Origin of the sequence: Streptomyces sp. NBC_00154 (assembly GCF_026342835.1) — a bacterium.
Lineage (GTDB): Bacteria > Actinomycetota > Actinomycetes > Streptomycetales > Streptomycetaceae > Streptomyces.
Window position 1 is genome coordinate 805,294 of the sequence record NZ_JAPEMI010000001.1, and the last position, 57,671, is coordinate 862,964.

48 protein-coding genes and 1 pseudogene (2 of these 49 only partly in view) are annotated in these 57,671 nt (G+C 69.3%); 23 read left to right on the top strand and 26 right to left on the bottom strand.

The window, feature by feature from the left end:
- The 4 genes in view from OHA03_RS03590 to OHA03_RS03605 are tightly spaced (at most 40 nt apart) and all read right to left on the bottom strand, a layout consistent with a single transcriptional unit that may run on beyond the window.
- A protein-coding gene (locus OHA03_RS03590; RefSeq protein WP_267000638.1) for a hypothetical protein crosses the window boundary here: on the bottom strand, window positions 1–35 show its 5' end (the start). It extends 160 nt beyond the left edge of the window; the window shows 35 of its 195 coding nt (coding positions 1–35); its start codon is at window positions 33–35; the stop codon falls past the left edge of the window.
- Between the two features lie 40 nt (window positions 36–75).
- The gene (locus OHA03_RS03595) at window positions 76–744 is read right to left on the bottom strand and encodes an ABC transporter (RefSeq protein WP_267000640.1); all 669 of its coding nucleotides are present in this window, start codon (window positions 742–744) and stop codon (window positions 76–78) included.
- On the bottom strand, window positions 741–1,625 hold the full coding sequence (locus OHA03_RS03600) for an ATP-binding cassette domain-containing protein (RefSeq protein WP_267007921.1): 885 nt from the start codon (window positions 1,623–1,625) through the stop codon (window positions 741–743). The genes OHA03_RS03595 and OHA03_RS03600 overlap by 4 nt, the downstream gene beginning before the upstream one ends.
- Entirely contained in the window at window positions 1,622–2,299 is a 678-nt protein-coding gene (locus OHA03_RS03605; protein ID WP_267000642.1) for an AIM24 family protein, read from the bottom strand. The genes OHA03_RS03600 and OHA03_RS03605 overlap by 4 nt, the downstream gene beginning before the upstream one ends.
- Before the next feature lie 82 nt (window positions 2,300–2,381).
- Here OHA03_RS03605 and OHA03_RS03610 point away from each other — a divergent pair, with 82 nt between their 5' ends.
- From OHA03_RS03610 to OHA03_RS03630, 5 genes are all read left to right on the top strand, one after another.
- The gene (locus OHA03_RS03610) at window positions 2,382–3,167 is read left to right on the top strand and encodes a peptidyl-tRNA hydrolase (protein ID WP_267000644.1); all 786 of its coding nucleotides are present in this window, start codon (window positions 2,382–2,384) and stop codon (window positions 3,165–3,167) included.
- Between the two features lie 163 nt (window positions 3,168–3,330).
- Entirely contained in the window at window positions 3,331–4,068 is a 738-nt protein-coding gene (locus OHA03_RS03615; RefSeq protein ID WP_267007922.1) for a DUF4142 domain-containing protein, read from the top strand.
- A 113-nt stretch (window positions 4,069–4,181) separates the two neighbouring features.
- Window positions 4,182–5,531, top strand: a complete 1,350-nt coding sequence (locus OHA03_RS03620) for a DUF692 domain-containing protein (RefSeq protein ID WP_267000646.1) — start codon at window positions 4,182–4,184, stop codon at window positions 5,529–5,531.
- A 5-nt stretch (window positions 5,532–5,536) separates the two neighbouring features.
- A complete protein-coding gene (locus tag OHA03_RS03625) occupies window positions 5,537–6,583 on the top strand; it encodes a TIGR04222 domain-containing membrane protein (RefSeq protein ID WP_267000648.1) in 1,047 nt (348 codons plus the stop codon).
- Window positions 6,584–6,686: 103 nt separating this feature from the next.
- On the top strand, window positions 6,687–7,475 hold the full coding sequence (locus OHA03_RS03630) for a TIGR04222 domain-containing membrane protein (protein ID WP_267000650.1): 789 nt from the start codon (window positions 6,687–6,689) through the stop codon (window positions 7,473–7,475).
- 192 nt (window positions 7,476–7,667) lie between these two features.
- Here the strand turns inward: OHA03_RS03630 and OHA03_RS03635 are convergent, their stop codons facing one another.
- The 6 genes from OHA03_RS03635 to OHA03_RS03660 form a co-directional block, all read right to left on the bottom strand.
- Window positions 7,668–10,073 (bottom strand): SpoIIE family protein phosphatase, encoded by a 2,406-nt coding sequence (locus OHA03_RS03635; protein WP_267000652.1) that lies wholly within the window; start codon window positions 10,071–10,073, stop codon window positions 7,668–7,670.
- A gap of 672 nt (window positions 10,074–10,745) precedes the next feature.
- Window positions 10,746–11,720, bottom strand: coding sequence for a 2-hydroxyacid dehydrogenase (locus tag OHA03_RS03640; protein WP_267000654.1), 975 nt, complete (start codon window positions 11,718–11,720; stop codon window positions 10,746–10,748).
- A 227-nt stretch (window positions 11,721–11,947) separates the two neighbouring features.
- Complete coding sequence (locus OHA03_RS03645; protein WP_267000656.1) at window positions 11,948–12,784, bottom strand: class II aldolase/adducin family protein; 837 nt, start codon at window positions 12,782–12,784, stop codon at window positions 11,948–11,950.
- 96 nt (window positions 12,785–12,880) lie between these two features.
- Window positions 12,881–13,084 (bottom strand): SUMF1/EgtB/PvdO family nonheme iron enzyme, encoded by a 204-nt coding sequence (locus OHA03_RS03650; protein WP_267000658.1) that lies wholly within the window; start codon window positions 13,082–13,084, stop codon window positions 12,881–12,883.
- Between the two features lie 90 nt (window positions 13,085–13,174).
- Window positions 13,175–14,674, bottom strand: coding sequence for a long-chain fatty acid--CoA ligase (locus OHA03_RS03655; RefSeq protein ID WP_267000660.1), 1,500 nt, complete (start codon window positions 14,672–14,674; stop codon window positions 13,175–13,177).
- A gap of 42 nt (window positions 14,675–14,716) precedes the next feature.
- On the bottom strand, window positions 14,717–16,210 hold the full coding sequence (locus OHA03_RS03660) for an NAD(P)/FAD-dependent oxidoreductase (RefSeq protein WP_267000662.1): 1,494 nt from the start codon (window positions 16,208–16,210) through the stop codon (window positions 14,717–14,719).
- A gap of 51 nt (window positions 16,211–16,261) precedes the next feature.
- On the opposite strand from OHA03_RS03660, the gene OHA03_RS03665 reads away from it, so the two are divergent.
- The 6 genes from OHA03_RS03665 to OHA03_RS03695 all read left to right on the top strand — a co-directional run bounded on the left by OHA03_RS03665 (window position 16,262) and on the right by OHA03_RS03695 (window position 21,025).
- On the top strand, window positions 16,262–16,933 hold the full coding sequence (locus OHA03_RS03665; protein WP_267000664.1) for a TetR/AcrR family transcriptional regulator: 672 nt from the start codon (window positions 16,262–16,264) through the stop codon (window positions 16,931–16,933).
- Window positions 16,934–17,242: 309 nt separating this feature from the next.
- Window positions 17,243–17,410 (top strand): hypothetical protein, encoded by a 168-nt coding sequence (locus OHA03_RS03675; RefSeq protein ID WP_267008279.1) that lies wholly within the window; start codon window positions 17,243–17,245, stop codon window positions 17,408–17,410.
- A 294-nt stretch (window positions 17,411–17,704) separates the two neighbouring features.
- The gene (locus OHA03_RS03680) at window positions 17,705–18,652 is read left to right on the top strand and encodes an alpha/beta hydrolase (RefSeq protein ID WP_267000666.1); all 948 of its coding nucleotides are present in this window, start codon (window positions 17,705–17,707) and stop codon (window positions 18,650–18,652) included.
- 86 nt (window positions 18,653–18,738) lie between these two features.
- Window positions 18,739–19,569, top strand: a complete 831-nt coding sequence (locus OHA03_RS03685; RefSeq protein ID WP_267000669.1) for an SDR family NAD(P)-dependent oxidoreductase — start codon at window positions 18,739–18,741, stop codon at window positions 19,567–19,569.
- 95 nt (window positions 19,570–19,664) lie between these two features.
- Window positions 19,665–19,844: a hypothetical protein gene (locus OHA03_RS03690; protein WP_267000671.1), complete on the top strand. Its 180-nt coding sequence runs from the start codon at window positions 19,665–19,667 to the stop codon at window positions 19,842–19,844.
- A gap of 2 nt (window positions 19,845–19,846) precedes the next feature.
- Window positions 19,847–21,025, top strand: coding sequence for a lactate 2-monooxygenase (locus tag OHA03_RS03695; RefSeq protein ID WP_267000673.1), 1,179 nt, complete (start codon window positions 19,847–19,849; stop codon window positions 21,023–21,025).
- Between the two features lie 224 nt (window positions 21,026–21,249).
- Here OHA03_RS03695 and OHA03_RS03700 read toward each other — a convergent pair whose 3' ends face one another.
- The 3 genes from OHA03_RS03700 to hemG form a co-directional block, all read right to left on the bottom strand.
- The gene (locus OHA03_RS03700; protein ID WP_267000675.1) at window positions 21,250–22,485 is read right to left on the bottom strand and encodes a CdaR family transcriptional regulator; all 1,236 of its coding nucleotides are present in this window, start codon (window positions 22,483–22,485) and stop codon (window positions 21,250–21,252) included.
- Between the two features lie 445 nt (window positions 22,486–22,930).
- A complete protein-coding gene (gene hemQ / locus OHA03_RS03705) occupies window positions 22,931–23,644 on the bottom strand; it encodes a hydrogen peroxide-dependent heme synthase (RefSeq protein WP_267000677.1) in 714 nt (237 codons plus the stop codon).
- 4 nt (window positions 23,645–23,648) lie between these two features.
- Window positions 23,649–25,124 (bottom strand): protoporphyrinogen oxidase, encoded by a 1,476-nt coding sequence (hemG, locus tag OHA03_RS03710; protein WP_267000679.1) that lies wholly within the window; start codon window positions 25,122–25,124, stop codon window positions 23,649–23,651.
- A 127-nt stretch (window positions 25,125–25,251) separates the two neighbouring features.
- On the opposite strand from hemG, the gene OHA03_RS03715 reads away from it, so the two are divergent.
- Both OHA03_RS03715 and OHA03_RS03720 read left to right on the top strand, forming a co-directional pair.
- Entirely contained in the window at window positions 25,252–26,247 is a 996-nt protein-coding gene (locus OHA03_RS03715) for a DUF4349 domain-containing protein (RefSeq protein ID WP_267000681.1), read from the top strand.
- Between the two features lie 46 nt (window positions 26,248–26,293).
- A complete protein-coding gene (locus tag OHA03_RS03720) occupies window positions 26,294–27,676 on the top strand; it encodes an FAD-dependent oxidoreductase (protein ID WP_267000683.1) in 1,383 nt (460 codons plus the stop codon).
- A gap of 56 nt (window positions 27,677–27,732) precedes the next feature.
- On the opposite strand, the gene hemE is transcribed toward OHA03_RS03720, so the two are convergent.
- On the bottom strand, window positions 27,733–28,806 hold the full coding sequence (gene hemE / locus OHA03_RS03725; RefSeq protein WP_267000684.1) for a uroporphyrinogen decarboxylase: 1,074 nt from the start codon (window positions 28,804–28,806) through the stop codon (window positions 27,733–27,735).
- A gap of 92 nt (window positions 28,807–28,898) precedes the next feature.
- On the opposite strand from hemE, the gene OHA03_RS03730 reads away from it, so the two are divergent.
- The 5 genes from OHA03_RS03730 (at window position 28,899) to OHA03_RS03750 (ending at window position 35,516) form a co-directional block, all read left to right on the top strand.
- Complete coding sequence (locus OHA03_RS03730; RefSeq protein ID WP_030917737.1) at window positions 28,899–29,558, top strand: DUF3000 domain-containing protein; 660 nt, start codon at window positions 28,899–28,901, stop codon at window positions 29,556–29,558.
- A 258-nt stretch (window positions 29,559–29,816) separates the two neighbouring features.
- Window positions 29,817–30,479, top strand: coding sequence for a response regulator transcription factor (locus tag OHA03_RS03735; protein ID WP_024488613.1), 663 nt, complete (start codon window positions 29,817–29,819; stop codon window positions 30,477–30,479).
- Between the two features lie 117 nt (window positions 30,480–30,596).
- Window positions 30,597–31,874: a ribonuclease D gene (locus OHA03_RS03740; RefSeq protein WP_267000685.1), complete on the top strand. Its 1,278-nt coding sequence runs from the start codon at window positions 30,597–30,599 to the stop codon at window positions 31,872–31,874.
- A 295-nt stretch (window positions 31,875–32,169) separates the two neighbouring features.
- Window positions 32,170–33,390 (top strand): acetyl-CoA C-acyltransferase, encoded by a 1,221-nt coding sequence (locus OHA03_RS03745; RefSeq protein ID WP_267000687.1) that lies wholly within the window; start codon window positions 32,170–32,172, stop codon window positions 33,388–33,390.
- Window positions 33,387–35,516, top strand: a complete 2,130-nt coding sequence (locus tag OHA03_RS03750) for a 3-hydroxyacyl-CoA dehydrogenase NAD-binding domain-containing protein (protein WP_267000689.1) — start codon at window positions 33,387–33,389, stop codon at window positions 35,514–35,516. Before OHA03_RS03745 ends, OHA03_RS03750 begins: the two co-directional genes overlap by 4 nt.
- Window positions 35,517–35,600: 84 nt before the next feature.
- Here OHA03_RS03750 and OHA03_RS03755 read toward each other — a convergent pair whose 3' ends face one another.
- On the bottom strand, window positions 35,601–36,908 hold the full coding sequence (locus OHA03_RS03755; RefSeq protein WP_267000691.1) for a phosphodiester glycosidase family protein: 1,308 nt from the start codon (window positions 36,906–36,908) through the stop codon (window positions 35,601–35,603).
- Between the two features lie 235 nt (window positions 36,909–37,143).
- Here OHA03_RS03755 and OHA03_RS03760 point away from each other — a divergent pair, with 235 nt between their 5' ends.
- Window positions 37,144–38,829 carry a hypothetical protein gene (locus OHA03_RS03760; protein ID WP_267000693.1) on the top strand — a complete coding sequence of 562 codons (1,686 nt, stop codon included), beginning with the start codon at window positions 37,144–37,146 and terminating at the stop codon, window positions 38,827–38,829.
- A gap of 94 nt (window positions 38,830–38,923) precedes the next feature.
- Here the strand turns inward: OHA03_RS03760 and OHA03_RS03765 are convergent, their stop codons facing one another.
- From OHA03_RS03765 to OHA03_RS03780, 4 genes are read right to left on the bottom strand one after another with little or no spacing between them, the layout of a single operon-like run.
- Window positions 38,924–39,652, bottom strand: coding sequence for a hypothetical protein (locus OHA03_RS03765; RefSeq protein WP_267000695.1), 729 nt, complete (start codon window positions 39,650–39,652; stop codon window positions 38,924–38,926).
- The gene (locus OHA03_RS03770; RefSeq protein WP_267000697.1) at window positions 39,649–40,446 is read right to left on the bottom strand and encodes a rhamnogalacturonan acetylesterase; all 798 of its coding nucleotides are present in this window, start codon (window positions 40,444–40,446) and stop codon (window positions 39,649–39,651) included. Before OHA03_RS03770 ends, OHA03_RS03765 begins: the two co-directional genes overlap by 4 nt.
- A 3-nt stretch (window positions 40,447–40,449) precedes the next feature.
- The gene (locus OHA03_RS03775; protein WP_267000699.1) at window positions 40,450–44,913 is read right to left on the bottom strand and encodes a glycosyltransferase; all 4,464 of its coding nucleotides are present in this window, start codon (window positions 44,911–44,913) and stop codon (window positions 40,450–40,452) included.
- The gene (locus OHA03_RS03780) at window positions 44,910–46,061 is read right to left on the bottom strand and encodes a CDP-alcohol phosphatidyltransferase family protein (RefSeq protein ID WP_267000701.1); all 1,152 of its coding nucleotides are present in this window, start codon (window positions 46,059–46,061) and stop codon (window positions 44,910–44,912) included. The genes OHA03_RS03775 and OHA03_RS03780 overlap by 4 nt, the downstream gene beginning before the upstream one ends.
- 722 nt (window positions 46,062–46,783) lie before the next feature.
- Between OHA03_RS03780 and OHA03_RS03785 the strand changes: the two genes are divergently transcribed.
- Both OHA03_RS03785 and OHA03_RS03790 read left to right on the top strand, forming a co-directional pair.
- Window positions 46,784–47,887 (top strand): LCP family protein, encoded by a 1,104-nt coding sequence (locus OHA03_RS03785; protein WP_267000702.1) that lies wholly within the window; start codon window positions 46,784–46,786, stop codon window positions 47,885–47,887.
- A 186-nt stretch (window positions 47,888–48,073) separates the two neighbouring features.
- On the top strand, window positions 48,074–48,325 hold the full coding sequence (locus tag OHA03_RS03790; RefSeq protein WP_267000703.1) for a hypothetical protein: 252 nt from the start codon (window positions 48,074–48,076) through the stop codon (window positions 48,323–48,325).
- A gap of 17 nt (window positions 48,326–48,342) precedes the next feature.
- Here the strand turns inward: OHA03_RS03790 and OHA03_RS03795 are convergent, their stop codons facing one another.
- The gene (locus OHA03_RS03795) at window positions 48,343–49,467 is read right to left on the bottom strand and encodes a hypothetical protein (RefSeq protein ID WP_267000704.1); all 1,125 of its coding nucleotides are present in this window, start codon (window positions 49,465–49,467) and stop codon (window positions 48,343–48,345) included.
- Window positions 49,468–49,603: 136 nt separating this feature from the next.
- Here OHA03_RS03795 and OHA03_RS03800 point away from each other — a divergent pair.
- Window positions 49,604–49,747 (top strand): annotated as a pseudogene (locus tag OHA03_RS03800) (LytR family transcriptional regulator); the annotation flags it as partial.
- A gap of 38 nt (window positions 49,748–49,785) precedes the next feature.
- Window positions 49,786–50,193: an NTP pyrophosphohydrolase gene (locus OHA03_RS03805; RefSeq protein ID WP_267000705.1), complete on the top strand. Its 408-nt coding sequence runs from the start codon at window positions 49,786–49,788 to the stop codon at window positions 50,191–50,193.
- 1 nt (window position 50,194) lies between these two features.
- Here OHA03_RS03805 and OHA03_RS03810 read toward each other — a convergent pair whose 3' ends face one another.
- From OHA03_RS03810 to OHA03_RS03835, 6 genes are all read right to left on the bottom strand, one after another.
- Entirely contained in the window at window positions 50,195–51,706 is a 1,512-nt protein-coding gene (locus OHA03_RS03810; RefSeq protein WP_267000707.1) for an amino acid permease, read from the bottom strand.
- A gap of 191 nt (window positions 51,707–51,897) precedes the next feature.
- The gene (dxs, locus tag OHA03_RS03815; protein ID WP_267000709.1) at window positions 51,898–53,826 is read right to left on the bottom strand and encodes a 1-deoxy-D-xylulose-5-phosphate synthase; all 1,929 of its coding nucleotides are present in this window, start codon (window positions 53,824–53,826) and stop codon (window positions 51,898–51,900) included.
- Window positions 53,827–54,001: 175 nt separating this feature from the next.
- Window positions 54,002–55,306, bottom strand: coding sequence for a sugar ABC transporter permease (locus OHA03_RS03820; protein ID WP_267000711.1), 1,305 nt, complete (start codon window positions 55,304–55,306; stop codon window positions 54,002–54,004).
- Window positions 55,303–56,091, bottom strand: coding sequence for an ATP-binding cassette domain-containing protein (locus OHA03_RS03825; protein WP_267000713.1), 789 nt, complete (start codon window positions 56,089–56,091; stop codon window positions 55,303–55,305). Before OHA03_RS03825 ends, OHA03_RS03820 begins: the two co-directional genes overlap by 4 nt.
- A gap of 251 nt (window positions 56,092–56,342) precedes the next feature.
- Window positions 56,343–57,458, bottom strand: a complete 1,116-nt coding sequence (locus tag OHA03_RS03830; protein ID WP_267000715.1) for a sugar ABC transporter substrate-binding protein — start codon at window positions 57,456–57,458, stop codon at window positions 56,343–56,345.
- A 120-nt stretch (window positions 57,459–57,578) separates the two neighbouring features.
- Window positions 57,579–57,671: the end of an ROK family transcriptional regulator gene (locus tag OHA03_RS03835; RefSeq protein WP_267007923.1), read on the bottom strand. 1,107 nt of this gene lie beyond the right edge of the window; 93 of the gene's 1,200 nt are visible here — the last part of the coding sequence; the start codon falls outside the window, past its right edge; the stop codon is at window positions 57,579–57,581.

A 57,671-nucleotide genomic window follows, 5' to 3' on the forward strand; every position in this document is an offset into this window, starting at 1 on the left:
CTCGCGCCGGGCGTCTCGCAGTACGACTCGTCCATGCGCACAAGCCTAAGGGCTGTCCCGTAGGACAGCCCTTGGTCACCCGCGCAGCGAAGTGAGCCGGCAGACCACCGTCCCCACCGCGGCGGCCACGGCAGCGGCGCAGATCAGCGGCAGGACGGGAATGTGGACCGCCCCGGTCAGCGATCCGGTGACCAGCCCCGTGACCGCGTACTTCGCCGGCGAGCCGCTGGTCACCAGGGACAGCAGGGCGGCGAGCGCGGTGGCCGCGACCGACCAGCCGCGGCGGTGCAGCACCGGGCGCGTGCACAGCGCGCCGACCGCCGCTCCGAGCAACGCGCAGCAGGCGGCGGCGAGCAGCCCGGCGAGTCCGGCGGGCAGCAGCGGGACGCGGACGGTGTGGTCGGCGTTGGCCGGATCGCTGATCAGCAGCACGATCGCGGTGGCCGCAGTGCCCAGCAGTCCGGCGCAGCCCACAGCGGTGAGCAGCGACGCCAGATGGACCTTCGGCTGCCCGGTCACGGCGGCGGCGACGGTCCGGGCGGCGGGCGGTTCCTGGGTGGCGCAGAGCTGGACGAGCCAGGCGCTGACGGGCAGGAGAGCGGCGGCGGCGTAACCGAGCGAGTCGAGCACGGGCTGCCCCGACTGGACTCCCACGGCGAGGAAGACCGCGTACAGGAGGACGGGGGCGAGCCAGCGCTGGGAGCGGAGCAGCAGGGCGGCCTGGTAGCGGATCAGCGCGGTCATGGGATCCGGGACGGTTCGGTCCGGGGCGTCGGTTCCGGTGCTGCCGCTGCCGACAGCTGCCGGATGTGCCACGGCGGGCGGGCCGTCAGCAGGGCACGCAGGAGTGCGTCCGAGTACACGGCCGCGACCGTGAGCCGCACGGTGCCGTCGGGTCCGGGTTCCTGCGCGGGGGCACCCGGCAGCCCAGCCGGAAGGGTGGCCCCGGAGGCACCCGTGACCTCGATCCGTACCCGCGGCCCGGTCTCGGTCTCGGACGCCGCCTCCCGCGGCGCTACGGGGACGAGCCCGAGCCCCTCGACCCGGTGGGTGGCGTCGATCACGCCCGCCAGCCGGCGCGGATCATGGTCGACGAAGACGACGGTGGCTCCGGCCGTGACCCGTTCCGCGACGGCGCGATCCAGTTCGTCGCGGGCCGCGATGTCCAGGCCGGTCCATGCCTCGTCCAGGACCAGGAGTTCCGGTTCGGCCAGGAGGGCCTGGGCCACGGCGACCTTCTGGCTGGTGCCCTTGGAGAGTTCCGACAGCGGTGTACGGGCGTGGTCGGCGGCCCCGAACCGGGCCAGCCATGCCTGCGCCCGCCCGGTCGCCTCGGCGGTGCCCAGGCCGTGGATCCGGCCCAGGTGGACGAGGTACCGGGCCGCGGTGAAGGGCAGCGCCGCCGGGAAGCGCTCGGGGACGTAGGCCGTACGCGGCCTGCGGCCGGTGATCCGCCCCTCGGTCGGGGTGTCGATCCCCGCGAGCAGCCTCAGCAGGGTTGATTTGCCCGATCCGTTGGCCCCCTCGATCCGGACCAGGGCGTGCGCGGGCAGGTCGAGGTCGACCCCGCGCAGCACCCACGGTCCGCCGAGGCCGTAGCGACGGCCCACCCCGGTCAGGTTCAGTTGGCCGATGCCTTCTCGGGCTTGAGCTCACTGGGCCGTACGATCACGAACCCCTCGCCGTCCAGCCTCAGTTGGACGGCCTCCCCGGAGCCCCCGCGGATCATCGAGCCGAAGCTCTGCGAGCGGTGCAGCGACGTGGCCAGTTGGCTGCTCCAGCCGACCACGGCGTCCGTGTCGACGCACACCGGCTGATGGGCTGTGACCGGGATCACTATGGGATGCCCCTCACACATCAGGCCGAGCTTGCCGTAGCCGCTGAAGACGCTGTTGAAGATTCCGCCGCCGGTCATTCCGGCACCCTTCACCGTCTTGATCTCGTACGAGAGCGTGGCGTCGAAACACAGGACGTTGCGACCGTTGATGGTGAGGACGTCGCCCTGTTCCATCTCCACGATGAAGCAGTTGGCGGCCTCGTGGGCGAACCACGCCTCACCCTGACCGCGGACCGCCATCAGCGGCAGCCCCTCTCCGGTGACGGCGCGCTTGAGCATGCCGCCGAGGCCCTGGCCCTTGCGCTCGAACTGCAGATCGCCGCGGAAGGCGACCATCGATCCCTGGCGTGCGTGCATCTCGCCGTTGACGGCGTACTTGATGGACTTGGTGTTCTGCAGGGTCATTCCGGGGGCGGTTGCCGGCTTGACCATGTTCTCGCTGGAAAAGAGATCGCTCTTCATGCGGTGCATCCTCACCCGGAGCGATTCATTCCGCCAAGGAGCCGGGAAACCCGGGAGAGGGACGGCTGGCAGACTTGGACGAGTGAGCAGCAACGACACCTCCCCTCCCCTGTCCCAGCCGGACTCCTCGGCCCGGTCGGACACCCCGGCCCGGTCGGGCGCCACGACCACGTCCGTCTCCCCCTTCCAGTCCGAGCGGAACAGCCGGGACGACGCCCCGCAGTACGTACTGCCGCTGGTCGTGCACATCGAGAAGACCGACCCCCCGGCCCGCACCGACGCACTGCGCACCGCCGCCCGCGCCGTCCTCGTGATGCTCTCCGACGAGCGGTCCGTCGGCGAGGGCGAGTGGGCGCAGGCCATCCACGACTGGCAGGACGCCCGGATCCGCAAGGTCGTGCGCCGGGCGCGCGGCGCGGAGTGGCGCAAGGCGTCCGCGCTTCCCGGCATCACGGTCACGGGCGAGAGCGCCGAGGTGCGGGTGTTCCCGCCGGTGCCGCTGGACGGCTGGCCGAAGGAGCTGGCCAAGCTCCAGGTGTCGGGCACGGACCTGGACGACCCCGAGCCGCCTGCCGCGCCCGACCCGTCCGGCCCGGTGCTGTGGCTGAACCCGGAGCTCGGTATGTCCGCGGGCAAGGAGATGGCGCAGGCCGGGCACGGCGCACAGCTCGCCTGGTGGGAGCTGTCGGAGACGGAGCGCAAGGCATGGCGCGAGGCCGGGTTCCCGCTCTCCGTCGCCACGCCGGACGCCGGACGATGGGCGGAACTCACCGTGAGCGGACTTCCGGTGGTGCGTGACGCCGGCTTCACGGAGATCGCTCCGGGGTCCTGCACGGTGGTCGCCGACCATCCGGCGCTGCGTCGCTGAGCGTCCGGCATGCGCCGTTGAACGCTCCGGTGCGCCGCTGCGTATCTCCCGATACTGCCCCACCGGTACTACTGACCAGTATCTTGAACGACCAGCCAGGCGCCGGTCGTTGGAACCGGCAGCTGATTCGACGCCGTCACACCTCGGCCCGGGAGAAACCTTGTTGCGACGCATCAACGGAACGGCCCTCATCATCGCGGCACTTGTCGCCACGCTCGGCGCGCTCGCCTATCCCGTCTGGTCCTACGCCGACCGTTCCGGCACCGGTCAGGCCAATCTCAACGCGTCGTCCGTCGCCACCCAGTGGGGTCCGCTCTCCGCGACCGACCGGGACTTCCTGGTGAGGGTGCGCCTGGCCGGTCTCTGGGAGCTCCCCGCCGGACAGCAGGCCATCGAGCGTGCGCCGAGCGAGGCGGTCAAGGCCGCCGGGGACCATCTGGTGGTCGGGCACACGGATCTGGACCGCCGGGCCCGGGACGTGGCCGCCAAGCTCGGGGTGGAACTGCCGAACCAGCCGACCGAGCAGCAGCAGGGCTGGCTGCGCGAGCTGACTGCGGCGAGCGGCGAGGAGTACGAGCGCAAGTTCGCCAATCTGCTGCGGGCCGCGCACGGCAAGGTCTTCGCCCTGGTCGCCCAGGTCCGGGCCACGACCCGGAATTCGCTGATCCGTCAGCTGGCGACAGACACCAACCAGACCGTGCTGGACCACATCAACATGCTGGAGGGCACCGGCTTCGTCGACTTCGACGCGATCGCGCGCGACGCGGCGGCCGGAGCGACGGCCAGTCCGACCGGGCCGCCCCCGCCGGCCGGCGGGACGGTGCCGGCCCAGCCGGTGCCCGCGGAGCCGACCGGGGACCAGTCGTTCACTTCGCGTCCGTCCACCATGCCGATGCCCTGATCCGGCCCGACCGGGGCCGAAACCTCAAATCCTGCTCTGAACGTCCCCCTCTTCGGGTTGGCCCCCGCCCGACGGGGCCATTACCCCTGCACGGAGCGGAGGAGGGGGACACCATGGAGCTGGGCATCGGTATCGGCTGGCGACCGGAAATAGCGGACGCGGTGGAGGCGCTGCCGGGGATCGACTGGGTGGAGGCGGTCGCGGAGAACCTCTGCACCGGCCATCTGCCCGACTCCCTGGTACGGCTCCGCGCGCGCGGCGTGACAGTCGTCCCGCACGGCGTCTCGCTGGGCCTCGGCGGGGCCGACCGCCCCGACCCCGGCCGACTCGCCGACCTCGCCACCCAGGCCGCGCTGCTGGGCACGCCGCTGGTCACGGAGCACATCGCGTTCGTGCGGGCCGGGGGGCCGCGCACCGCGTCTGCGAGGCTCGAAGCGGGCCACCTGCTGCCCGTACCGAGGACCTGGGAAGCGCTGGACGTCCTGTGCGAGAACGTGCGGATCGCCCAGGACTCGCTGCCGGTGCCGCTGGCGCTGGAGAACATCGCGGCGCTGATCGCCTGGCCCGGCGAGGAGCTGACAGAGGGCCAGTTCCTGGCGGAACTGGTCGAGCGCACCGGGGTCCGGCTGCTGATCGATGTCGCCAACCTGCACACCAACCACGTCAACCGTGGCGAGGACCCCGCAAAGGCGCTCGACGAACTGCCGGTGGAGGCGATCGCGTACGTACATGTGGCGGGCGGCATCGAGAAGGACGGCGTCTGGCACGACACGCACGCCCACCCGGTGACCCGGCCGGTCCTGGACGTACTCGCCGAACTCCGCTCCCGGATCGCCCCGCCCGGCGTTCTGCTCGAGCGCGACGACGACTTCCCGCCTGCGGAGGAACTGGCCGGCGAACTGACCGCCGTCCGCGCCACGTTGGAAGCGGCAGGGAAGGCCCGGTCGGGCTCCACGTCCGAGGCGGGGGCGTACGGCCACGGCAGCGGCGTTACCCCGGACACCTCCCCGGTCCAGCCCGCCGACGACGCCACCGGCACCGGTGGCGCCACCGAGGGAGCGCGGGACCGCGCCGCCGTCGCCCAGACCGCCTTGCTCTCCGCACTCGTGGCAGGCACCCCCGCCCCCGAGGGCTTCGACCACCGTCGCCTGGGCATCCAGAGCCGTGCCCTGGCCGCCAAGCGGGCCGACGTCGTCGCCAAGGTGGCGCCCGAGCTGCCCGGGATCCTCGGCGACGGCTACCGGGACGCCTTCCTCTCGTACGCCAGGACCCGCCCCATGTCCGCCGGATACCGGCGCGACGCACTGGACTTCGCCGAACAGCTGCTGATCACCGGCCGGCCCGCTGACGACGCCGCCCGGCGTCGGCTGACCCACTGGTGGCAGGACCGTGCGGCCGCCAGGCCGCCCCGTCGCACCACCCGGCTGGTACGGGCCGCCCGCGCCGCGATCGCCGGAAGGTGACCGGAATGAACATCGTCGCTCTGCTCGTGACGCTCGGCGTCGTCGCCTCCTCGACGCTTCTGATCGTGGGGCTCTCGAAGGCCCGGCGCGGACCCGGTGGTCCTGTGCACGACCTCTACGAAGTGGCCTTCCTGAACGGCGGGCCCGGCAGGGTGGTGGACACCGCGCTCACCGCGCTCCAGGCGGACGGACGTCTGGTGGTCGGCGGCCCCGGCATCGTCGCCATCACACAGCCGGTCGCCCACGACCCGGTGGAGAGGGCCGTCCTCCAGGCGCACGCCGCCGCCCCCAGCGGCGCGCTGCACACCTTGCGGGACGCAGCGATGCGGCACCCGGCCGTGCAGGAGGTCGGCGACGGACTCGCGGCCCGCGGTCTGCTGGCCGCGCCGGAGGCCGGCCGGAAGTGGCGCCGCTGGGGCCTGTTCCAGGGTTTCGGCTGCCTGCTGGCCATTCCGGCGTCGTTCGCGGTGACGGTGGCTCAGTTCGTGACGGAGAACGACCCGACCGGCTTCTCCGTCCCCTTCATCGTCAAGGTGCTCCCTGCCCTGGTCGTGGGCATCCCGATCGGGCTTGTCTGCGCGGGCGTTGCCCGTGCCCGGATCACCGGGGCGGGTAGGAGGGCTGCCCAGCAGTACCGCACCGCCCACGTCGGCACCGCGGAGCCGGCCCATCTGGTGGCGACGATCGGACTGCGCGCGCTGCCCGATCCCGTACTGCGGACGCAGCTGGTGACGGCGGCGCGGATGCGGACGACCGCCGGGCGGCAGCCGATGTCGCCCTCGCACCACTCCTCGTCCTCCACCGGCAGCGGCGACTACCTCATGGCGACGGCGTGGTGCGCCGGTTCGGGCCCGGCCGACTCCGGCTGCGGAAGTTCCAGCGGAACCCCGGGCGGCGGAGGCAGCGGTTGCGGCGGAGGTGGCGGCGGGTGCAGTTCGGGAAGCAGCTGCAGTTCGGGCTCCAACTGCTCCAGCTCCAGTTGTTCCAGCAGCAGTTGCTCCAGCAGCAGTGGTTCGAGCTGCGGCGGGTCGAGCTGCAGCAGCAGCTCCTGAACGGGCGGCGCCTCGGCCTCCACCGCCGCTTGTCTCCTCGGTGCACGTCCGTATGGTGGAAAGCCGTGGCGCTCCGCCGTCCGCCTCGCATAGAAATCCCGACATGCTCTGGGTTCTGTTTCTGCTGGTCGCATGGGGTGCTGCGACCCTCTCCTGTCTCCGGCTCTGTCTGGCCGCCGCGTCCGTCGACCGGGCACGGGACCCCGGAGAAGTCGAACTGACCCTGTACGAGACCGCGTTCCTGACGGGCGGCCCGCACCGGGTCGTCGACCTCGCCCTCGTCACCATGCATCTGCGCCGCCGCCTGCTGCTCGCCCATACCGGCTGGGCCACCGTCGTCGACCCCGAGGGCCGGGACGAGGTCGAGCGCACGGTGATCCGTGCCATCGGCCCGGAGGGACAGTCGCCGATTCCTCCGATACGTTCGGCGACCGCCGCCGCCGATGCCGTACGCACCCTCGCCGACCGCCTCGTCCGGGCGGGGCTGGCCCTGCCCGGCGGCGAACGGACCGACATCGCGTCGGCGGTACGCGCGGTACGCGGATCGGCCCTGCTGGCAGCCGTGATGGCGGGTGCCGCGCTGCTGCTTCCCGGACAGGGGCGGGGGTTCGGCAGCCCGGCGGCGGCCGAACTCGTCTGGTTCGGGCTGCCGCTCGTCCTGACGCTCGGCGCTCTGGCCATCGCCCGGATGGAGATCCATCCGTACAGCTCCTGGGCCTCGCCCACCGGGCAGCGGCTGCTGGACTCGGTCGCCGCCCCGGCGGGCGGAGCGGATCACGACGTCCTGGCTGCGGTCGCCGTACGAGGTGTCCGTGCCGTCGACGATCCGGCGCTGCGCGCCGCGCTCTCGGGTGGCGGCCACCCGGCACATCCCCCGCACCAGGGTCATTGAGTACAGCGCGGCCGGGGTCGACGTCCCGCTCGACCATCCGAAACCGTGCGGCCGCCGCATCGCACTCACCGTCAGCCGCACCCGCGCCACCTGCGAACCGGCCGAGTGTCAGGGCTGCATGGCGCCGTAGCCCATGCAGCTGATGGGTGGAGCCGGAAGTGCCGTGGACAGCATGGACTCACTCGTGGGTGATCAAGCAGGCTCAACCTCATCGTGATCGGCCAGGGGAAGGGCCTGCTCGGCCCAGATCGTCTTGCCCCGTGCGGCGTATCGGGTGCCCCAACGGCGAGTGAGCTGGGCAATGAGGAAGAGACCCCGGCCGCCCTCGTCGGTCTCGTATGCATGGCGCAGATGCGGGGCGGTGCTGCTGCTGTCGGTGACCTCGCAGATGAGGGTGAGGTCGCGGACAAGGCGCAGATGGATGGGGCCGCTGGCGTAGCGGATGGCGTTGGTGACCAGCTCGCTGACGATCAGTTCGGTGGTGGGCTCCAACTCTTCCGAGCTCCAGTTGGCGAGTTGCCGACAGGCCAGCGTGCGGGCGGTGGTGACGACCGCCGGGTCGTTCGGCAGGGTCCAGGCCGCCACCTGGTCCTCGCCGAGGCTCTTGGTGCGTGCCAGCAGCAACGTGATGCTGTCTGCCCCGCTGTCTTGGTGTGCGCGGATTACAGCGTCACAGGCGTCTTCCATGGGCCGGTGGGGGTTGGTCAGGATCTGCGGCAGGTCGGCCGGCAACGTCTGGGGGTCCCCGCCTTGGACGAGGCTGCTGGTGGAGAGGACGATGGCGCTCCCCACCGGTAGTTCCACTTCGACGGTCTCGTAGGGTGGACGACCGCTGCCCAGCGGTGGGCCGGCGGGGACGTCCGGCAATTCCACCGCCCCTTCGGGCTTGATGATCACAGGTGCCAAGCCGCCGGCCCGGGCGAAGGTGCAGCGTCGGGAGATGGGGTCGTAGACGGCGTACACACAGGTGGCCCCTGCCAGCGTCGTTGCCGAGGTGTCGTCGGGAGGGTGGGCCTCGGCTTGGTCGGTCACCAGGTCGTTCAGGTGGGCGAGCAGTTCCTCGGGAGCCAGGTCCTGTGCGGCAAGGGTGCTGATGGCGCTGCGCAGCCGGCCCATTTCCGCCGCTGCTTGCATGCTCTGCCCGACCAGGTGCCCCACCACGAGAGCCACTCGCGCGCCGGAAATCGGGATGACATCGAACCAGTCCCCGACGTTGGCGGAGAGCTCGTGGCGCCAGGCCACCTCCACCGCGTTCTGGGCCGGGACGCGCTGTGGCAGCAGGCTGCGCTGCAGGATGAGCGCGGCGCTGTGCTCGCGCGTGTACTGCCGCGCGTTGTCGATGCACACGGCCGCCCGGGCGGCGAGTTCGGTGGCGAGGGCGAGGTCGTCCTCCTCGAACGGACCGATGGCCCTCGTTCGGTAGAAGCTGGCCATGCCCAGCATCACACTGCGGGCGGTGAGGGGTACGACCATCATGGAGTGGGTGCCGGCCCTGCTGACGAGTTCGGCCCGGTGAGGCTCAAGCGTGGACCACGCGCGGTCGGCCTTCAGGTCACGCAGCAGGCGGGGTTGCAGGTCTGCCAGACACGCGGTGACGAACGGCGGGTAGGTCGGGACCACCTCGCCCGGAGCGTACGCCGGCTGAACGTCCAGCCCTTCGGCTGCGCGGAAAGCGGCGCGCCGCACGAGCGCCTCGGCGCTCACCGGCCCGGGTGGAGACGCCTCACCGTGGAACACGTCGTCCAGGACGTCCACCGCCACGAAGTCGGCAAGGGCCGGCACCGAGACCACGGCCAACTCCCTGGCCGTCGTCATCACGTCCAGCGTCGTACCGATCCGGGTACCCGCCTCCACCAGCAGATCCAGGCGCATCTGCGCCCGGTGTCGCTCGGACACGTCCTGTGAAGCGACACACACCCCGAGACCGGTTCCCTCCTGGTCCTTCAGCGGCAGGATTGTCACCGAGTACACGTGATCGTGATCAGGGTCGGACGGCGGCCGTCCGACGTGCTCGAAGTCGATCACCGGCACACCGCTCTCCAACACCGATCGGATCGTTTGCTCCGCAGTGCGGTCGATCACGCCCGGAGCCACGTCGCGAGCGAGGCGCCCGATGGCCTCCTCACCCACCGTCCCCCGTGCTCCCGGCCCGGCAAGGTTCAGCCGGCGTACCCGTAGCTCGGGGTCGAGGACCTGCACACCAAAGGGGGATTGCGTCAGCAGTGCCCTCAACAGCGCGGAATCGAGCTCCTGCTCATCGGTGCCGTTCGCGGCTTTCAGCACCACTGCCCAGCGGGCGGTGCTGTCCTCCACCAAGAGGCGCACCTGTGCGCGGACATCGAGGAGATGCCCGTCCCGATGTCGCGCGGCCAATCGCTCACTCGGCGTTTCCTCCTTGAAGCCTGCGGAGGCCGAACGCTCTCCGGCGGACAGCAACGCGGTCACATGGCGACCCAGGACCTCTTCCGCCGGATAGCCGAGCAGCTCCTGCGCTTGCGCACTCCATTCGGCGACGGCACCCTGCTCGTTCAGCACGAACCGGGCGTCACGTCCCGCGGACCGCCCGCGGGAGTCAGCGGTGCCCTGTCGCGCGTTCATGGTCGACTCCGTCCAGGCCGCTTTCCCTCGCCGCCGGAGGCGGCAAGAGCCCACAGGCCCATTTCACCGCAGACGGCGATCAGGCGCCGCTCAGGACAGCCGATCATGCCCACTGACCAGGACCGGCAGGCCGCGTACCACCCCACGCACCTCGGCGAGTACGCCCCTCCTCCGGGGACGGACGACCTCGGGCCGCTGTTTGCGCCGCCGCGCACACGTGCCCGGGCCATGGATGAGGTGCACGGCCGCACCCTTTCCAGGGAGGACCCAAGCTCCGCACGCTGGCCGAATCAGCGAGTCCGCATCGCTTCCACCGGGCGTGCGCCTGCAACAACACCGAGGCATCCCCGGTCCTCAACGGCAAGCGCCCGGACTGTTCGGTGGTCATACAGACCGTCTGCGCCCGCCCCCACCGGCCGCACTTCCAGCTAAGGGCTGAGCAAGACCGCGGTCCCGCACCTGCGGGCGGCAACCAACCGCGCATCCTCACGCTCTCGCCGCCGTTGAATCCCGCCCCCCACTGGTCGGCACGTGTCCTGCAGCCGGATGCCTGCTTCGACGGCGTACGTCCGCCCGTACCCGTGGAGCAACCGTGCCGCCGTCTGCCGCTGGTCACCGGGGCGGTTGGAGTCGGTCATGCCGCCCGGGTGCGCCCTGGCCGGCTCCATCGCATCATCCGCAGACCACGTCGCGCGGAGGCTTGCCGTCCAGGTATGCCGTGGTGTTCTCCATCGCGGCCCTGACGATCCGAGGCACCGTGCCGCGGGTGACGCCCGCGATGTGCGGGGTGAGTACCACGTTGGGGGCTCGGAGCAGCCGAAGCTCCGGACCCGGAGGCTCCGGGTCGAAGACGTCGAGGCCTGCCCCGGCGATCCGGCCGGCTTCCAGTGCGTCCGCGAGGGCCTCCTGGTCGACGACGGCGCCACGGGCAGTGTTGATCAGGAACGCGGTGGGCTTCAGCAGCGCCAGCCGGTCGGCGTCCAAGAGTTGCCAGGTTTCCTCGGTGAGCGGGACGTGCAGCGACACCGCGTCCGAGCTCCGGAGCAGCTCCTCGAGCGGCACCCGGCGCGCACCGTACCGCTCGGCTGCCTCGGCGTGCTCGCTGCGCGCCGTGTACAGCACTGTCATGTCGAACGCGGTGGCCCGGCGGGCCACCTCCTGGGCGACCACCCCGAAGCCGACCAGGCCGAGCGTCTTGCCCGCGAGTCCGGTCAGCGACCGCTGCAGGCGGTGATTGGCCCAGTCGCCGGCGGCGAGCGCGGTATGGGCCGGGACGAGCTGCTTGGCGAGCGCGAGCAGGAGCGCGAAGGTGTGCTCGGCGACCTCCCGATGCTCGGCGCCGGTGGAGCCGATGTTGCATACCGTCACTCCGCGGTCGCGGGCGGTGTCCAGGTCCACGTAGTCGAAGCCGTGGCTGGAGCACTGGACGAACTCCAGTAGCGGGGCAGCCTGGATGTCCGCCCCGGTGACCGGTGCAAGCGCGGTGACCAGGACCCGGGCGCGGGACAGCGCCTCCGGATCCTCGCCGGCGGCCTCCACCACCGTCACATCGGCCCGGTCGGCAAAGGCGGCGGCGAGGACGGCGCCGACCTGGCGTCCGCCGACGTGCGGCGGTACGACGGCGAGGACGGTCTTGCGGTCGGTCATGGCTGGGCTCCTACGAAGGGTGGGTGGGCCTGGTTCGGTACGAGATTCGGCCGGGCTCAGGTCGAACTCGGCGAGCAGGCTGCGGGAAATCGTGCGGGCACCAGGCCGGCAGCCAGGTGCCGAGGGTGATCAGGCGCGCCGTGCAGCCGGCGGCCTTGGCACGGGCGAGGGCCGGCCATCCATGCACGTCGTTGCCGCGTATCGCGTGCAGGGGCCGTCCTGCACGCTCATTCGAACAGATCCGGGTCGGTCCGCGAGATCTGCTCGAAAAGGGGCTGGAACTGAAACCAGCCGACAAACTCGCCACCGACCTGGCCATGGGTCAGCTTGGCGTTCTCATCCGTGATGCTGATGGTCGGCCCGGCTGCCTCGGCAGCAAGTTGTGCTTGAGCGGACCTTTCCATCGTGATGAACCACCACGCGGCGGAGTCGACGGAGGTTCCGACGGTGAGCAGGCCGTGGTTTCGCAGGATCGCCGCCTTGTGGGAGCCGAGAGCGTCGGCGATGCGCCTGCCCTCGGTGGGATCGTTCACCACGCCGGTGTAGTCATCGAACAGATCGTGGTCCTGGTAGAAGGCGCAGGCGTCTTGTGTGAGCGGCTCCAGATGCCGGCCTGTGGCCGACAGGGCCTTGCCGTACACCGAGTGGCTGTGCGCCGCGCCTACGACGTCGGGGCGGGCCTGGTGGACCGCGGAGTGGATCGCGAACGCCGCCCGGTTGACCCTGTGCCGTCCCTGAACCACCTCGCCATCACCGTTGACCAGCAGGAGGTCGCTGACCCTGATGTGCTTGAAGGAGACACCGAGCGGGTTGACCCAGAAGAAGTCGGGGTACTCGGGGTCGCGTGCGGTCATGTGCCCGGCGACGCCTTCCTCGAAGCCGAAGCGGCCGAACAGGCGCAGGGCTGCGGCCAGCCGCTCCTTGCGGTGGCGCCGCTCGGTGGCCACATCGTCGAAGACCGGTGGCCGGGGAAATATCAGGTCCGCTTCGGGGACGGGGGTCAGCCCGGCGGGCGGAAGCGGCTCGGCGGTGGGGCGCCCGGCGGGAACGGCTGCGGCTGACATGGAGATCCTCCTTGGCGTAGGTGAAAAGGCTCTGGACCCCCGCTCGCCATCGCGGTGCAAGGCCTCGATGGTCCACGCGGGCACGCGCCCGGCGGTTCACGCAGCCGGGCGGACGATGCAGCAGAAGCCCAAGTGGCAGGTCGAGGTGTCGATCGGCTGGGGCAGTCGTGCGGCGGGACGGTAGCGGCGGCAGTAATTCGGCGCGCACAAGTGCGATCCGCCCTTCATCACCTTGCGGGGGATGCGCAGGTGCTGACCGGGTTCGGCGCTGTCCGCCTCCGCGCCGCCAACCGGGTTCACGCGTGGCGGTGGTGCGCCGCAGCGCGGGCCGCGAACAGCTGCCCGTAGTCCGTTGCTACCGACGGCAGAACGCGGCCTCCAGGGGTGGGCTCAGCCCGCGGTGTCCGCGTCCGTCACGCTCGCCGGCACCTCGACACTGCGCCTGAGGATCTTGCCGGTGGAGGTCTTGGGCAGCTCGCCGACGATCCACACGTGCCGCGGGTACTTGTATGCCGCTGCCTGCGCCTTGACGTGCTCGCGCAGCTCCTCGGGGGTGGCCGTCGCGCCGTCCATCAGCGCGACGGCGGCGCAGACATCCTCGCCGAGCTCGGGGTGCGGAATGCCGACGACGGCAGCCTCGCGCACCGCCGGGTGGGCGTAGAGCAGTTCCTCGACCTCGCGCGGATAGACGTTGTAGCCGCCGCGGATGATCAGGTCCTTCTTGCGGTCGACGATGAAGTAGTAGCCGTCCTCGTCGACCCGGGCCAGGTCACCGGAGCGGAACCAGCCGTCGGCGTCGATCGCCTCAGCGGTGGCCTCCGGCCGTTGCCAGTAGCCCTTCATGATGTTGTGGCCGCGGATGGCTATCTCGCCGACGCCGTCCGAAACGTCCAGCAGTGTCATCTCCACCCCGTCGATCGGCGTGCCGATCGCCCCGGGCTTGCACACGCGGTCGGGGTGGTTGAACGAGGCCACCGGCGAGGTCTCCGACAGCCCGTAGCCTTCCACGATGATGCAGCCGAACTCCGCCTCGAAGGTGTGCAGCACCTCCACCGGCAGCGCCGCGCCGCCCGACACGCACAGCCGCAGACTGTCCACATCGAACTTGGCCCGCTCCGGGTGACTCAGCAGCGCCACGTACATCGTGGGCACGCCCTGGAAGATGCTGACCCGATGGCGGTGGAGCGTCTCGAGCACCGCATGCGCGTCGAAGCGCGGCACCAGCGCCAGGCAGGCGCCGGCGGCCATCGAAGCGTTGAGCCCGCAGGTCTGGCCGAACGCGTGGAACAACGGCAGCGCGCCGAGCACGACGTCACCGGACGTGAGCGAGAAGAGGTCGACCGAGATCTCGGCGTTGCGGATCAGGTTGGCGTGGGTCAGCTCGGCCCCCTTGGGTGTGCCGGTGGTGCCCGACGTGTAAAGGATGACGGCGGTGTCCGACGCATCGCGCTCCACGATCCCGGCCTGTGCAGTGGTGGCGGCGAGCAGGGTCTCGAATTCGCCCGGCGTCACCAGCAGGCACTCGGTGCCGGCGGTGGCCGCGCCGGCTACGGCGTCCTCGGCGAACCCGTGCCAGGCCAGCACCAGCCCGGCCTGCGAGTCACCCAGGTAGAACGCCACCTCACGGGCCTTGAGCAGCACGTTCATCGGCACCACGACGGCGCCTGCACGCAGGATGCCGTAGTACACGGCGGCGAACTGCGGCACGTTGGGCAGCATGCAGCCGACTCGGTCACCGCGTTGCACACCCCGGTCCGACAGCAGCCCCGCCACGCGGGCACTGGCTTCGTCGAGGTCTGCAAAGGTCAGCACGGTGTCGCCGAGGCGGATCGCGGGGGCGTCGCCGTTGCGGGTCGCCGAGGCGACCAGGCTGTGCGCAAGGTTGGTCATGCGCGGGTCTCCTGTCGTGTGCGGTGGAAGTGGTGTGGAGGCTCAGTGCGCGGCGGGCGCGGTAGTGGCGGTGCGGAGTTCGTAGGGGGCGGGGTCGAAGCGACGGGTCGCGCGGCGGTACTCCAGGGTCGACGCGTGCCAGTTGCCCGAGGCCACGCCGGTGGCGTCCTGGTACCAGCTCTTGCAGCCGCCGACCGACCAGACCGTGCCCGCGAGCCGCGCCGTGTGCTGCTCGATGTAGGCGCGCTGGTCCGCGGCGTGGACCTCGATGCTGGTGATGTCGCGTGCGCGCATCTGGCGCAGCGCGTCCATCACGTACACGACCTGGCATTCCTCCTGGAACACATGGGAGTTGTGGCCGGTCGCGCTACCTGCGCCGCCGAGGCGGAACAGGTTCGGGAAGTTGGTCACGGTGACGCCGAGGTAGGTGTGCGGGCTACCGTTCCAGCACTCGGCCAGGGTCCGTCCGTCGCGTCCGCGCAGCTGCTCCGCGATCGGCGGGTCGCTGACGTGGAAGCCGGTGCCGAAGATGATCACGTCGGCAGGGTGCTCGCGGCCGTCGGTGGTGACCACCGAGTCCGCCCGCACCTCGCGGACCCCGGAACTGACCACCTCGACATTGGGCGCCGACAGGGCCGGATACCAGTCGTTGGATATCAGGATGCGCTTGCACCCCAGTTCCCAGTCCGGGGTCAGCCGTTCGCGCAGCGCCGGGTCGGTCACCTGTCGGCGCAGGTGGTACAGGGCCATCTTGGTCGCGATCCGCCGTACCCGCGGTGACACCATGATCTTCCACGTCACCAGCTCACGCAGCAGATACTGCCGGTGGCGCACCAGCCGCTGCAGCCACGGCGCGGCTGCGTAGAGCCGCCGCTCGATCCCGGTCGTCGCACGGTCCATCCGCGGGGTGACCCACGGCGCGGTCCGCTGAACCACCGTCATCCGCCCGACCTGCGGCTGGATCTCGGGAACGAACTGGATCGCGGAGGCGCCGGTACCGACGACGACGACCTTGCGGCCGGTCAGATCGAGGTCGTGGTTCCAACGGGCGGAGTGGAACACCTCACCGGTGAAACCGTCCAGGCCCGGCAGTTGCGGGGTCGACGGCTCGGCGATGGGACCGGTGGCGTCGATGAGCAGATCGGCGGTGAGCGGTCCGGTGCTGGTCTCGATCCGCCACCGCTGCGCGGCATCGTCCCAGTCGGCCTCCAGCAGGCGGCAGCCGAAGCGGATGTGCGGTATCAGCCCGTGGTCGCGGGCGACCCGGCGCAGGTAGTCGCGGATCTCGGACTGCTTGGAGAAGGCCCGGGTCCAGTGCGGGTTGGGCGCGAAGGACAGCGAGTACAGATTGGACGGGATGTCGCAGGCACAGCCCGGATAGGTGTTGTCCCGCCAGACGCCGCCGACCTCCTGCTCCCGCTCCAGCAGGGCGAAATTCTCCCCTTGGCTTTTGAGCGCGTGGGCCGCGGCCAGCCCGCCGAATCCGGCCCCGACAACGACGACGCGCAGATGCTGCGTCTCGAACTCAGCGGTCATGTGTGGAGCCCCTCTAGAAAAGCTAACGCGAGTCGCGTTACGCTCCCATCCATGGCAACAGGCGTCAAGAGTCCAGAACCCGAGGAACCGTCCAGCCCCGCGCAGGAACCGGCGAAGCTCAGTCGCCGCCGCAGACAGCCAGTCCAGGCCCGCAGTCGCGAGACCGTTGAGCGGATCCTCGACGCCGCCGCTGCCCTCCTTGAGGAGGGCGGCGTCGACGCAGTCACCACCCGTGCCATCGCCGAACGCGCCGACATCACCGCGCCCTCGCTCTACCGCTTCTTCGCCGACCGTGAGCAGGTCCTCGACGCGCTCATGGAACAGCACCTCGAACGGCTCGGCGCCTTCCTCGCCGAGGCCGAGGCGGACTGGTCGCCGTCGTCACCGGCGGAGTTCGTCGAGCGCGAGCTCGGCTCCTACGTGGCGTACTTCCAGTCCAACCCCAACGCCGCCCGGCTGTGGCTGGACGGGCGGGTCTCGCCGACGGTGCGGGCCGAAGTACTGCGCTACCAGCGCAGCACCGCCCAGCACCTGCACGACGTGGCCGTCGCGGCCGGCCTGGCCGCCCCGCAGACCGAGCTGTTGGTCTTCGTGATGATGGTCGAGCTCGGCGACCGGGTCCTGGACCTGGCGTTCCGGGATGGCCGCGAGGCCGACCCCGACGTGGTCCGCCACGGTCGCATCGCGCTGACGGCCTATGTCGAGGCCGCGATGCGGCCGTAGGCCGACACCGCCCGACGCCCACGCCGGACGGTGTGCAGCGCACCATCCCCGCCGCCGGTCACCCCGCCCACGGGTACCGGAGGCGCGCGCCAAGGTGGCCGAGTTCGGCACCCCCAGCGCCTACAACCACTACGCGGTGGGCTGGGCACACGCGATGTGCACGCCGTACCAGTGGACCAAGCAGGCAGCCTCGCACTGGGGCGGTACGCGCAACGGCACCATCGTGCACTGGCCCGCCGGCATCACCGCCCGGGGCGAAGTCCGCGAGCAGTTCGCCCACGTCATCGACGTCGCGACGAGACGACCAACGTGGGCCACCAGTCGGGCTCGCCCGTCACGCCCGACCAACCAGCGCGCGGCAACGACTTCACCGGCGAGATCCGGTGGGTGCAGATCGACGTCGACGCCGCCGCGGCCAACCAGGAGCACCTGATCCCGATCGAGGAGCGCCGGCGGATCGCCATGACCCGCCAGTGACCGGCCACCGGTGACGAAGGATGGCGGGCTGCCCGTCCCCGCGAGCAGCCCGCCGTCCCGGATCCGGCCGCACGGCCGCGCCGTGACGGCGCCGCGGATCCGGCCCGGCGAACTCCCGGTGTGCCACGGCACACCTCGCAAGCCCAATCATGTGCGCACGGCGATTCCACCCGGCGCACCACCGCCCTACGTTGGTCGCCCAACGCCACGACGCAGCGCCGGACAGAGCGCGCGCTTCGGCCGACGGCCCCCGAACGGCCCCACCCTCACTCCAGACTGATCAGGAACATAACCATGCGCGAGATCACCTTCCCCAGCGGCAAAGACCAGTGTTCCGCCTGGCATCTCCCGGCGGCCGGCGATGAGTTCGAGGGGGCCGGCGGACGTCCATGCGTCGTCATGGCGCCCAGCTTCGGGGGCACCCGCGACGGCGGTCTCCGGACTTACGCCGAGGGCCTTGCGGCTGCAGGCCTTGACGTCCTGCTCTTCGACTACCGCGGGTTCGGCGGTTCGACCGGAACCCCACGGCAGGACGTTTCTTTCCTGCGCCAACGACAGGACTACCACGCAGCCATCGCCGCGGCTCGTCGGCTGCCGGGGATCGACCCGGCCCGGATCGTGCTCTGGGGCAATTCCTACGCGGGCGGCCACGTCGTCGTGGTCGCTGCCCGGGACCAGCGCGTGGCGGCAGTCATCTCGATGACGCCGGCGATGGACGGCATCAGCGTCATCCGGCAACTGGCGCGCAACGGTGGCCCGTTGCACCTGGTCAAGGCGACCGGCAACGGTCTTCGTGATGCGCTGAGGGCGGTCACCGGCCGCGCCCCTCACCTCGTTCCGGTGGGCGGAGAGCCCGGCTCGAACGCGATCTTGGTCCAGAAAGGGGTCCTGCAGGCCTACGCCGCCGTCGCCGGCCCGGGCTGGCGCAACGAGGTGTGCGCACGCACAGCGCTCCAAGTGGCGTTCAACCGGCCGATCAGGTTCATCTCACGGGTGACCTGCCCGCTGCTCGTCCAGGCCGGGACGCACGACCAACTCGTGCCACCGGCGCCCGCGCGCCGGGCCGCCGCGAAGGCGGGCAGCCGGGCCCAGCTGGTGGAGTACCCCATCGACCATCTGGACGTCTACTCGGGCTCGGCGCAGGCGCACGCACTGGCCGATCAGCTCGGATTCCTGCGCAGCACTCTCGCACCGAGTCCCACTCGCCACGAGACGTCTGCCCCCCGTCACGAAGGAGCCTGATCCCGGACTCGTTGCCCGCGTGCCCTCGCGGAAGTCGGGCGCGCCTGCCTCACCGCATCAACCATCGCCTTCGACCGGAGTCACCCATGAAGCTCAAGAACCTCAACGGCAAGGTCGTCCTCATCACCGGCGCCGGCAGCGGGATCGGCCGCGCCACCGCCCTGCTCAGCGCCCGACGCGGCGCGACGCTCGTCCTCTGCGACCGCGACGAGGCCGGACTCAACGAGACCGCGGCGGCTGCCCGCGCCGTCGGCGTCGACGTGCTCGTGAAGACCGCCGACGTCTCCGACCCCGCGTCGATGGACGCCTTCGCCGACGCCGTGCACGCCCGGTTCGACGCGGTCGACGTGCTCATCAACAACGCCGGTATCGGCGTCTGGTGCGGCCTCCTCGACACCCTGCCCGAGGACTGGGACCGGCAGCTGGCGGTCAACGTCAAGGGCGTCGTGCACGGCTGCGAACGCTTCCTCCCCCGGATGATCGAACGCGGTCGGGGCGGCCACGTCGTCAACGTCTCCTCGGCGGCCGGCTACATGCCCAGCCCCGCCATGTCCTCCTACTCCGTCACCAAGTTCGCGGTCTTCGGGCTCTCCCAGGCCCTGCGCATGGAGATGCGCCCCCACAAGATCGGCGTCACCGCCTCCTGCCCGGGGCCGACCAACACGCCGATCGTCCGCACGGGCCCGGTCCGCGGGGCAGACGCCGAGGAACGGGCAGACAATGTCGTCGGCTTCTTCCAGAGGACCGCTGCCCGACCCGAGCAGGTCGCCAAGACCGTGCTGCGCGCCGTCGCTCGCAACCGTGCCGTCGCCCCCGCTGGCCTCGAGGCCCACGTCATGTACTACGCGAGCCGCATCTCCCCGCCCGTCGGACGTTGGCTCTCCGTACGCTGGTCCGCCATGGCCAACAAGGGATGAGCGCGTCGGCGTTGAGCGAGTGGCCCACCGTCCGCGTGCACGGCCAGGTACCGGAGCCAGCCATGACCGACGGGCGGTCCGCCCAGGTACAGAAAATGTATGAGCCCCGCGGCAACCCGCCCGAGCGTGTCGCGGTGAACATCCCGCGTGCGGTGGGACGCAACCGTGCGGTCGCGCCGGTCGCGCCCGAGGCCCACCTCAGGCACGTGCTTACCCGTATCCCGCCGCCCGCCGCCCGCCGGCTCAGCGCCCACTCGGCACACCTGTTGGACTGATCATGACGAACGCGACGCCGAATTTCGGCGATTTCCAGCTCGAGGTCTACATGCGCGGCCTGTCGGGTGTGCGCGAGAACCTGCCGTTCACCTACGCGGAGCTCGAGGCCCGCGCGCACGCGGCGCTCCCGCCGGACGTCATGTCCTACGTCACAGGCGGGGCCGGCAGCGAATACACGCAGAACGCCAACGTCACCGCGTTCGACCGCTGGGGCCTGATCCCACGGATGCTCGTCGGCGCCGCCCAGCGCGACCTCTCGATCGACCTCTTCGGGACGACGCTGCCGACACCGCTGCTGCTCGCTCCGGTCGGGGTCATCGGCCTGTGCGCGCAGGACGGACACGGCGATCTCGCGACCGCGCGTGCCGCAGCGAAATCGGGCGTCCCGATGGTCGCCTCGACACTGATGGTCGACCCGCTCGAAACCGTCGCCGCGGAGCTCGGTGACACCCCCGGGTTCTTCCAGCTCTACCCCCCCAAGGACCGCGAGGTCGCGGCGTCGTTGGTGTCGCGCGCCGAGGCGGCCGGCTTCAAGGGCATCGTCATCACGCTCGACACATGGCAGCTGGGCTGGCGGCCACGCGACCTGGAACTCGGCAACTTCCCGCAGCTGCAAGGCCACTGCCTGGCCAACTACTTCTCCGATCCCGTGTTCCGGGCCAAGCTCGCCAAGCCCCCGGAGGAGGATGTGCGGGCCGCGGCACTCGTGTGGACGTCGGAGTTCGCCGACCCGACACTCAGTTGGGACGACCTGGCATGGCTGCGGTCGCTGACCGATCTGCCGCTGCTGCTCAAGGGGATCTGCCACCCCGACGACGCACGGCGTGCGATCGACGGCGGCATCGACGGCATCTACTGCTCCAATCACGGCGGCCGCCAGGCGAACGGCGGTATCCCCGCCATCGACCTGCTTCCCGCAGTGGCCGAGGCCGCAGGCAGCACACCGGTCATCTTCGACTCCGGCGTGCGCAGCGGGGAGCACATCGTCAAGGCCCTTGCCCTGGGCGCGACGGCCGTCGCGGTTGGGCGACCGTACGCCTACGGGCTCGCGCTCGGCGGCGCTGACGGCATCGTGCACGTCCTGAAATCGCTGCTGGCCGAGGCGGATCTGCTGATGGCGATCGACGGTTACCCGACGATCGCCGACCTGGGGCCCGACGCGCTGCACGCGCGGGTCTGAACCATGTGGTCGAGACCCCGCCCCGGGCGCCCATCGGTGCCCGGGGCGGGGTCTATGCATCCCATGTTCCCGCAGAGCCGACGTCAGCCTCCTTCGGCCACCGCGCATCGGCGGGACGTCGATCCGGATCGCGGTGAGCAGCAGGCAGAGCGCGCGAGCACGCCTGCGGCGTCATCGCCCGGGCCCCCGGCGCAGGACATTCCCCCATCGGCGGCCCGACGCGCTCAGACGGCGGGCGGTCCGAGACGGCGCCTGAGCTCGAGCGCCAGCTCGACTGCGAGCCTTCGCTCGCCCGGCTCATAACCGAGCAGCTCGGTCGCGCGCCCGATGCGCTTGAGGACCGTGTTGCGATGGGTGTAGAGACGCGTGGCAGCGCGCGGGGCGTTCTCGGCCTCCTCGAGGTAGACGCGGAGGGTTTCTCGCAGTCGTGCCGCCGTGGAGTCATCGTCGGCAAGCGGTCCGAGCGTGGTCGCGACGAACGCGGCGGCCCGGCGTGGATCCTGCGCAGCGAGCACGGTGACCTCGAGCTCCTGATAGGAGGCGAACTGCTCGCTGTCGGGATTGCCGAGGAGCAGACGATGCACGGTGAGGGCGGCCTCGTGACTGGCACGAAAGCCCGCTGTTCCAAAACGAGTGGGGCCGACCGCGGCGCGCAGGTTGTCGTGTGTCCGACTCATCGCCGAGCGCAGATCCTCGATGAGTGGCTCTCCGTTGGTGCCGATCCACGCCCACAGTGTGGTTGTCCCTGCGGGAAGCACGAGAGGCTTTCCTGTGCCTGCAGCGCGAGCGAGCGCAAGCGCCGCCGACTCCAACGCTCCGTGAGGCACGCCGGGCGACTCAGCCCAGATGACGACCGCGGTGTGGCTCCGGTCCAGCGCGTACCCGATCCGCTGACCGGAGGCCGCAGAGTCCACCGGCGCACCGTCGAGGATCAACCGGACGGTCTCCGTGCGCCTGGCGAGCTCACCGCCGATGATCTCCTCTCGCTCCCGCTGGGCCTCGGCGAGCACGGCACGAAGCGTCTGGTCGACATAGCGGAAGGCGAGCGAGAGGGAAAGCTCGGTGACGCCGACCAGGTCCGGCCCTGGGCCGACGATCTCATACGCGCAGGTCATCCAGCGTTCGAGCACAACCTGCTGGCCGCGCCGGTAGCCCTCATAGATCGCGTCGAGGTCGATACCGCGACGCGCGATGGTGCGGGCGCCATCAAGGGCCTCAGGTGGAACCCTGATCGGCAGGGGTGAGTCCGCCTGCCGCGCGAACGCGAGGAAGCGCCGCAGATGGCCGCGGTGGTTGGCGGTCAGTTCGGCTGCGAGCGCTGCATCGGCCCCGAGCGCCGGGATCGCCTCGATCGCGGCAGCGTCCATCTCGGCGACGGTCTCGCCGAAGTCGAGAGCCAATCGTTCCGCGATCGCGGCGACGAGCTCGAAGGTGCGCGCCGTCGGCGCCAACGTCCTCACCAGCGAAGTGTGCCGTCGCACACCGCTGTCCCACAAGGAGGGGCATGCGCTGGGTGAGATTCAGCCTCGGGAGTGGACACCGAGTTTCCTGAGCGGCGTCTCCCCGGTGATCCCGAGATCGGCGGCCACGGCCGCGTTGCCGCCGAACGCGCGGTAGAGCGCGACAGCGTCCTTCCGGAACTCGATGGATCTTGAAGGTCCAGGAAGGGAAGTTCAGGTGGGAAGCCGGTCTCCGTAGCCGGACACATGAGCGGCCCGCGCCGGCGCGGGCCGAAGACGAGCGGGGAAGGACGTGTCACTCCCCCGCCCGTCCCGGGAACGCCGCAGGGCAAACTACGGCGCGCCCGGAGCCGAACCCGGTGTCGCTGGAGCGGCGGGCAGCGCACAGCAGTGCGCCGGCGCCCGCCGTCTGATCTTCCGGGTTGGGGTGGTCGGAGCCCGCTCGCTACGCGAGCCCGGCCACCAGGTCTGCGACGGACTTCCTGCGGCCCGTGTAGAAGGGGACCTCCTCGCGGACGTGCATCCGCGCCTCGGAGGCCCGCAGGTGACGCATGAGGTCGACGATGCGGTAGAGCTCGTCGGCCTCGAAGGCGAGGATCCACTCGTAGTCGCCGAGCGAGAAGGAGGCGACGGTGTTCGCGCGGACGTCGGGGTAGCCACGGGCCATCTTGCCGTGGTCCGCGAGCATCCGGCGGCGGTCCTCGTCGGGCAGCAGGTACCAGTCGTAGCTGCGCACGAAGGGGTAGACGCTGATGTAGTTGCGCGGCGTCTCGTCGGCCAGGAACGCCGGGATGTGCGACTTGTTGAACTCGGCGGGGCGGTGCAGCGCCATGTTCGACCAGACCGGCTCCAGCGCCAGGCCCAGCTTGGTGCGCCGGAAGAGGTTGAACGCCTCCTGCAGCTCGTCCGCCGTCTCGGCGTGCCACCAGATCATGACGTCGGCGTCGGCACGCAGGCCGGAGAGGTCATAGGTGCCACGGACGGTGATGTCCTTGGCGGCGAGCTGGTCGAACAGCTCCTGGACCTCGTCGGCGTAACCGGCGCGGTCGGCGGGGAGCACATCGCGAAGCTTGAAGACGGACCACAGCGTGTAGCGGATGACCTCGTTGAGGTCCTTGGCCTTCTTGCCGGCGTTGGGGATCTTCTCAGGCGCACTCATACGGCTATTGTCCCGCCTCGCTCCGTGTGCCCTGAACCAGGGTGGGAGTGGCAATGATCTCTCCCGCGAGATCGGCGGCGATCTCGTCCGCGGCCCGGTGGGCACTGGCGATGCAGGCCGGGATGCCGACGCCGTCGTACACCGCTCCGCAGACCCGCAGTGCCGGCAGCTTGGCGACCTCGTCGCGGATCCGGGCGACCCGCGTCAGATGGCCGACGGGGTACTGGGGCAGGCCGCCGATCCACCGGGTGACCTCGGTGTCCACCGGCTTCGCGGCGAGTCCGGTCGCCTCGGCGAGGTCGCGCAGCGAGACGTCGACGAGTTCGGTGTCCTCGCGGTGCAGATGGTCCTCCTCGCCGTACCGGCCGACGGAGGTGCGCAGGACGAACAGGTCGGGGGCTGCGTCGGCGACCCACTGCCACTTGTGGGTGGAGAAGGTGGAGGCCTTGATGGTGCGGCCGTCGACCGGCGGTACGAGGAAGCCGGAACGCCCGTCGAGGGCGCCCGTGGCAGCCACGTCGGAGCGCCGGAACGCCAGGGTGACCAACGCCATCGACGCGTACTCGACACCCGCCAGCTCGACGGAGGCGGCCGGGGACTCGGCGGCGAGCAGCGTGGAAGCGGACCAGGCTGGGGTGGCGAGGACGATGCCGTCGGCGGTGATCACCCGGGTGTCGGTGCGGATGTCCCAGCCGTCGGTGGTACGGGTCAGACCCAGCACGGGCGTGCCGGTGAGGATCTCGCCGCCCCCCGCGCGCACGGCGTCGCCGACCGCCTCCGGCAGGGTGCCGATGCCTCCGTCGATGCCCTGGAAGACCGGGCCGGTCTGCCGGCGCGCCGCCGCCTGCTGCTGGATGCGCTGTACGCCGTCGAGCAGCGAGCCGCCCTCCCGGGCCACCTCGAAGAGCTGCGGTACGGCGGCACGCATCGAGAGCCGGTAGGCGTCGCCCGCGTACACCCCGCCGAGCAGCGGTTCCACGAGCCGGTCGACGACCTCGCGGCCCAACCGGTCGGCTACGTACGCACCGACCGCGACGTCGTCGCCGACGGCGGTCGGAGTGAGGTCCCGCTCCTGCGCGATGCGGGCGAGGCCCTCCGGCGACAGCACTCCGCCGAGCGCGGCCGGGTCGCCCGGCACGCCCATCACATGGCCCTTGGGCATCGGCCGCAGTTCGCCGCGTGTCCAGACCGCCGCCGTGGCCGTGGCCGGCGGCTGCAGCCGGTCACCGAGCCCGACGGCGCGTGCCAGGTCGACCGCCTCCGGTCGTCTGGCCAGCATCGACTCCGCACCCAGATCGACCTGGGTGCCCGCGATGTCACCGGTCATGAGCTTGCCGCCGAGCCGGTCGGTCGCCTCCAGGAGGGTGACCCGCAGCCCGGTGGCCAGGAGCCGGTGGGCGGCGGCGAGTCCGGCGATGCCGCCGCCGATGACGACGACATGACCCGTACCTGTGTCCACGCGGTTTGTTGAACGCTGCATGCCTCCACTCTCTCAAATCTCTTCCGAGTCCCGAACGTGACCGCTTCGAAACCGGTAATGGGCAACCCGAACCCCGGTCCCGAACGTCGAACCGGCACCATCAACCACCCGCCCAGGGGGAGCAGTTATGCAGCCAGGACGCCACCCGGACCGCTCGTCCGCCCACCGTTTGCGCGCGGGCCTCGCCGCCGGGACGCTCGCCGCACTCCTCACGCTGAGCGGCTGCGGGGCGGGCGACAGCTCGGACAGCAGCAAGAGCGCGGCGAGAGACGACGGCAAGTACGCGGCCCCGCGCGCGGAACGCGGCGCCGCCGCCGGGGCGGCGGACCAGGGGTCCGCCGGGAGCAGCTCGGCGGAGAAGAAGAAGCCCTCCGCGCTGTCCACCCCCCATGTCATCCGCAAGGCCTCGCTCTCCGTCGAGGTGAAGAGTGTGCCGAAGGCGGTCGCGGCCGCCCGAGCGGCGGTGGAGAGTGCGGGCGGTCTGGTGGCGAGCGAGTCCACCGAGCGGCTCGACGCCACGCATGAGGAGTCGCACATCGTGCTGCGGGTGCCGCAGGCCGAGTACGACGCCGTGCTGCAGGAGCTGGCGGGTGGCGGGAAGCTGCTGTCCCGGACGACGACGGCGAAGGACGTCACCGATCAGGTCGTCGACGTGGAGAGCCGGATAGCCACCCAGCGGGCGAGCGTCACCCGGGTGCGGAAGCTGATGGACCGGGCCGACAAGCTCGCCGATGTGGTCACTCTGGAAGGGGAACTGAGCAACCGTCAGGCCGAGCTGGAGTCGCTCCTCGCCCAGCAGGAGTCGCTGAAGGACCGCACCACCCTGGCGACGATCACACTCAGCCTCTCCGAGCCGGAGTCCCCGTCGAACAGCAAGGACGACGACGATCCGGGGTTCCTGGACGCGCTCGGCGGCGGCTGGCACGCGTTCGTGACGATGGTGCGGTGGATCGCGATTGCCGTGGGTGCGGCGGCGCCGTTCCTGGCCGCGGCGGCGGGGCTGCTGCTGCTCGGACGGCTGCTGCGCACCTGGCTCGCCCGACGCCGGGTGCCGCAGGAGCCCCAGGCGTCCCGGCCGGATGAGCAGGCTCCCGCAGCACCGCAGGCTCCGCCCGCCCCCTGAGCGTCGTAGCGTGGACCTTCGGAGTTGACGCTCGAAGGGACCCGGCATGACAGCGGAGCGACTGGTGGTCATCGGCGCGGACGCGGCGGGCATGTCCGCCGCGTCCCAGGCCCGCAGGCTCAAGGGACCGGAGGAGCTGAGCATCGTCGCCTTCGAGCGGGGCCACTTCACCTCGTACTCCGCCTGCGGGATCCCGTACTGGGTCAGCGGCGACGTGGCGGAACGGGACGACCTCATCGCCCGTTCGCCCGAGGAGCACCGGGCCCGCGCCATCGACCTGCGGATGCGCACCGAGGTGACGGAGATCGATGTCGCCGGGCAGCGGGTGCGGGCGCTCGACCGGGAGAGCGGGGAGACCTACTGGACCGGCTTCGACAAGCTGGTGATCGCGACGGGGGCCCGGCCGGTGCGTCCGGCCCTGCCCGGCATGGACGCGGCGGGGGTGCACGGCGTGCAGACCCTGGACGACGGCCAGGGTCTGCTGGACTCCCTGGACCGGGCTCCGGGGCGGCGCGCGGTCGTCGTCGGCGCCGGCTACATCGGTGTCGAGATGGCGGAGGCGCTGCTGAGGCGCGGATTCGAGGTGACGGTCCTCAACCGCGGCGAGCAGCCGATGGCGACGCTCGACCCCGACATGGGATGCCTGGTCCACGACGCGATGGACGGGTTGGGCATCACGACGGTGAACCGGGCCGAGGTCACCAAGATCCTCACCGGAGCGGACGGCCGCGTGACCGCGGTCGCCTCGAACGACGCGAGCCACCCGGCGGATGTGGTGGTGCTCGGCATCGGTGTCGAACCGGAGTCGACGCTGGCCCGCGCGGCCGGCCTGCCGGTCGGCCCGCACGGCGGTCTGCTCACCGATCTGTCGATGCGGGTCGTCGGACACGACAACATCTGGGCGGGCGGCGACTGCGTCGAGGTCCTCGACCTGGTGGCGGGCCGCACCCGCCATATCGCGCTGGGCACCCATGCCAACAAACACGGCCAGATCATCGGGGCCAATGTCGGCGGCGGCTACGGGACGTTCCCGGGGGTGGTGGGTACCGCGGTCAGCAAGGTCTGCGATCTGGAGATCGCCCGGACGGGGCTGCGCGAGAAGGACGCCCGCGCGGTGGGACTGCGGTTCGTCACGGCGACGATCGAGTCGACGGGCCGGGCAGGTTACTACCCGGGCGCCCAGCCGATGACCGTGAAGATGCTCGCGGAGTACCGCACGGGCCGGCTGCTCGGGGTGCAGATCGTGGGCCGGGACGGGGCGGCGAAGCGGGTGGACATCGCCGCGGTCGCACTCACCGCAGGGATGACGGTGGAACAGATGACGGCGCTCGACCTCGGGTACGCCCCGCCGTTCTCGCCGGTCTGGGACCCCGTCCTGGTGGCGGCGCGGAAGGCGGTGACGGCGGTACGTCAGGCGGGCACCGCCTGACGTTCGTCCGGCACCGCCGGCGTTGCCGGTACGGGCGCCCCGAGGCGGGACAGGCCTCAGCGAGCGGTCTGCGTGTGTACGTACTCGACGAGCCGCGTCAGCGCGTCCGGGTCGGTCGTCGGCATCACGCCGTGACCCAGGTTGAAGACATGGCCCTCCAGACCGGCGGCCGCGACCAGCACCTCGCGCGCTTTCGCCTCCACCGTCGCCGTCGGCGCGAACAGCACAGCCGGGTCGAGGTTGCCCTGAAGCGCCTTGCCGGGTCCGACCCGGCGCGCGCCCTCGTCCATCGGGACCCGCCAGTCGACGCCGACGACATCCGCGCCCGCCTCGCCCATCAGCCCGAGCAGCTCACCGGTGCCGACACCGAAGTGGATGCGCGGGACACCGTACGGGGCGACGGCGTCGAAGACCTTCGCGGAGGCCGGCATCACGGAGCGGCGGTAGTCGGCGGGGGCGAGCGCGCCGACCCAGGAGTCGAAGAGCTGCACAGCCGAGGCGCCCGCCTCGATCTGCACCTTCAGGAACGCACCGGTGATCTCGGCCAGCCGGTCGAGGAGCTCGGCCCAGAGCTCCGGCTCGCCGTACATCATGGCCTTGGTGCGCTCGTGGTTCCGGGACGGACCGCCCTCCACGAGGTAGCTCGCGAGAGTGAACGGCGCACCGGCGAATCCGATGAGCGGCGTCGGGCCGAGCTCGGCGGTGAGCATGCCGATGGCTTCGGTGACGTAGTGGACGTCCTCCGGCGTGAGGTCGCGCAGCCGGGCCAGATCGGCGCGGGTCCGGATCGGGTCGGCGATGACCGGGCCGACACCGGGCTTGATGTCGAGGTCGATCCCGATGGCCTTGAGCGGGACGACGATGTCGCTGAAGTAGATCGCCGCGTCGACCTTGTGGCGGCGGACGGGCTGCAGCGTGATCTCGGTGACCAGCTCCGGCATCATGCAGGAGTCGAGCATGGCGATGCCCTCGCGCACCTTGAGGTACTCGGGCAGCGACCGCCCTGCCTGACGCATGAACCAGACCGGCGTGTGCGGCACCGGCTCGCGGCGGCATGCCTTCAGGAACGCCGACTCATGGGTGGCGGAGGTCTTCGTCTGCTGGCCCGAGGGGCGTTCGTTGGCACTCACGCACAGAATCTTCGCACGAAGCGGTAAGGAGCCGGGTCCGCGCAGGGTGTCCCTCCCTGCACGAGGCTCCGGTTCCGCCTACTCTTCCCCGCATGGCTCCGGCTCAGGGACAATTTTCCGAACAATCCGATGGCGCTGACAGCAAGGACAGTGCGGAGGGCAGTTCCGTCCCGCCCGCGTTCCGGTCGGCGGTGGAAGCGTTGCGCTCGGCGCGGCTCCGCCCCGAGCTGGAAGTGGAGCCGACTCGGCCGCCTCAGCGTCTCGCTCCGTACGCGTACGCCGTGGAGGCGGCGGTCGTCGACGGCGAGGACGATCTCGCGGACGGCCGCCTTGTGCTGCTCCACGATCCGGCCGGGCACGAAGCCTGGCACGGCACCTTCCGTCTGGTGACGCTGGTCCGCGCCGAGCTGGAGCCGGAGATGGCTTCCGACCCGCTGCTGCCGGAGGTGTGCTGGTCCTGGCTGACCGGTGCGCTGGAGGCGCGCGGCCTGTCGTACGGGGAAGCGGGCGGCACGGTCACCCGGGCAGGTTCGCACTACTTCGGTGCGCTGTCCGAGCGGCGCCCGGCGACGCAGATCGAGATCCGGGCGTCCTGGACCCCTCGCGAGGGGCGGGGTGGGGCGCCGGACACGGCGGCGCATCTGGTGGCGTGGGGGGATCTGCTGTGCCAGATCGCCGGTCTGCCGCCGTCGGGTCCGGCCGACGCGGCGGTGGTGACGCTGCCTCAGCGGCGCGGCCCGCAGGTTCCGTAGTCGGCCCTTTCGCCACTACACCTTTGGTGCAGTCCGAAACATATCGGCAACAATCCGCCATAAGCTTCACTCGACTACCGGCATTCTTTTCGTACAATCGATCGCCCGTCCGATTTGCCCGAATTGTTACTCACTAAATCGTGATCTTCCTCTAAAGGAGGACGGGTCTGCTGCCGAAGAGGTCAATGACCCTTCAAGCACGGTTCGCCCCGGCTTCATCCCCGAGCCGGCCCGTCCCGCCACTCCCCAGGAGGCCTGGTGTCCGTTCTCCTCGAGCAGCCCGCAAGCCTGGTCGCCTACCGCCCGAACAAGCCGACGGCCATGGTCGTCGTGGCCGACCCGCGCGTCCGTTCCACCGTCACCCGCCATCTGTGGGCACTCGGAGTACGTGACGTCATCGAGGCGTCGTCCATCGCGGAGGCCCGTCCCCGCGTCGGCAACCCGCGCGACATCTGTGTTGCCGACGTCCATCTGCCCGACGGTTCCGGGCTGACCCTGCTGTCCGAAACCCGAGCCGCCGGCTGGCCGAACGGCCTCGCCCTCTCCGCCGCCGATGACATCGGCGCCGTACGCAACGCCCTCGCGGGCGGCGTGAAGGGCTATGTCGTCACCGGCACACGCACCAATATCGGCCACCCCACCCGCCCCGGCGTCGCTCCCATCGGCGCCAATGCCGCCCGTATGCACCGCCGGCCCCCCGGCACCCCGAGCCACCCGGGCGGCTACCGCGAACTGTCCGGCCGCGAGGTGGAGGTCCTCCGGCTGGTCGCCGAAGGGCAGTCCAACAAGGCCATCGGTGTCTCCATGGGGCTGTCCGCCCTGACCGTCAAGAGCCACCTCGCCCGCATCGCCCGCAAGCTCGGCACCGGAGACCGCGCCGGAATGGTCGCCGTGGCCCTGCGCACGGGCATCATCCACTGACCCGCACACCCCGGCCGGCCGACAGAACGTTGCGGACCGGCTGGTTTACATTCATCGGCGCCCGTCGACGGAACGTTCCGTCGACGGGCGCCGTGCATACACAGATACCCTTGACACGTGACCGACGCCCAAGAGACCGCAGCAGACACTTCACTGCGAACCACCGGGGGCGCTCCCCCGGACGACGTCGCCCCGGCGCCGATCCCCTTGCTCGAACCTCGCGAGGGCATTCCCCCGGTGGTGGCCTCCGACGACGCCCTCGCCCGGGTGGTCGCGGCTTTCGCCGCGGGCACCGGCCCCGTCGCCGTCGATGCCGAGCGCGCATCCGGCTACCGCTACGGCCAGCGCGCCTATCTCGTACAGCTGCGGCGCGACGGCGCGGGCAGCGCCCTGATCGACCCGGTCGGCTGCCCCGACCTGACGTCGCTCGGCGAGGCGCTGCGCGGCAGCGAGTGGATCCTGCACGCCGCCACCCAGGACCTGCCCTGCCTGCGCGAAATAGGGATGACTCCCACCGAACTCTTCGACACGGAGCTCGCCGGACGGCTGGCGGGCTACCCGCGGGTCGGCCTCGGCGCAATGGTCGAGAACGTGCTCGGCTACGCGCTGGAGAAGGGGCACTCCGCCGTCGACTGGTCCACCCGCCCGCTGCCCGACCCCTGGCTGCGCTACGCCGCGCTCGACGTCGAGCTGCTGATCGATCTGCGCAACGCCCTGGAGGAGGAGCTCGAACGGCAGGGCAAGCTGGAGTGGGCGCAGGAGGAGTTCGACGCGATCGCCTCGGCACCGCCCGCTCCCCCGCGCAAGGACCCGTGGCGCCGCACGTCCGGTATGCACAAGGTGCGCCGCCGCCGTCAGATGGCGGTCGTACGGGAGCTGTGGAACGCCCGTGACCAGGTCGCGCAGCGCCGGGACATCTCGCCCGGCAAGGTCCTCGGTGACGGCGCGATCATCGAGGCGGCCCTCTCCCTCCCGCCGAACACTCAGGCGCTGACCACCCTCCCGGGCTTCGGCCACCGCATGGGCCGGCGTCAGCTGGAGCAGTGGCAGGCGGCCATCGACCGGGCCAAGGCGCTCCCCGAGGCCGAGCTCCCGCAGCCCGGCCAGCCCCTCCTGGGCCCGCCGCCGCCGCGCTCCTGGGCGGACAAGGACCCGGCGGCCGCCGCCCGGCTCTCGGCGGCCCGTGCCGCGGTGTCGGAGCTGGCCGAGCGGCTGCACATGCCGCAGGAGAACCTGATCACGCCGGACACCGTGCGCAGGGTCTGCTGGGAGCCGCCGAAGAACCCGACACCGGACGCGGTCGAGGACGCACTCACCACGTACGGGGCCCGGCGCTGGCAGATCGAACAGGTCGCGCCGCTCCTGCTGCGCGCCCTGACGTCGGCGACGGCCTGACCGTTCCCACCTCCCTTTTCCGCACGGCTTTCCCTGGACGACGCTCCACGACGTCGTGCGACGAAAACGCCTTCGGCTGACCGGCCGGAGGCGTTTTCGTCTGCCGGAGTGCGGCCGCGGGGCGGTCGGGGACGATCGGAATCGCGCCAGCTTGTCCCCGCCCCGGCATGTGACGTTCGCCGCTCCCGCCGTGGGGGGTGGGCAGTCTGGTTACCCGCAAGTAGCATGATGGTGGCGGCGCGCTTCCGGGCGTGCCGCGCAGCAGTGCCATCCCGCACCCTGGAGGAGAGCCATCGTGCCTCGTACCATCCGGGACGTCGTCTTCGTCGACGGCGTCCGCACCCCGTTCGGCAAAGCGGGCCCGAAGGGCATCTACCACGAGACCCGCGCCGACGATCTCGTCGTGAAGGCCATCCGGGAGCTGCTGCGCCGCAACCCGGACCTGGACCCGGCCCGTATCGACGAGGTCGCCATCGCCGCGACCACCCAGATCGGCGACCAGGGCCTGACGCTGGGCCGGACCGCCGGAATCCTGGCCGGTCTGCCGCAGTCCGTCCCCGGTTACTCCATCGACCGCATGTGTGCGGGCGCCCTGACCGCCGTCACGTCGACGGCCGGTTCCATCGCCTTCGGCGCGTACGACGTCGTCGTCGCCGGTGGCGTCGAGCACATGGGCCGCCACCCGATGGGCGAGGGCGTTGACCCGAACCCGCGCTTCGTATCGGAGAAGCTGGTCGACGAGTCCGCCCTTTTCATGGGCATGACCGCGGAGAACCTGCACGACCGGTACCCGCAGATCACCAAGCTCCGCGCCGACGAGTACGCGGTCCGCTCGCAGGAGAAGGCCGCCAAGGCGTACGCCAACGGCAAGATCCAGCAGGACCTGGTACCGGTCTCCGTGCGCCGCACCAACGCCGAGGCAGGCGAGACGGGCTGGGGCCTGGTCACCGCCGACGAGCCGATGCGTCCGGGTACCACGCTGGAGTCCCTGGCCGGTCTGAAGACCCCGTTCCGCCCCCACGGCCGCGTCACCGCCGGTAACGCCGCGGGCCTCAACGACGGCGCCACCGCCTCGCTGCTCGCCGCCGAGGACGTCGCCCGCGAGCTCGGCCTCCCGGTCAAGATGCGCCTCGTCTCGTACGCCTTCGCCGGTGTCGAGCCCGAGGTCATGGGGTACGGCCCGATCCCGTCGACGGAGAAGGCCCTCGCCAAGGCCGGTCTGTCGATCGGTGACATCGGCCTGTTCGAGATCAACGAGGCGTTCGCCGTCCAGGTGCTCGCCTTCCTCGAGCACTACGGCATCGCCGACGACGACGCGCGCGTCAACCAGTACGGCGGCGCCATCGCGTACGGTCACCCGCTGGCCTCCTCCGGTGTGCGCCTGATGACGCAGCTGGCCCGTCAGTTCGAGGAGCAGCCGCAGGTCCGCTACGGCCTGACCACCATGTGCGTCGGCTTCGGCATGGGCGCGACGGTCATCTGGGAGAACCCGAACTTCGACGGAGGCAACAAGTGAGCTCCACCACTGAGCTTCTGAAGGGCGCAGCCGAGCTGTTCCCGGGCGAGGTCGTCACGCAGGCGCACGTCCGCCACCTCGACCTGCCGGCGGGCGCGGGCAGGTTCGCCCTCATCACGCTGGACAACGGCCTGGACCACACCAAGCCGACCACCTTCGGACCGCAGTCGCTGGCGAACCTGAACGCCGCCATCGACCAGGTCGAGAAGGAGGCCGCCGAGGGTGCGATCACCGGTATCGGCATCACCGGCAAGCCGTTCATCTTCGCGGTCGGCGCCGACCTCAAGGGCGTCGAGCTGCTGAAGGAGCACGACGACGCGCTCGCCATCGGCAAGGGCGGCCACGACGTCTTCCGTCGCCTCTCCGGCCTCGCGGTCCCGACGTTCGCGTACTACAACGGCGCGGCGATGGGCGGCGGTGTCGAGGTCGGTCTGCACTGCTCGTACCGCACCGTCTCCAAGGCGCTGCCCGCGTTCTCGCTGCCCGAGGTCTTCCTCGGTCTGGTCCCCGGCTGGGGCGGCTGCGCCCTGCTGCCGAACCTGATCGGCGCCGACCGCGCGGTCTCGGTGATCATCGAGAACTCGCTGAACCAGAACCGTCAGCTCAAGGGCAAGCAGGTCTTCGAACTCGGGATCGCCGATGCCCTCTTCGAAGGTGCGGACTTCCTGGAGCAGTCGCTGATCTGGACCGCGAACGTGCTGAACGGCACGGTCACGGTGGAGCGCCCCGAGGTCGACCGCGGTGACGCCTGGGACCAGGCCGTCGCCCGTGGCAAGGCCATCGCCGACTCCAAGGTGCACGGCGCCGCCCCGGCCGCGTACCGCGCGCTGGAGATCATCGCCGCGGCGAAGGACGGCGACCTGAGCGCCGGCTTCGACGCCGAGGACCAGGCCCTCGCGGACCTGATCATGGGCGGCGAGCTGCGCTCCGGGATCTACGCCTTCAACCTGGTCCAGAAGCGCGCCAAGCGCCCGGCCGGCGCCCCGGACAAGAACCTGGCCCGCCCGGTCACCAAGGTCGGCGTCGTCGGCGCCGGTCTGATGGCCTCGCAGCTGGCTCTGCTCTTCCTGCGCCGCCTGGAGGTGCCGGTCGTCCTGACCGACATCGACCAGGAGCGCGTCGACAAGGGTGTGGGCTACGTCCACGCCGAGATCGAGAAGCTGCTGGGCAAGGGCCGGATCAACCAGGACAAGGCCAACCGCCTGAAGGCCCTGGTCTCCGGTGTGCTGGACAAGGCCGAGGGCTTCTCCGACGCCGACTTCATCATCGAGGCCGTCTTCGAGGAGATCGGCGTCAAGCAGCAGGTGTTCGCGGAGGTCGAGGCGGTCGCCCCGGCGCACGCGATCCTCGCCACCAACACCTCGTCCCTCTCGGTCACCGAGATGGCGTCGAAGCTGCAGCACCCGGAGCGGGTCGTCGGCTTCCACTTCTTCAACCCGGTCGCGATCCTCCCGCTGCTGGAGATCGTGCGCGGTGAGAAGACCGACGACGCCTCGCTGGCCACGGCGTTCGGTGTGGCGCGGAAGCTGAAGAAGACCGCGGTGCTGGTGAAGGACGCCCCGGCGTTCGTCGTCAACCGCATCCTCACCCGCTTCATGGGCGAGATCCAGAACGTCATCGACGAGGGCACCCCGGTCGAGGTCGCCGAGAAGGCGATCGAGCCCCTCGGCCTGCCGATGTCCCCGCTGGTCCTCCTCGAACTGGTCGGCCCGGCCATCGGTCTGCATGTCTCCGAGACCCTGAACCGCGCCTTCCCGGAGCGTTTCACCGTCTCCGAGAACCTCGCGGCGGTCGTCAAGGCCGGCAAGCGCGGCTTCTACGTATACGACTCCGGCAAGCCGGAGCTGGACCCGGAGGTCGCCGCTCTCCTCAAGCAGGGCGATGTCGTCCTGTCCGAGGAGCAGGTCCGCGACCGCGTCCTGGACGCGGTGGCGCAGGAGATCGGTCTGATGCTGGACGAGGGCGTCGTCGCCGAGGCCCAGGACATCGACCTCTGCCTGATCACGGGTGCGGGCTGGCCCTTCCACCTGGGCGGCATCACGCCGTACCTGGACCGCGAGGGCGTCTCCGAGCGAGTGAACGGCAAGAAGTTCCTGGCGCAGGGCGTGGCGAGCGTTCCGGCGTAACTACCGGTTGAGAACGACCACAGCGGGCCGTACGGAGATCTCTCCGTACGGCCCGTTCGTCGTGTGGCGCGACGCTCAGCGGCCCTAACGGGGAACGACCGCGATGGCGTTGGAGACCTTCCGCTGGCGCCGGTCGTCGGTCCTGCCCGGGTCCGAAGGACTGTTGCGCACCCGGTCCCGGACCACCATCGTGCTCGAACCGCCGCCGTCCAGATTCATCGCGTCGACCGCGCCGAGGGACAGCAGCACCCCCGTCGCTTCGGGCAGGGTCACGCCTTCGCTGACGCCCGGCCTGCGCCCGTCGAACACGACGAGCAACAGCGTGCCGTCCGCACGGACTCCGGCGACCGTACGAGGTGCGCGGGTGCGTACAGCCCCTTCGGAGACGCCGTTCGCGGCGGCATTGATCCAGGCCCGGCCGGACCGGACCAGCGCCGGGCCGGCCCCGAAGACCGAGGCCCGGTCCCCGCGGACCCGTACTCCGTGCGCATCGGTCAGCACGGACGACACGGTGAGAGTCCGCCCCGGCCGTGCGTGTGCGCGCAGCCAGTCGGCACCGGAGCCGATGCCCACGAGAGTCCGTCCGCCATCCGGCACCGCGCCCCCTGCGGGGCTGCGTACGCCGGTAACCGTCGACCGCGCGTCGAGGACCGCCTCGACGCTGCCCCCGCCCGCGTACGGTGTCGCCGTCCCCCACCCCGCGGTGAATTCAACGATCTCGTCGGGATCCTCGCAGATCCGCCCCGGTAGCGGAGCCGTTGTCGGCGCGCCGGTGTCGGCGCGCCGGTCGCCACCCACTCCCCCGCAGCCGACGATCCGACCCGGCACCCGGTCGGTACCGTCCACGACAGCGCGTGCACCGTCGGAAGAAGTGACCCGGGTGGCGGAGCGCAACTCAGTGATGCGGGGGCGTTCTCCGGTGCCCGGAAGGATCAGCGCGGTACGGCCGCCTGCGGCCTCGCTCAGCAGGATGCCGCGGGACACGTAGAGGCCGAGAGGATCGCCCTTGTAGCGCTCGGAGTCCGAGTTGAAGAACGTGCCGTTGACAGCCGCGACCGCACCCGCTCGGCGTGCGAGGTCGCGGACGGTGTCGGTCGACGCGACCGAGCCGCCGTGCACCCCCTCGATGTCGACGGGTGCGCTCTGAGCCACCGTCAGCACACTCGTCCGTACCGGACTTCCGTCTTCCAACGTTCGGACGGACTGGGTGAAAGAGACGCCGTCGGGCAGGGGTCGGGTGGACGGGTCGGTGGCGGACGGGGACGAGTGATGCGCGGGTACGTCTCCGTCCCGGTCACTGCTCCCCGTATCGGAGCCCGACTGGGCGCTGCATGCGACCAGCAGTGGTGCGAGGGCCAGTGCCGCGGCTCGTACGGACCACCATCCGTTCATGACGCCCCCTCGGTTCCGGGCAGCGAGCGGGGCCTGGCCCCTGCGTGTGCGCGACGATTCACCGTAAGAAATCCTCGTTATGACGGTGCGGATGTTATCAACCGGCGCATCGACAGAGCAGTGCGGACCGACTTGAATTCGGGGTCGACTGAGACAGCGGTGGACGGATACACTCGAACACACTTCCGCGGGAAGCCGTGTCCGGAATCACAGCAGAGCAGGCAAGAGTATCTCGATGACCACAGCACTCCCTCCTCTCGTGCCGAATCTTGCGGCAATCGACCGACGGAAAGTGGTAACTGAGACCGACACGTCGGGTGCGTTTCCCGTGGAGTACAAGTTCCGCCCGGCGGAAGGTGACGCACACCATTTGATCGTGGTCTTCTCCGGCCTCGGCGCCCCCAACGGCTATCACTTCGCCGGCAAATCGTTGATGGATCTGCGTGCCAATATCCTGTGGATTCGGGACGATTTCGACGGCAATTACAGCTACTACATGTGCCGGAACATGGACTTCGGGATCGAGTCCGCGGTCTCCGGACTCATCGAGCGTACACTCGCCCGCCTCGGCCTAGGCCGGGACCAGGTGAGTCTTCTTGGTGTATCGAAGGGTGGAAGCGCTGCCCTTTATTACGGCCTTCGGTACGGATACCGCAACATCGTCACCGTGGTTCCGCAGTTCCTGATCGGGAGTTACGTCTACGAGCGTCCGGTGACCGGCCGGTACATGCTCGGTGAAATGATGCCGCGGCAGAACGTCGAGGTACTCGACAGCGCCATTCCCGACATGTTGAAGGCCCGTGGCGGACAAGGACATAACATCTATCTGTTCACCTCTGAGGCGGACGAGCAGTACGAGACGGAAATCAACCCACATCTCCAACTCTTCTGGGCGTGCGAGAACTTCAACTTCATTCGCACCGACTCCCCCATGGTCCGGCAGCACGGCGAGGTGTCCGGATACAACATGCCGCTCATCGCCGGCGTCCTGTCCGCGCTCACCGAGGGCGCCGACCCGCGTATCGGGTTCGTGGAGAACGGAAAACAGCAGGTCAACGAGGCCGATCGTCAGCACTACCTCAATGAGCTGCGCCATTCGGACGGGCTGATAGCAGTCCTGAAGAAGCAGGACATCCGTGGCGCTAACATCCTTCTGTCCGGCCATGCGTTCATACCCGGTGAATCACCGTACTCCCACGACCCGACAACGAAGAGCCTTGTCCTGGAAGGGAGCGGGCGCCGGCTGGAAATTCCGTTGGCGACGACGGAGGCAAAGTATCTCTATAGCCAATATTTCGACCGTTTCTCCTGCGACTACCCCCATGGCGGATTCGATCCCGAGTCTGCATCCGGAATTCCCATGAAGGGCATACCGGTCGGCGCGTACGACTTGTCCATTCGGGTCGCTAGCCCAATGGAAGGAATTGACCGGCGTACACCTCTGGTCACTCGGCGCCCCTTCGACATACGGCGTCCCACCGGCGGGAACGAGGCCGTGCTGATCGGGGACGGTAAACGAGTACGCCTCATCCGGCGCCCTATCGTCGGGCCGTTCTCCGCAGAGACGGCTTTCTCGCTGGAGTCAACCTGGCTCAAGGAACGGACCCTCCATGTGGAGGGAGTCTTCTTCGTGAACGGCATCGAGGCCGGTGACCGCGGGCACGGACAGTACTACCTCGTTCTGCGCGGCACCGATTCCACTCATTCTTACCGGCTCGGCATGTCCCGGAAGACGGGCGCGATCCGCAAGCACATTCGGCGGGGCGATTTCAGTAACTATGATTTCGCCTACTTCGCCACATCTGGCTACAACGGTGTCGACCTTCAGCGGGCGGAACCGGGGGTGTACGAGGTCTTTGTCTCGCTGAGCACGGGAGGCTCCCTGTTCTCGGCAGCAGCCGGCAGCATCACCCTCGACTGAGGAATGCATCCAGTCCGAGGGATCGTCCAGGGCCGATAGGAGGCAGCGCGGATTCGGCTTTCCGCCCTTTCCGAAGTTCCGTAATGCTTCCGGTCTAGCCGTATGTGTAGACCGCCCCCGGCGATGATCCGAAGTCTCCGGTGTGCACGGTCACTTCAGACCATGTCCGGTGCCCGCGGCTGTCCTCGTAACAGAGTTCGAAAGAGTCGTAGCCCACGTGCGTAGGGTCTGCTTCATACACCACGCTTCCGTCGGCGCCACAGGTGAGTACGCCGTGCCTGGCGATCCCCACCCCGACGAATCGCAGACCGGCAACCGGGGTCTGACCGGCAGGCAGGACCGCACGGCCGCCCTGGCGCAGCACCATGTTCTGACCGGCCAGCAATTGGCGACGCACCCGAAATCCGGTGTCGGAGAGGGTGGCCGAGGAGACCAACTTGTCCCCCTGCCCGAGCATCAGACCGATGCTCACCCGGGGCAGCAACACAGCCCCTTCCGGGGCGTCGTCGTTCACCCGGACCAGACAGTTCACTACGCGCGCCTCGGTTCCGCTCGCGTAGGTGGCGAACCGGCCGTTGTCCAGGTGGCTCATGCCGGGGTGCCGGGACATCTTCGCGATGTCGCCGAGCAGGTCGTCGAGCAGATAGCCGTAGGTCCGGTAGGCACCGCCGATGGGCGTCAGCGACAGGCCGAGCCCGAGCTCCTGGCCCGGGGTAACCGGCAGCGCCGGGTCGACATCAGCAAACAGTTCGAGCGTGCCACCGACCTGTGGCATCCGCGGATGCGTCACAGTGGCGCGGACGAGCGGATACCAGTCCTTCACAACAACGCCTCACTCACCTGTGCGGACGCGGCACGGCCGCCCGTCCGGGACTTCATCATCTGGTCGTAGAAGTGATCGTCGAGATACTCCACGGCCGACTCGGGGATGTTCGCGTCCAGGTTGCGGAAGAATTCCGGGGTCAGCAGCCCCTGGGCACACATCTCACCGGCCACGAATCGGGCACACTCCAGAGCTCCGCGCCCCCGCATATGGGTGTTGTCGGCCATGCCGTCGAGGAAGTTCCCTTCCTCCCCCGGTTCCAGGTGCAGGAAGAGCGCCTTGGTCGCTGCCGGACCCGCCTGACGCCACCAGTTGACGGTCCACTCGTTCAGATCGACGAGCGGCGCGGCTAGGCGTGCGGCGAGCTCGCGCACAGCCATCGGATAGAGACCGAGCGGCCTTCGCAAGTTGCCGTGGTCGTCAAAGGACCGGCTCGCCTGGCTGGTCACCAGCACCGGATGCGCCCCCCGTGCTCGAGCGCCCAGCACGTACTTGCGCAAGTACCACTGGTAGTCGCCGAACGGCTCCGTGAAGCGCCCGTCCCCGGGTTTCATGTCGATCAGTCCGAACGAGACCAGCAGAAGATCACCGGGGGCGATGTTCTCCAGAATCCAGTCGAGCCGGCCGCGTTCGACGAAGCTGCGCGAGCTCGCACCCGCGCGGGCGGCGTTCACCACCTCGGCGTTCTGGATGAAGATCTGGAGTACCTGGCCCCAGCCGGTCATCGGCGCCATACTGCGCGGGCGGCTGGTCACGCTGGAGTCACCCGCCAGAAAGACCCTCACGTGCTGCATGCTCTACACACCCTCCTTCTGGTGCTCCGTGGGCCGGCCCATGATCAGCGGGGTGGACATGCGCCCCGGGTCACCGCCCGCGGCGGCGTCCATGGAGTCGATCACGTCGAAGGCCCGCTCGCAGTTGTTGGTGTCGCGCAGGACGAAGAACTCCTCGGCGCGGCGGCGGTATTCGGCCTCGACCTGGAAGTCGCGGGTGATCGAGGCGATGATCTCGTCCACCGCCTGGTCGACCCTGCCGCACGCCGGCCCGAAGCCGTCCCGCGCCAGGTCGAAGTAGCCACGCTTGTAGTGCTTGCTGTAGAACGCCTCGTCGTCGAAGTTCGTGTAGACGATCGGCTTGCCCATGTAGGCGACATCGAAGAACACCGACGAGTAGTCGGTGACGAGCATCGAACACTCGCGCATCGCCAGCTGCACGTCCCGGCCGGTGGACGAGACCGTGATGGACGGGTGGTCGATCCGGAAGTGCTTGAGGTACGGCCGGATCTCGTAGTGCGGCATGAACTCCAGCTCGACGCCGTAGTGCTGAAGAGCCTTGAGCAGACGTTCGTCGCGCAGCAGAGCGGAGAAGAACCGGTAGTACTCGGAGGCCGCGAAGGGGATCTCGGGCTTGGCCGCCTTGTTGTACGAAGGGGCCACGATGTCGCGCCGCCAGGTGGGCATGACCAGGATCTTCCGCGGTCCGGGGGCCGGCGTCAGGGCGTCGTATCGTGGCAGCCCGGTTGCCGCTACCCGGTCGTATCCGTATCCGCAGTGTTCGGCGTAGTACGCGCGCTCGCTGCGTCCGGTGGTGAGCACCATGTCCACGTTGGTGACCTGTGCGTGGATGGACTGAACGACGTCGTTGTAGACGACGCCGTGCTGCAGGAATACCCGCTTGTAACGCAGCAGATCACCGTATCCGCGCAGGAACGCCCGCTTGGACAAGCCCGGGAAACCGAGGTACGCCTCCAGGTCGTAGGCGTTGATGAGCCGGGTGGCGTGCAACAGATAGGCCCGGTACTTCCAGGAGAGCCGGTCGATGACCCGGCCCAGATGGTCGATCTTCTCCCGGTCCGGGGCGTCGCCGTTGATGGCGTAGTACACCCTGCGCTTGGGCTCGTTCTCCCTTATCCACTTGAACAGGTGGTACGAGTTGTCCTGCGCGGTGTCCTCACGCTCGCCGATGATCCAGATGTCCTTGCCGTGCAGCTTCGGATACATCAGCCAGTACAACAGCCGGGTACGCCAGCCCTGCCGGCCAGGCAGGGAGTTGCGCAGCTCCTCGCCCATGCGGCTCAGGGCGAAGCGAGTCTTGCGGAGCAGGCCGCTGACCCGGCGCAGCGTCACGGTCTCGTCGGCGGCGATGGTCAACCGTATCCGGGCGTGGCCGGAGCGGTGCACACCCTTGAACCGGTGCAGCATCTGCCGGGCCTCGACCGGGATGTCATGGCGTCGCTCGCCGTCGTGTACGCGCACCCGCAGCGTCAGATCACGGTTCGAGAGATGAGCCAGGTCACCGGGCCGGGAGACGGCACGCCAGCCCGCGAACCAGTCCTGCTCCTTGCGGGCCCGCCAGCGGTCGCGCCGGTACACCTGCTCCACAGTGAGGGGGACTTCTTCGGTGCCATGGCTCAGCACCAGCTCCAGCCGGTTACTGAAGAGCTGACTGATGTCGACGCCGCCGAAGACCAGCAGCCCTTCGAAGCGGACATACTCCCCGTCGACGACCAGGGTTTCCAGCACCGCCTTCTGGCGGTCCACTCGCAGCAACGTGGTCTCGACCCGGTCCTGGACCAGTGTGCGGTGCATGCCCGCGTCGTCGATCAACAGGTCCGGCCGGTATTCGGGCTTGGCATACGGGTCGCAGAACAACTCGTAGTCACCAGTCCGCACGGCATGGTGCTGGAGCCGAGCCATCGGGCTCGTCGCATACTGGAGGATCAGGTCGTCGGGGACCTGCGCGTAAATGTCGCAGAGGGCCGGGAAGATGCCGGCAATCTCGGTGCGGCTCATGATCCGATGGATATTGCGCAGATGCGGCTGCATCGAGCGGACCACGAAGCGCAGCGCGAGCCGGGCGGCGCGCACGTTCAGCCGCTCCGTCAGGCGGATGAGGTGGCGGCAGAGCCGGATCAGCTCCTGGGTCTTGACCGGGTCGTTCCAGGTGAGGTCGAAGAGCGAGTCCCGGCGCTCCGGATCGCGCTCGAAGAACTCGGCCGTCGGCGCGGTGGTCACACTGCGGGCATGCAGCAGCGCGGGCACGGTGAGCCACGCGCCCTCGAAGCCCGGGCCCTGGCCGCTGCGCAGCCCGTGCCTGCGCAGCAGCGAGGTCTTGAACAGCTTGCCGCCCAGCTCGCTGGAAAAGATCACATACGGGGCGTCGTCGAGCCGCTCCGCCCGGGTCGCGCCCTTCTCGAAGTAGCGCTTCCAGGGTTCGTCGCTGTATCTGCGCGGCCCGGGGAAGTTGTCCCGGTCCCCCACAACCACGTCGGCCCTGGCCCGACGGGCGGCGGCAATCAGGCGGCCCATGCAGTTCTCGCCCAGGATGTCCTGGGCGCGGGCGAACGCCACGTACGGCGCCCGGACATGGCGCAGCCCGTTGTCGAAACTGGAGCGTGCGCCCAAGGCGATCTGGCTGACGACCTCGACATTCGCGTGGAACGCGGCAAAGTCGGCGAGCTGGGCGGCTGTGGCGTCGGCGGAACCGTCGTCCACGAAGATCACCTGGGTGGCCGCGAACTCCCGCTGTGCCAGCAGCGAACTGAGGAACTCGTAGAGGTTGTACTCGTCGTTGCGGCAGTGCACCACAAGCGCGGCCGCGTACTCCTCCGGACGGGCAAACGTGCTTTCGGCGGCCGGCTGGTCCTGCCACCACAGCCAGGGAGTGCCGCGCGGGTGGTCGGTGGTCTGGCTCTCCGTCGTCTCCGGGCGCAGCGCGAGGTTGCCGCTGACGGTCCGGTACATCTCGTACGTCTCGTCGCGCCCACGGTAGCGCTGCTGCTCGATGTCGAGCCCGGTCACCCCCACGGTCGTGGTGGCGCGCTCACCCCCGTGCCGGATCTGTACGAAGAGGTTCCAGTTGCCGGCGGGGCCCGGGCCCCCCAACGTGGTCTCCAGGTCCACGGCGGTGTGGTAGCGGATGAACTCCTCGTCGACGTCGATTCCCGTGACGTCGAAGGTGTAGTCCGCCTTGGTGCTGCGGCGGCGCAGCACCGCGGTCAGCTCCAGCTTGTCCTTCGGGCCCACCCGGCCGAACTGGTTCCGGATATAACCGGTCACGTGGAGGATGCTGCCCTGGATCTCGACCAGGGTGGCCTGGTTGAACAGCCGGGAGTCGGCCAGACTATTGCCGCTGAGGTCCAGGTCGGTGACATCGAGGAAGCGGTCGGCGTCCGGCCGGCCCAGCAACGCGGCCGACCAGTAGACCTTCCCGTTGCGCTCCACCAGGTCGGAACTGAGCACGCTGCGGCGCTGTGTGTAGTCGGACACGGTCAGCGCGAGGTCGACCCGGCCATGCATCAGGCTGAAGGCACGGACCCGCTCCAGCGGTCCGCACAGGTCGTAGACGTCGAGCGGCAGGGTGCGCAGATACGGTGCGACGAGGGCGGCGAATCCCTTGCGGAAGGCTTCGTCGCCCGCCCGGAGCTCCGGTGTGTACAGCCGCAGATCGTGCGAGAGGAACTTCGCCGCCTTGTGCGCCAGAAGGTCCTGGGCGCCGTTACGGACCAGGAAGGCGTCCGCGTACTGATGCACCAGTACCCGGTCGCGGATGCTGCGGAGCTCGCCCCGGCGGTTGGTGATGGAGGGGGCGTCGGTCTCCCGTTCCCAGATCCACCGGTAGACCGGAGTGGCCAGCAGGGTGACGGATCGTGCGCAGTACCACGCCACGGTCGAGAAGTAGGTGTCCTCGAAGAAGACCTCTTCGGGGAAACGGATGCCCTGGTCGAGGAGGAAGTCGAGGCGGTAGAGCTTGGCCGCGGTGATCGGGTCCTCGAAGAGTTCGGGCATGGTCCGCAAGCCGCCCGTGACGGTCCGGTCCGTGCCGTACAGCTGCGGCTGCCAGATCGTGATCTCGTCCTTGGCGAGGTTGACGCGCAGGGCGCGGCCCGCCGTGATGTCGGCGCCGGTCGCAAGTGCCGCTTCGAGAAGTGACTCGCAGGCCTTGTGCGGCAGTTCGTCGTCCGCGTCGAGGAACATCAGGTAGTGACCGGTAGCCACGGCTATGCCGTTGTTCCGGGGGGCGCCGACACCACCGCTGTTACGGCGCCGCTCGACGATGCGCACCCGGGGGTCGCGCGCGGCGTACTCATGGGCGACCGCGAGCGTGCCGTCCGTGGAGGCGTCGTCGACGACGATCACTTCGATGTGCGGGTGGGTCTGGCGTACCGCGGACTCCAGCGCCCGCCCGAGCGTGGCACTCGCGTTGAACGCGCCGATGACTATCGAGATCCGGAACTGGCCCGGGTCCGTCGGAGTACTCATCGCAGGTGCTCCTCGGCCCCCGCCCAGTGCCCATCAGTGTGTGCACCCGGCGCATGGAGGATCGGAGCCGCACCGGCGTAGCCCGTCTGAGCGGGAGCGCTCCCGTCGTGTCCTTCGTAAAGGAATCCGGCACCGTAGCGGGGCTCGGGGTACGGCTGGAAGCCGGGGTCCTCGTACGGTTCGGGGGCCGGGAAGCGCTGATCCACCGGTATGCCTCCGACGGACGTCCGGTCGAGGCCGGCGCGGCGGTGACGACCGGCGTGCAGATGGTCCGCGACGCTTCCGCCGGCGATGACGGGCTCGGGGGCCAGTTCCTCGATCACCCGGGTGAAGTCGCGTGTGGAGAGCCAGAACTTGTACATGATCACGAGCTCGAAGAGACCGAGCAGCGCCGCGGAGACGGCCGTGGTCCAGAGAATCTGTCCGACCAGCGGGCCGATGATGAAGATGAACATCTGAAACTCGATGCCGCTGATGAGGTGCGGTCGCACTCGGCTGCGCAGCAGCGCCTGACGCAGCCGGGTGTACCAGGGGAAGCGGTCGCGGAACTGGGCATGCAGATCCACGACGTTGTCGGCCTGCTGCTTGAGGATCTCCGCCTCGACGCCGGGGTTCTCCCTCAGCAGGTCCTCCATGAAGACGACCTTCGGCTCCTCGGCCGGCGTCTCGGCGGCCTGTGCAGCCTCGGCCGCGTGCCGGGCATCCTTGAGCTTCTCGATCTTCGTGCGCATCGACATGCGCATCTTGTAGATCTGCAGGGCGTCGACGTACCGGAGCATGTCGAGGAAAACCACGACGAGCGCCGCGATGAGGTACCAGGCACTCTCCGTACGGAGGTACTGACCGCCCATCAGGGCGAGCGCGCAGAAGAGCACCCGGATGCGGTCGAAGACGTAGTCCAGCCAGCCACCGAAGACGGTGCCGTTGCCCTTCAGACGGGCCAGCTTTCCGTCGATGCAGTCGAGGATGAAGCTGACGTGGTAGAGGGCGGCTCCGATGATCAGCGACTGGGTGTCGCCGCGGAGGAAGAATCCCGCCGAGCCGAGGCCTACGAACAAGGCGCCCCAGGTCACGCCGTTGGGGGTGATGAATCCGAAGCGTGCGATCCGGATGAGCACCCGCGTGGCGACCGGATCTACCAGGAGCACGGTCCACCAAGCGTCACGCTTCTTGCACGTGAGCTTTTGGACAGCCCGCAGAGACAGCTTCCTCTTCCTCATAACCCCTCAGCCGTGGACGACGTCCAACACAGCCCCGACGGCCTGAGCAGATCTCGCGATCGTAGGGGGCGCAAAATGTCTGCAGTTCGTTCACTGGCTGCTCACATCTGGCGCTGAGGCAGCTTAAATGAACCTTAAACGATGGTGCAATCGGTTCAAGAGTGACGACAGAGAGCGACAGAAGCGAAACATTCGGTTAACTACCGTCAAACGGTGCACCTTTGCATTCGCCTGCACGTCATAGATTCTTTGTAGGGAGGGAAGGTTGTGCCAAATTTCGACCATGTGGCGATCACCACACCGTCGTAGCGTCAGAGCCGACGACCTATCACTGGAAATCGTCCCAAAACGCTCGGGCGGCCGTCCCGGGCGATGGCGGGCCTCCATGCGCCGCACGGCCGCACGCCATGCAGCTCGGACGGAGCCTCGGGGGTGGATGCATGAGCGGTTTGCGGTTTTCACGTCATAGTGACTGATAAATCAGGACATTAACCGTCGACGTCCAATCCACGCCAAGGGTCACGAAGGCTTCACGATCCGTTCGAAAATACGTCTATAGTTCATCCACATCATCTACGCATCGGCGGGCCAACTCCCCCCACTCGAGCCCTCCCCATGTTGGAACCCGGCATCGAGAGAGGACCCAGAGAATGAGCCCTACCGTCGCAACCTCCAACGTGCCACGGTCCGACCAGCCTTCGACACGTCGCCGTAAGAAGCCCGCACGTCGCCGCCGGGTGTGGCGCTGGATCGCGTTGTCCGTCGTTGTCGTCCTTCTCGCTGCCGGCGGAACCGCCTGGTGGATGTACAACCACCTCGACGGGAACATCAAGGGCGTCGACATCAACAAGGCACTCGGGGACGACCGCCCGGAGAAGCTGCCCACCAGCGGTCAGAATCTGCTGGTACTCGGCTCCGACTCACGGGCCGGTGCCCAGAACAAGGAGCTGGGGGGCGGCGGCAGCGTCAGCGGCGCCCGGTCCGACACCGCGATGGTGGTGCACATACCCGAGGGCCGGCAGCAGGCCGTCGCCGTGTCCATTCCGCGCGACACCCTCGTCACCCGGCCCGAGTGCACCAAGGCCGACGGCTCGAAGACGCCGTCCGCGAACCGCGTGATGTTCAACTCCGTCTACTCGCAGGTCGGTCCGGCCTGCGTGGTCAAGACCGTCGAGAAGATGTCCGGGGTCCGGATCGACCACTACCTGGAGATCAACTTCGCCGGGTTCAAGGATCTGGTGGACGCCATCGGCGGGGTCACGGTCGATGTCCCGCAGGACATCCACGACACGTCGTCCGGTCTCGACCTCACAGCAGGCCCGCACAAGCTCGACGGCACCCAGTCCCTCGCGTACGTCCGCACCCGGCACGGCATCGGCGACGGCAGCGACCTGGGCCGGATCGGGCTCCAGCAGCAGTTCCTCCTCGCGCTGCTGAGTGAGGTCAAGTCGCAGGATCTGCTGGGCAGTCCGACGAACTCGTACAAGATCGCCAACTCGGCCACCAAGTCACTGACCACCGACTCCGGGCTCGCCTCGCTGAAGTCCCTTGCGGAGTTCGCCCGGTCGATGAACGGCGTGGACCCGAGCTCGATGGAAACGATCATGCTTCCGGTCGCGTACGACAAGCAGGACCCCAACCGGGTGGTGGCGGCCCAGCCGCAGGCAGGTGACCTCTGGAAGGCGATCCGCAAGGACGGCACGATCCCGGAGTCCGCGAAGAAGTCCCCCGCAACGGGCGGTTCTGCTTCCTGAAGCGTCCGCCTCCGCACGCAGGAGGTCCCTCACCGATCCCGGGCGAATTCCTGGGACGGGTGAGGGACCTCTGGTCGTCCGACCGTGGTCATGATCTCGGGCAGGTGCTCGTCCGGGTCTTCCGGGCGGGCATCTTGCGTGGTCGCCCGGGAATTCGGCCGCTCCAGGGATGAGCATGCAAGTGCCTTGGTGTGCGCGCCCCAGTTGTTCGCCGCCGATGTGCGCGACCCGCGCCAGTGGTGGGTTCTGAACGCGCTCGAGGGCCGACTGACGCCAGGGCGGACCTCCAACCGGACTCTGACCGTGCCGGGCCTCGTACGAGCCTGGCGCGAGGGCTACGACACCCGCTGGGCCATGGCCAACGTGGTGCTCCGACTGCTCGCCCGGGACGGGGCTGCAGCAAGCCCCGGGCGCAGACCACTGCAGGACGCCATCTGAACCGACCCCTGGCACGCTCACACCCGCTCGGCGGGATCCATCGCCAGACCTGGTTCACGATTCTGCCGGGCCACGTAGAGCCCTCCGTCCGCCCCGATCATGGCGAGGACCACCCGCCCGTACACATCGAGTGCCAACGCCGGTGTCTCAGCGGTCCGTTCACCCGTCGGCGACCACCAGAGACCGCCGCCCTCGTTCTCCGTTCCGCAGGCTGCGAGCATGACGTGCCCGTCAAGATCCCGGTGCGCGAGGATCGTGCAGTCGTAGCCGTCCAGCATCGCGCGCAGCACCGTGATCGGTCCCTCGGCAGGAGTGCCACCAATCGGGATGAGCCACGCGCCCAAACGGTGTGCGACGATTCCGCCGGTCGTGGGGTCGGTCCAGTAGAAGGTGTTCCGATCCGGGGCCGTCTCCAACGCGACCAGGCCGCCCGGAGCGATCGCGACAGGAATGCTCTGTGCTTGCGCGAAGGTGCCGTTGCTCTCGGCCTGGGTCCATCTCATGACCTGGCCGCTTCCAGGGACCAGGAGCTCGATCCGCCCCGATTCGGCGACCGACACGGCCATGGCGTCCTGCGCCAGACTGCCGTTCAGGTCCGTCCACGCCTCCCACTTGGCGCCCTTGCCCTCGCGGCGCAGCATGATGCCGCCGCCGGCGTTCCGGACGAAGACGTTTGCCGCGCCGGACCTGGCGACGGCGGGTACCGGGGTACCGATCCGCGCGGCGCTGTCGGGGTCCTTGTGCGGGTTGCCCAGTGACCGCCATGAGGTGATGGGACGGCCGGTCTGGTACTGGATGGCGTGCACGATGTCGACAGTCGGCGGGCCGTCGCCCTTTTGCCGCGACCGGCGCCCGAAGAAGTGCACATAGGTGTCCGCGCCCTGAGCAATGCTGAGATGCGTCAGATGCGGAACCGGTATGAAGTCCGGCCCCTGCCACCGAGGGCCGCCCGGACGCTCCTCGGTCCAGCGCAGGAGCCCGTCCCGATTGCGGGCATAAGCGGTGAGCCTGCCGTCCTTGCCCCGAACGAGCCAGCGTCCGCCGACCGTGGCCTCCGCTTCTCGCTGCTCGTTTTCGACGATTCGAAGGGCACCCTTTGCCGAAGCCCTCCCCTGGGCGGCACGTCCCGACCTGACTCGCATGTCGTGAGGTCATCCTTCCCATGATTGTCCGCTCCCGTTCTGCGGCCTGTTGCATGGCCGACATGCGGAAGTCGGGAGCGCCCATCATAGAATCACCGTTCGAACGACACGGAATCGCCACCCTTCTCCTTGAATGATCATGCTTCCGGTCGCGTACGACAAGCAGGACCCCAACCGGGTGGTGGCCGCCCAGCCGCAGGCCGGTGACCTCTGGAAGGCGATCCGCAAGGACGGCACGATCCCGGAGTCCGCGAAGAAGTCCCCCGCAACCGGCGGCTGACGGGCCGTGCGGCGGCCGGTGCGTGACACCCTTTTGGCATGCTGACCGAACGGACCCTGGTGATCGTGGACGCGGCCAATGTGGTCGGGTCGGTGCCGGACGGCTGGTGGCGGGACCGGCGCGGGGCGGCCGAACGGCTGCGGGACTCCCTGGTTCCGTTCGCCGCGGCCGGTCTGCCCGGGCACCCCGGCCCCGTCGAGCTGGTGCTGGTCGTCGAGGGCGCGGCCCGTGGCATCGCATCGGTGCCGGGGGTACGGGTGGAGTCGGCGCCCGGCAGTGGGGACGACCGGATCGTCGACCTCGTCGTCGCCGAGGCGGCCCCGCCTGCGGACCGCGACTGTGTCGTGGTGACGGCCGACCGGGAGCTGCGGCAGCGGGTCGAGGCGTACGGGGCGAAGTGCGCAGGCCCCCGTACCGTACGGCCGCTGCCGCCTCACAAGGACTGACCTACGGCCGGCCGACGGCGTCTTTGATTCGGCTGTGCCGACGCCCGTACGAGAAGTAGATGATCACCCCGAGGGCCATCCAGATGGCGAACCGGAGCCACGTCTCCGCCGGCAGGTTGAGCATCAGCCACACCGAGGCGGCCACCGAGAGGATCGGGATCAGCGGCACCCACGGGGTGCGGAACGCGCGATGCAGCTCAGGACGGGTGCGGCGCAGCACGAGAACGCCCAGGGCGACAACCACGAATGCGAAGAGCGTGCCGATGTTCACCAGCGTCGCCAGCTCGTTGATGCTGGTGAAACCGGCCACGATCGCGATGATCACGCCGAGCAGGACGGTCGGGCGGTACGGGGTGCCGAACTTCGGGTGCGTCTTGGAGAAGAACCGCGGAAGCAGCCCGTCACGGCTCATCGCGAAGAACACCCGGGTCTGACCCAGCAACAGGATCATGCACACCGTCGTGAGGCCGATCGCGGCTCCGAAGCTGATGACGCCCGCGTAGAAGGGGTGCCCGACGGCCTTGAAGGCGTCGGCCAGCGGGGCGCTCACGGACAGTTCGGTGTAGTGCTGCATGCCGGTGACCACCAGTGACACGGCGACGTAGAGCACCGTGCAGATGAAGAGCGAGGCGAGGATGCCCCGCGGCATGTCGCGCTGCGGGAGCTTGGTCTCCTCGGCGGCGGTGGCCACGACATCGAAGCCGATGAAGGCGAAGAAGACGACGGAGGCGGCGGTGAAGATGCCCAGGACGCCGAAGTTGGTCGGTGCGTAGCCGAACATCAGCTGGATCAGCGGCGCGTTCAGTCCCGAGCCGGACGTCTGCGGCTCAGCCGGCGGGATGAAGGGTGAGTAGTTGGCGGTCTTGATGAAGAAGAGCCCCGCGATGATCACGATCAGGACGACGGCCACCTTGATGGCGACCACAACGGTCGTGACCCGGGCGGAGAGCTTCATGCCGAGCACCAGGATGACGGTCAGGACGAGTACCAGGACGAAGGCCAGGATGTCGAAGCCGAATCCTGTTGCCGCATCCGGCCCGGCGATCACGTCGGGCATGTCCCAGCCGACGTTGTCCATCAGCGAGCGGACGTAGCCGGACCAGCCGACGGCCACCACCGCTGTGCCCAGGGCGAATTCCAGCACGAGGTCCCAGCCGATGATCCAGGCGATCAGTTCACCGAGCGAGGCGTACGCGAAGGTGTACGCGGACCCCGCGACCGGAACGGTGGAGGCGAACTCGGCGTAACAGAGCGCGGCGAGGGCGCAGACGATGGCGGCGGCCACGAAGGCGAGTGCGGTGGCGGGCCCAGCCGATTCCTTCGCCACTTTGCCGGTGAGGACGAAGATGCCGGTGCCGATGATGACGCCCACTCCGAAGACGGTGAGGTCCAGCGCGGAGAGGGACTTCTTGAGAGCGTGCTCCGGCTCCTCGGTGTCACGGATGGACTGTTCCACCGTCTTGGTCCGGAACAGCCCGCCTTTGGTGGGTGGTGTGTCCTGCTGCGCAGTCACCGGCGTACCTCCACGCACTCGTCGTGAACGCCATGATTGGGACATCACCGGGGGCGCAGGGCCCCATGTCGAGCGATTTCACGCGAATGGGCCGGTCGGACCACTCGTAGAGGGTGGTCCGACCGGCCCATCGGCCGTATCGCTCGTCGCTCGTTCGGACCCGTGCGGGCACGGGTCCGTGTCGGCACGGGTCAGTCCCGGGCGGGCTCGATCACGGAGCGCGTGCGGGCGTCGCTGTCGTAGCGGCCGTCCAGCTTGGAGACGAGACCGGTGACCTGACGGGCGATGTCCGGCGCGGTCAGCCCGATCTCCGCCATGACCTCCTTGCGGGAGGCGTGGTCGAGGAAGCGCGGCGGGATACCGAAGTCGCGCAGCGGTACATCCACTCCGGCGTCGCGCAGCGCCTGGGCGACGGCGGAGCCGACACCGCCGGCCCGGCTGTTGTCCTCGACGGTGACGACGACGCGGTGCTGTTCGGCGAGCGGGGCCATGGCCTCGTCGACCGGCTTGACCCAGCGCGGGTCGACGACCGTCGTCGTGATGCCCTGGGCGTCCAGCAGATCGGCGATCTCCAGGCACATCGGGGCGAGCGCGCCCACGGAGACCAGGAGGACGTCCGGGCGGGCGGTGTCGGCCCTGCGGAGCACGTCCATGCCACCGACCCTGCCGACGGCCTTCACGGACGGGCCGACCGCACCCTTGGAGAAGCGGACCACGGTCGGGGCGTCGTCGACCTCGACGGCCTCACGCAGTTGGGCACGGACCTGGTCGGCGTCGCGCGGGGCGGCGATCCGCAGGTCCGGCACGCACTGCAGGATCGACATGTCCCACATGCCGTTGTGCGAGGCGCCGTCGGTGCCGGTGATTCCCGCCCGGTCCAGGACGAACGTGACACCGCACTTGTGCAGGGCGACATCCATCAGCACCTGGTCGAAGGCCCGGTTGAGGAACGTGGCATACACCGCGAAGACGGGGTGCAGTCCGCCGGTGGCCAGGCCCGCCGCGGAGACCGCGCCGTGCTGCTCCGCGATGCCGACGTCGTAGATCCGGTCCGGGAATTCCTTCTCGAACTTGGTGAGACCTACCGGCTGGAGCATGGCCGCGGTGATCGCGACGATGTCCTTGCGCTCCTTGCCGAGCTTGACCATCTCCTCGCCGAAGACCGAGGTCCAGTCGAGGCCGGAGGTGGCGACGGGGAGACCGGTGTCGGGGTGGATCTTGCCGACGGCGTGGAAGCGGTCGGCCTCGTCGAGGAGGGCGGGAGTGTAGCCGCGGCCCTTCTCGGTGAGGCAGTGCACGATGACCGGCCCGCCGAAGCGCTTGGCCCGCTGCAGGGCGGACTCCAGGGCCTCGATGTCGTGGCCGTCGATCGGGCCGACGTACTTCAGGCCGAGGTCCTCGAACATGCCCTGCGGGGCGATGAAGTCCTTCAGCCCCTTCTTGGCGCCGTGCAGCGTCTCGTACAGCGGCTTCCCGACGACGGGAGTGCGCTCCAGGATGTCCTTGCCGCGGGCCAGGAAGCGCTCGTAGCCGTCGGTGGTGCGCAGGGTGGCGAGGTGGTTGGCGAGGCCGCCGATGGTCGGGGCGTAGGAGCGCTCGTTGTCGTTGACGACGATGACGAGCGGGCGGTCCTTGGCGGCGGCGATGTTGTTCAGCGCCTCCCAGGCCATACCGCCGGTGAGAGCGCCGTCACCGATGACCGCGACGACGTGGTCGTCCTTCTTGAGCACCTCGTTGGCCTTGGCGAGGCCGTCGGCCCAGCCGAGGACGGTGGAGGCGTGCGAGTTCTCGATGATGTCGTGGTCGGACTCGGCGCGCGAGGGGTAGCCGGACAGGCCGCCCTTGCTCTTGAGCTTCGAGAAGTCCTGGCGACCGGTGAGGAGCTTGTGTACGTAGCTCTGGTGGCCGGTGTCGAAGAGCACCTTGTCCTTCGGCGAATCGAAGACCCGGTGCAGGGCGATGGTCAGCTCGACCACACCCAGGTTGGGGCCGAGGTGGCCGCCGGTCTTGGAGACTGCTTCGACGAGGAAGGTCCGGATCTCCTCGGCGAGCTGTTCCAGCTGCTCAGGACTGAGCCGGTCCAGGTCGCGCGGTCCCCCGATGCGGGTCAGCAGGGCCACCCGTGCCTCCTTGCGTTTGAGCTGGTCTAGCGTGCCGGTCCGCTGAGTCTAATGTTCCGTCCCGGGCCGAGGTCATCGGGAGGTGCTTTCCGGTGCGGATCGGCGCGTGCGTACATACGTACACGCAGGTGCCCGGCACCACGAAGGGTGCCGGGCACAGGCGCGGGTTCCGCGGTCAGGCGCGGCCCGCCGTCTTCTGGGTCTTGCGGGTGACGGCATCGATGACGACCGTGGCGAGCAGCACACCACCGGTGATCATGTACTGGATCGGCGAGGCGATGCCCTGCAGGGCAAGGCCGTACTGGATCGAGATGATGACCAGCACACCCAGCAGCGCGTTCCAGGTGCGGCCACGGCCACCGAAGAGGCTGGTGCCACCGATGACGGCCGCCGCGATGGCGTTCATCAGGAGCTCACCGCTGCCCGCGCCCTGGTTGGCGGCAGTGATCTTGGAGGCCATGAAGAGTCCGCCGATGGCGGCGAAGGTGCCGGAGATCGCGTAGACCGAGGTCCGGACCATCACCACATTGATACCGGCGCGGCGGGACGCCTCGACGCTGCCGCCGAGCGCGAAGATCTTGCGACCGTACGAGGTGCGACGCAGTACGAAGTCGGTCGCGACCAGCACGACCAGGAAGATCACCACGGCGAGCGGCAGACCCTTGTACTGGTTGAACATGATCGCGGCGGCGAACGCCACCACGGCCAGTCCGGCCGTACGTATGACGATCTCACCGAGCGTGCGGGAGGGGACGCCCACCGCCTCACGGCGACGGCTGTCGAAGAAGGCCGACAGGAAGTACGCCGCGACCGCGACCACGGCGAGGCCGTAGCCGGCCGCGACATCGGTGAAGTAGTAGCTGGTCAGCTTGGCGACCAGGCCCTCGGAGTCGAGGTTGATGGTGCCGTTGGAGCCGAGGATCTGGAGCATGAAGCCGTTCCAGAACAGCAGACCGGCCAGGGTGACGGCGAAGGCGGGGACGCCGATCTTGGCGAAGATATAGCCGTGGATCGCACCGGCCACGGCGCCGGTGATGATCGCCAGGATCAGGGCCAGCCACTCGGACATGCCGTGAGTGACACTGAGCACGGCGAAGGAGGCGCCCGCGACACCGCTGACGGAGCCGACCGAAAGGTCGATCTCGCCGAGCAGCAGGACGAAGACAATACCGACCGCGATCATGCCGGTGCCCACCATGGCGACCGAGATGTCCGAGAGGTTGCCCGCGGTGAGGAAGTTCGAGTTGAGGCTCTGGAAGATTCCCCAGATGATGATCAGGCCGAGGACGACGGGGATCGAGCCCAGGTCGCCGGCCTTCATCTTGCGCTTGAACTCGCCGAGGTAGCCGGCGATGCCCTGCTCGCGGACGAGCAGCCGGGGGTCGACGGCGGTGACGGAGCCTGCCGCCGCGGCGGGGTTCTCGGCGGGCGCGTCGGCCGTCTTCGCCAGTATCGGCTTGGAGGTGTTGTCGGTGCTCACTTCTGGGCCTCCCCGTTGCGCGCCGCGCGACGGGTCACGGCATTGTCCGTGGCGCCCGTGATCGCGGAGATGATCTCTTCCTGCGAGGTGGTCGCGACGTCGAAGACGCCGTTGTTACGACCCAGCCGGAGCACGGCCACCTTGTCGGCGACCGCCTTGACGTCGGCCATGTTGTGGCTGATGAGGATCACCGCGTGGCCGCGCTCGCGCAGCCGCTCGACCAGGTCGAGGACCTGTGCGGTCTGCTCGACACCGAGGGCCGCGGTCGGCTCGTCGAGGATGACGAGCTTGGGCTCACCGAGCATCGACCGGGCGATGGCCACCGTCTGGCGCTGACCGCCGGAGAGTGAGGCGATCGGGATACGGACGCTGGGGATACGGATCGACAGCGTGCTGAGGAGCTCGCGGGAGCGGCGCTCCATCTCGACCTCGTTGAGGACTCCGAACTTACGGAGCTCCCTGCCGAGGTAGAGGTTGCCGACGACATCGATGTTGTCGCAGAGCGCGAGGTCCTGATAGACGGTCGCGATGCCCAGGGCCTGGGCGTCGTGCGGCCGGTTGATCTGGACGGACCTGCCATCCCATTCGATGACTCCGTCATCGATGGGGTGGACTCCGGCGATCGTCTTGACCAGCGTTGATTTTCCGGCGCCGTTGTCACCCACCAGGGCGACCACCTCGCCTGCGTGGACCTCGAGCTCTACATCGGTGAGCGCCTGAACGGCACCGAATCGCTTGGAGACCCCTCGCAACGCCAACACGGGCGTAGCGGACACGTGAACCATCTCCTTCGCCGCCTGACCGGCGGGGATGCCGCGCCCGGGGAAGGCGCGGTGGTCGAGCAGAAGAGAACAGAAGAATGCGGAAGCGTTCCGTCCGGCGCCCCACCCGATAGCGGGACGGTTGATGTGCGGGGCGCCGGACAGGCTTCCATGGGTGCAAGTCGCAGAGAGTCAGCGGACTTGCTGCCGGAGCGTGGTCGATTCGCTCTGTACGTAGAGCGATTGCCCGACCACGCTCGCGGCGGGGGCGCAGATTACTTCAGGCCGAGCTTGTCGCAGGCGGCCTTGTAGTTGGCCGTGCAGATCTCGTCCAGCGTGTAGACGCCGTCCTTGAGGACGGTGTCCTTGATGTTGTCCTTGGTCAGCGAGACAACCGGCACCAGGAACGTGGGAATGCCCTTGTTGGTGGGGCTGTCGACCGTGGACGTGGCGATCGAGTCGAGCTTGTTGCCCTGGGCCAGCGCCACTGCCATCGAGGCGGCGGCCTCGCCCTCGGGGCCGTACGGCTTGTAGACGCTCATGAACTGCTCACCGGCGACGATGCGCTGCACACCGGCCAGCTCGGCGTCCTGACCGGTCACCGGCGGGAGCTTGGAGAGACCGGCGGCCTTGAGGGCAGTGATGATGCCGCCCGCCATGCCGTCGTTGGCGGAGTAGACGCCGTCGATCTTGCCCTTGCCGAGGGCCGAGATCGCCGCCTCCATGTTGGCGTTGGCGTTCTCCGGCTTCCACTCCTTGGTGTCGTACTCCTTGCCGACCTTGACCTTGCCGTCGAGCTCGGCCTTGGCGCCCTTCTTGAAGAGCGCGGCGTTCGGGTCGGTGATCGCGCCGTTCATCATCACGATCGTGCCGCCGTCGGCCTTGGAGCCCATGGCCTCCAGCAGGGCCTTGCCCTGGACGTGGCCGACCTCTTCGTTGTCGAAGGAGGTGTAGGCGTCGATCGGGCCCTCGGCGAGGCGGTCGAAGGCGACGACGGGGATGCCCGCGTCCTTGGCCTTCTTCACCGCGCCGGCTATGGCCTTGGAGTCCACCGAGTCGATGATCAGCGCATCGACCTTGTTGGTGATCATGGTGTCGACCTGCTGGGTCTGCACCGTGGCGTCCTGCTTGGCGTTGGCGTAGATGACCTTCGCCTTGCCGCCGGTGAGGTCGCTGATCTTCTTCTCGATGATCGGCCGGTCGAACTTCTCGTACCGGGCCGTCTGGTTCTCGGGAAGGAGCAGACCGATCTTGAGATCGTTGCCCTTCTTCGCGGAGCCGGTGTCCGTGGCCTTGTTGCCGGACTCCTTGGCGCTGCCGCAAGCGGCGAGCGAAACAGCCATCGCGGTGGCGGCAACGGCAACGGCGGCACGACGCATACGCGTGTTCATTCTCGAACCTCCCTGACGAGGCCGCGACGTTGCGGCCGAGGTGGCTGGAAGTCAACTCGGCCGCGAAGCCGACGTCAAGGAGTAAATACTTAACGAGATGACAACGGTGCCATTCGTTATCTAAGTGAAGGCAGGAGTGGCCGTCGGGAGGGTGCTCTCCAAAAGAGTCGAATCCCCCATCTCGCTCAGTACGAGAGCCAGCGCACCCAGCAC

Coding starts and splice junctions, on each gene's coding strand:
- OHA03_RS03595 (WP_267000640.1), bottom strand. CDS start 744: ATGACCGCGCTGATCCGCTACCAGGCCGCCCTGCTGCTCCGCTCCCAG.
- OHA03_RS03605 (WP_267000642.1), bottom strand. CDS start 2,299: ATGAAGAGCGATCTCTTTTCCAGCGAGAACATGGTCAAGCCGGCAACC.
- OHA03_RS03620 (WP_267000646.1), top strand. CDS start 4,182: ATGGAGCTGGGCATCGGTATCGGCTGGCGACCGGAAATAGCGGACGCG.
- OHA03_RS03625 (WP_267000648.1), top strand. CDS start 5,537: ATGAACATCGTCGCTCTGCTCGTGACGCTCGGCGTCGTCGCCTCCTCG.
- OHA03_RS03630 (WP_267000650.1), top strand. CDS start 6,687: ATGCTCTGGGTTCTGTTTCTGCTGGTCGCATGGGGTGCTGCGACCCTC.
- OHA03_RS03635 (WP_267000652.1), bottom strand. CDS start 10,073: ATGAACGCGCGACAGGGCACCGCTGACTCCCGCGGGCGGTCCGCGGGA.
- OHA03_RS03640 (WP_267000654.1), bottom strand. CDS start 11,720: ATGACCGACCGCAAGACCGTCCTCGCCGTCGTACCGCCGCACGTCGGC.
- OHA03_RS03645 (WP_267000656.1), bottom strand. CDS start 12,784: ATGTCAGCCGCAGCCGTTCCCGCCGGGCGCCCCACCGCCGAGCCGCTT.
- OHA03_RS03655 (WP_267000660.1), bottom strand. CDS start 14,674: ATGACCAACCTTGCGCACAGCCTGGTCGCCTCGGCGACCCGCAACGGC.
- OHA03_RS03660 (WP_267000662.1), bottom strand. CDS start 16,210: ATGACCGCTGAGTTCGAGACGCAGCATCTGCGCGTCGTCGTTGTCGGG.
- OHA03_RS03665 (WP_267000664.1), top strand. CDS start 16,262: ATGGCAACAGGCGTCAAGAGTCCAGAACCCGAGGAACCGTCCAGCCCC.
- OHA03_RS03680 (WP_267000666.1), top strand. CDS start 17,705: ATGCGCGAGATCACCTTCCCCAGCGGCAAAGACCAGTGTTCCGCCTGG.
- OHA03_RS03685 (WP_267000669.1), top strand. CDS start 18,739: ATGAAGCTCAAGAACCTCAACGGCAAGGTCGTCCTCATCACCGGCGCC.
- OHA03_RS03690 (WP_267000671.1), top strand. CDS start 19,665: ATGTATGAGCCCCGCGGCAACCCGCCCGAGCGTGTCGCGGTGAACATC.
- OHA03_RS03695 (WP_267000673.1), top strand. CDS start 19,847: ATGACGAACGCGACGCCGAATTTCGGCGATTTCCAGCTCGAGGTCTAC.
- hemQ (WP_267000677.1), bottom strand. CDS start 23,644: ATGAGTGCGCCTGAGAAGATCCCCAACGCCGGCAAGAAGGCCAAGGAC.
- hemG (WP_267000679.1), bottom strand. CDS start 25,124: ATGCAGCGTTCAACAAACCGCGTGGACACAGGTACGGGTCATGTCGTC.
- OHA03_RS03715 (WP_267000681.1), top strand. CDS start 25,252: ATGCAGCCAGGACGCCACCCGGACCGCTCGTCCGCCCACCGTTTGCGC.
- OHA03_RS03720 (WP_267000683.1), top strand. CDS start 26,294: ATGACAGCGGAGCGACTGGTGGTCATCGGCGCGGACGCGGCGGGCATG.
- OHA03_RS03730 (WP_030917737.1), top strand. CDS start 28,899: ATGGCTCCGGCTCAGGGACAATTTTCCGAACAATCCGATGGCGCTGAC.
- OHA03_RS03755 (WP_267000691.1), bottom strand. CDS start 36,908: ATGAACGGATGGTGGTCCGTACGAGCCGCGGCACTGGCCCTCGCACCA.
- OHA03_RS03760 (WP_267000693.1), top strand. CDS start 37,144: ATGACCACAGCACTCCCTCCTCTCGTGCCGAATCTTGCGGCAATCGAC.
- OHA03_RS03770 (WP_267000697.1), bottom strand. CDS start 40,446: ATGCAGCACGTGAGGGTCTTTCTGGCGGGTGACTCCAGCGTGACCAGC.
- OHA03_RS03775 (WP_267000699.1), bottom strand. CDS start 44,913: ATGAGTACTCCGACGGACCCGGGCCAGTTCCGGATCTCGATAGTCATC.
- OHA03_RS03785 (WP_267000702.1), top strand. CDS start 46,784: ATGAGCCCTACCGTCGCAACCTCCAACGTGCCACGGTCCGACCAGCCT.
- OHA03_RS03795 (WP_267000704.1), bottom strand. CDS start 49,467: ATGCGAGTCAGGTCGGGACGTGCCGCCCAGGGGAGGGCTTCGGCAAAG.
- OHA03_RS03805 (WP_267000705.1), top strand. CDS start 49,786: ATGCTGACCGAACGGACCCTGGTGATCGTGGACGCGGCCAATGTGGTC.
- OHA03_RS03825 (WP_267000713.1), bottom strand. CDS start 56,091: ATGGTTCACGTGTCCGCTACGCCCGTGTTGGCGTTGCGAGGGGTCTCC.
- OHA03_RS03830 (WP_267000715.1), bottom strand. CDS start 57,458: ATGAACACGCGTATGCGTCGTGCCGCCGTTGCCGTTGCCGCCACCGCG.